General features: G+C 40.5%; 50 protein-coding genes, 1 pseudogene and 1 CRISPR repeat array. Of the genes and pseudogenes, 30 read left to right on the top strand and 21 right to left on the bottom strand.

Annotated elements, in window-relative coordinates; all coding sequences use genetic code 11:
* From AC5JMF_RS03515 to AC5JMF_RS03485, 7 genes are all read left to right on the top strand, one after another.
* A partial coding sequence (locus AC5JMF_RS03515) for a hypothetical protein (protein WP_495794335.1) occupies positions 1-202 on the top strand: 202 nt, incomplete at its 5' end.
* Positions 203-235: 33 nt separating this feature from the next.
* A complete protein-coding gene (locus AC5JMF_RS03510; RefSeq protein ID WP_495794334.1) occupies positions 236-1165 on the top strand; it encodes a histone deacetylase family protein in 930 nt (309 codons plus the stop codon).
* A gap of 80 nt (positions 1166-1245) precedes the next feature.
* Positions 1246-1443, top strand: coding sequence for a 50S ribosomal protein L35 (gene rpmI / locus AC5JMF_RS03505; protein WP_495794333.1), 198 nt, complete (start codon positions 1246-1248; stop codon positions 1441-1443).
* Positions 1444-1465: 22 nt separating this feature from the next.
* Complete coding sequence (rplT, locus tag AC5JMF_RS03500; RefSeq protein WP_495794332.1) at positions 1466-1822, top strand: 50S ribosomal protein L20; 357 nt, start codon at positions 1466-1468, stop codon at positions 1820-1822.
* Between the two features lie 12 nt (positions 1823-1834).
* Entirely contained in the window at positions 1835-2650 is an 816-nt protein-coding gene (locus tag AC5JMF_RS03495; protein WP_495794331.1) for a transporter substrate-binding domain-containing protein, read from the top strand.
* A 70-nt stretch (positions 2651-2720) separates the two neighbouring features.
* Positions 2721-3245, top strand: a complete 525-nt coding sequence (locus tag AC5JMF_RS03490) for a tetratricopeptide repeat protein (protein ID WP_495794330.1) — start codon at positions 2721-2723, stop codon at positions 3243-3245.
* Between the two features lie 168 nt (positions 3246-3413).
* On the top strand, positions 3414-4601 hold the full coding sequence (locus tag AC5JMF_RS03485) for an RNA-guided endonuclease InsQ/TnpB family protein (RefSeq protein ID WP_495794329.1): 1188 nt from the start codon (positions 3414-3416) through the stop codon (positions 4599-4601).
* A gap of 549 nt (positions 4602-5150) precedes the next feature.
* Here AC5JMF_RS03485 and AC5JMF_RS03480 read toward each other — a convergent pair.
* Positions 5151-5660, bottom strand: a complete 510-nt coding sequence (locus tag AC5JMF_RS03480; protein WP_495794328.1) for a TM2 domain-containing protein — start codon at positions 5658-5660, stop codon at positions 5151-5153.
* Between the two features lie 185 nt (positions 5661-5845).
* Between AC5JMF_RS03480 and AC5JMF_RS03475 the strand changes: the two genes are divergently transcribed.
* The 3 genes from AC5JMF_RS03475 to AC5JMF_RS03465 all read left to right on the top strand — a co-directional run bounded on the left by AC5JMF_RS03475 (position 5846) and on the right by AC5JMF_RS03465 (position 10474).
* Entirely contained in the window at positions 5846-7849 is a 2004-nt protein-coding gene (locus AC5JMF_RS03475) for a primary-amine oxidase (RefSeq protein ID WP_495794327.1), read from the top strand.
* A 447-nt stretch (positions 7850-8296) separates the two neighbouring features.
* A complete protein-coding gene (locus AC5JMF_RS03470; protein ID WP_495794326.1) occupies positions 8297-9631 on the top strand; it encodes an RNA-guided endonuclease InsQ/TnpB family protein in 1335 nt (444 codons plus the stop codon).
* 6 nt (positions 9632-9637) lie between these two features.
* Entirely contained in the window at positions 9638-10474 is an 837-nt protein-coding gene (locus AC5JMF_RS03465) for a uroporphyrinogen-III synthase (protein ID WP_495794325.1), read from the top strand.
* 100 nt (positions 10475-10574) lie between these two features.
* On the opposite strand, the gene AC5JMF_RS03460 is transcribed toward AC5JMF_RS03465, so the two are convergent.
* Positions 10575-11015, bottom strand: a complete 441-nt coding sequence (locus AC5JMF_RS03460; protein WP_495794324.1) for an Hsp20/alpha crystallin family protein — start codon at positions 11013-11015, stop codon at positions 10575-10577.
* Between the two features lie 379 nt (positions 11016-11394).
* On the opposite strand from AC5JMF_RS03460, the gene AC5JMF_RS03455 reads away from it, so the two are divergent.
* Positions 11395-11715 carry a DMT family transporter gene (locus AC5JMF_RS03455; RefSeq protein WP_495794323.1) on the top strand — a complete coding sequence of 107 codons (321 nt, stop codon included), beginning with the start codon at positions 11395-11397 and terminating at the stop codon, positions 11713-11715.
* 282 nt (positions 11716-11997) lie between these two features.
* Complete coding sequence (locus AC5JMF_RS03450; RefSeq protein ID WP_495794322.1) at positions 11998-12219, top strand: hypothetical protein; 222 nt, start codon at positions 11998-12000, stop codon at positions 12217-12219.
* On the opposite strand, the gene AC5JMF_RS03445 is transcribed toward AC5JMF_RS03450, so the two are convergent.
* Positions 12205-14154, bottom strand: a complete 1950-nt coding sequence (locus tag AC5JMF_RS03445) for an FAD-dependent oxidoreductase (protein WP_495794321.1) — start codon at positions 14152-14154, stop codon at positions 12205-12207. The genes AC5JMF_RS03450 and AC5JMF_RS03445 overlap by 15 nt on opposite strands.
* Positions 14155-14471: 317 nt before the next feature.
* Between AC5JMF_RS03445 and AC5JMF_RS03440 the strand changes: the two genes are divergently transcribed.
* The 3 genes from AC5JMF_RS03440 (at position 14472) to AC5JMF_RS03430 (ending at position 17824) form a co-directional block, all read left to right on the top strand.
* On the top strand, positions 14472-15071 hold the full coding sequence (locus AC5JMF_RS03440; RefSeq protein ID WP_495794320.1) for a TetR/AcrR family transcriptional regulator: 600 nt from the start codon (positions 14472-14474) through the stop codon (positions 15069-15071).
* A gap of 112 nt (positions 15072-15183) precedes the next feature.
* A complete protein-coding gene (locus AC5JMF_RS03435) occupies positions 15184-16692 on the top strand; it encodes a BamA/TamA family outer membrane protein (protein ID WP_495794319.1) in 1509 nt (502 codons plus the stop codon).
* A 358-nt stretch (positions 16693-17050) separates the two neighbouring features.
* Complete coding sequence (locus tag AC5JMF_RS03430; RefSeq protein WP_495794318.1) at positions 17051-17824, top strand: ABC transporter permease; 774 nt, start codon at positions 17051-17053, stop codon at positions 17822-17824.
* A gap of 24 nt (positions 17825-17848) precedes the next feature.
* Here AC5JMF_RS03430 and cas6 (AC5JMF_RS03425) read toward each other — a convergent pair whose 3' ends face one another.
* From cas6 (AC5JMF_RS03425) to cas10, 10 genes are all read right to left on the bottom strand, one after another.
* Positions 17849-18976 (bottom strand): CRISPR-associated endoribonuclease Cas6, encoded by a 1128-nt coding sequence (cas6, locus tag AC5JMF_RS03425; RefSeq protein WP_495794317.1) that lies wholly within the window; start codon positions 18974-18976, stop codon positions 17849-17851.
* 37 nt (positions 18977-19013) lie between these two features.
* A CRISPR array of direct repeats spans positions 19014-19555; the repeat unit is 37 nt; unit sequence GTTTCAATCCCCTTGCGGGGAGTAAGGTTGCTGAAAG.
* A 254-nt stretch (positions 19556-19809) separates the two neighbouring features.
* A complete protein-coding gene (locus AC5JMF_RS03420; protein WP_495794316.1) occupies positions 19810-20424 on the bottom strand; it encodes a Uma2 family endonuclease in 615 nt (204 codons plus the stop codon).
* Between the two features lie 104 nt (positions 20425-20528).
* Complete coding sequence (locus AC5JMF_RS03415) at positions 20529-21044, bottom strand: hypothetical protein (protein ID WP_495794315.1); 516 nt, start codon at positions 21042-21044, stop codon at positions 20529-20531.
* A 115-nt stretch (positions 21045-21159) separates the two neighbouring features.
* The gene (gene csx2, locus AC5JMF_RS03410) at positions 21160-22425 is read right to left on the bottom strand and encodes a TIGR02221 family CRISPR-associated protein (RefSeq protein WP_495794314.1); all 1266 of its coding nucleotides are present in this window, start codon (positions 22423-22425) and stop codon (positions 21160-21162) included.
* Positions 22426-22427: 2 nt separating this feature from the next.
* A complete protein-coding gene (gene cas6 / locus AC5JMF_RS03405) occupies positions 22428-23204 on the bottom strand; it encodes a CRISPR system precrRNA processing endoribonuclease RAMP protein Cas6 (RefSeq protein ID WP_495794313.1) in 777 nt (258 codons plus the stop codon).
* 2 nt (positions 23205-23206) lie between these two features.
* Positions 23207-24490, bottom strand: a complete 1284-nt coding sequence (gene csm5 / locus AC5JMF_RS03400) for a type III-A CRISPR-associated RAMP protein Csm5 (protein ID WP_495794312.1) — start codon at positions 24488-24490, stop codon at positions 23207-23209.
* Position 24491: 1 nt separating this feature from the next.
* Positions 24492-25547: a type III-A CRISPR-associated RAMP protein Csm4 gene (gene csm4, locus AC5JMF_RS03395; RefSeq protein WP_495794311.1), complete on the bottom strand. Its 1056-nt coding sequence runs from the start codon at positions 25545-25547 to the stop codon at positions 24492-24494.
* 2 nt (positions 25548-25549) lie between these two features.
* Positions 25550-26608: a type III-A CRISPR-associated RAMP protein Csm3 gene (gene csm3, locus AC5JMF_RS03390; protein WP_495794310.1), complete on the bottom strand. Its 1059-nt coding sequence runs from the start codon at positions 26606-26608 to the stop codon at positions 25550-25552.
* Entirely contained in the window at positions 26605-27066 is a 462-nt protein-coding gene (gene csm2 / locus AC5JMF_RS03385; RefSeq protein ID WP_495794309.1) for a type III-A CRISPR-associated protein Csm2, read from the bottom strand. Before csm2 ends, csm3 begins: the two co-directional genes overlap by 4 nt.
* Position 27067: 1 nt before the next feature.
* On the bottom strand, positions 27068-29368 hold the full coding sequence (gene cas10, locus AC5JMF_RS03380; protein ID WP_495794308.1) for a type III-A CRISPR-associated protein Cas10/Csm1: 2301 nt from the start codon (positions 29366-29368) through the stop codon (positions 27068-27070).
* A gap of 714 nt (positions 29369-30082) precedes the next feature.
* On the opposite strand from cas10, the gene AC5JMF_RS03375 reads away from it, so the two are divergent.
* A complete protein-coding gene (locus AC5JMF_RS03375) occupies positions 30083-30976 on the top strand; it encodes an ABC transporter ATP-binding protein (protein ID WP_495794307.1) in 894 nt (297 codons plus the stop codon).
* Here the strand turns inward: AC5JMF_RS03375 and AC5JMF_RS03370 are convergent.
* Positions 30973-32676 carry an RluA family pseudouridine synthase gene (locus AC5JMF_RS03370; protein ID WP_495794306.1) on the bottom strand — a complete coding sequence of 568 codons (1704 nt, stop codon included), beginning with the start codon at positions 32674-32676 and terminating at the stop codon, positions 30973-30975. The two genes, AC5JMF_RS03375 and AC5JMF_RS03370, sit on opposite strands and share 4 nt — an antisense overlap.
* Positions 32677-32861: 185 nt before the next feature.
* Here AC5JMF_RS03370 and AC5JMF_RS03365 point away from each other — a divergent pair, with 185 nt between their 5' ends.
* The 3 genes and pseudogenes from AC5JMF_RS03365 to AC5JMF_RS03355 form a co-directional block, all read left to right on the top strand.
* A complete protein-coding gene (locus AC5JMF_RS03365; RefSeq protein WP_495794305.1) occupies positions 32862-33251 on the top strand; it encodes a VOC family protein in 390 nt (129 codons plus the stop codon).
* A 10-nt stretch (positions 33252-33261) separates the two neighbouring features.
* A complete protein-coding gene (locus AC5JMF_RS03360; protein WP_495794304.1) occupies positions 33262-33846 on the top strand; it encodes an HD domain-containing protein in 585 nt (194 codons plus the stop codon).
* Positions 33847-33891: 45 nt separating this feature from the next.
* Positions 33892-33987, top strand: a pseudogene (locus AC5JMF_RS03355) (Uma2 family endonuclease); the annotation flags it as partial.
* Positions 33988-34193: 206 nt separating this feature from the next.
* Here AC5JMF_RS03355 and AC5JMF_RS03350 read toward each other — a convergent pair.
* Positions 34194-35426 (bottom strand): family 10 glycosylhydrolase, encoded by a 1233-nt coding sequence (locus AC5JMF_RS03350; RefSeq protein ID WP_495794336.1) that lies wholly within the window; start codon positions 35424-35426, stop codon positions 34194-34196.
* A gap of 231 nt (positions 35427-35657) precedes the next feature.
* Here AC5JMF_RS03350 and AC5JMF_RS03345 point away from each other — a divergent pair, with 231 nt between their 5' ends.
* The 10 genes from AC5JMF_RS03345 (at position 35658) to AC5JMF_RS03300 (ending at position 46087) form a co-directional block, all read left to right on the top strand.
* Positions 35658-35789 (top strand): hypothetical protein, encoded by a 132-nt coding sequence (locus AC5JMF_RS03345; RefSeq protein ID WP_495794303.1) that lies wholly within the window; start codon positions 35658-35660, stop codon positions 35787-35789.
* A 503-nt stretch (positions 35790-36292) separates the two neighbouring features.
* A complete protein-coding gene (locus AC5JMF_RS03340; protein ID WP_495794302.1) occupies positions 36293-36907 on the top strand; it encodes a hypothetical protein in 615 nt (204 codons plus the stop codon).
* A gap of 10 nt (positions 36908-36917) precedes the next feature.
* Positions 36918-37289 carry a hypothetical protein gene (locus AC5JMF_RS03335; RefSeq protein WP_495794301.1) on the top strand — a complete coding sequence of 124 codons (372 nt, stop codon included), beginning with the start codon at positions 36918-36920 and terminating at the stop codon, positions 37287-37289.
* Positions 37243-39990: a putative type IV secretion/conjugal transfer ATPase gene (locus AC5JMF_RS03330; RefSeq protein ID WP_495794300.1), complete on the top strand. Its 2748-nt coding sequence runs from the start codon at positions 37243-37245 to the stop codon at positions 39988-39990. Before AC5JMF_RS03335 ends, AC5JMF_RS03330 begins: the two co-directional genes overlap by 47 nt.
* 75 nt (positions 39991-40065) lie before the next feature.
* Positions 40066-40869: a hypothetical protein gene (locus AC5JMF_RS03325; RefSeq protein ID WP_495794299.1), complete on the top strand. Its 804-nt coding sequence runs from the start codon at positions 40066-40068 to the stop codon at positions 40867-40869.
* Positions 40870-41008: 139 nt separating this feature from the next.
* Positions 41009-42055, top strand: coding sequence for a hypothetical protein (locus tag AC5JMF_RS03320; RefSeq protein WP_495794298.1), 1047 nt, complete (start codon positions 41009-41011; stop codon positions 42053-42055).
* A gap of 23 nt (positions 42056-42078) precedes the next feature.
* Entirely contained in the window at positions 42079-42900 is an 822-nt protein-coding gene (locus AC5JMF_RS03315; RefSeq protein WP_495794297.1) for a hypothetical protein, read from the top strand.
* A 4-nt stretch (positions 42901-42904) separates the two neighbouring features.
* Positions 42905-43585 carry a hypothetical protein gene (locus AC5JMF_RS03310; protein WP_495794296.1) on the top strand — a complete coding sequence of 227 codons (681 nt, stop codon included), beginning with the start codon at positions 42905-42907 and terminating at the stop codon, positions 43583-43585.
* A 20-nt stretch (positions 43586-43605) separates the two neighbouring features.
* Positions 43606-45147: a TrbI/VirB10 family protein gene (locus tag AC5JMF_RS03305; RefSeq protein WP_495794295.1), complete on the top strand. Its 1542-nt coding sequence runs from the start codon at positions 43606-43608 to the stop codon at positions 45145-45147.
* A gap of 364 nt (positions 45148-45511) precedes the next feature.
* Positions 45512-46087: a hypothetical protein gene (locus AC5JMF_RS03300; RefSeq protein ID WP_495794294.1), complete on the top strand. Its 576-nt coding sequence runs from the start codon at positions 45512-45514 to the stop codon at positions 46085-46087.
* 80 nt (positions 46088-46167) lie between these two features.
* On the opposite strand, the gene AC5JMF_RS03295 is transcribed toward AC5JMF_RS03300, so the two are convergent.
* The 6 genes from AC5JMF_RS03295 to AC5JMF_RS03270 form a co-directional block, all read right to left on the bottom strand.
* Entirely contained in the window at positions 46168-48942 is a 2775-nt protein-coding gene (locus AC5JMF_RS03295) for a GAF domain-containing protein (protein ID WP_495794293.1), read from the bottom strand.
* Between the two features lie 431 nt (positions 48943-49373).
* Positions 49374-50564 carry a TRC40/GET3/ArsA family transport-energizing ATPase gene (locus tag AC5JMF_RS03290; RefSeq protein ID WP_495794292.1) on the bottom strand — a complete coding sequence of 397 codons (1191 nt, stop codon included), beginning with the start codon at positions 50562-50564 and terminating at the stop codon, positions 49374-49376.
* Positions 50565-50947: 383 nt separating this feature from the next.
* A complete protein-coding gene (locus AC5JMF_RS03285; RefSeq protein WP_495794291.1) occupies positions 50948-51571 on the bottom strand; it encodes a chorismate--pyruvate lyase family protein in 624 nt (207 codons plus the stop codon).
* Positions 51572-51582: 11 nt separating this feature from the next.
* On the bottom strand, positions 51583-53412 hold the full coding sequence (gene thrS / locus AC5JMF_RS03280) for a threonine--tRNA ligase (protein WP_495794290.1): 1830 nt from the start codon (positions 53410-53412) through the stop codon (positions 51583-51585).
* Positions 53413-54035: 623 nt separating this feature from the next.
* Entirely contained in the window at positions 54036-55400 is a 1365-nt protein-coding gene (gene miaB / locus AC5JMF_RS03275) for a tRNA (N6-isopentenyl adenosine(37)-C2)-methylthiotransferase MiaB (RefSeq protein ID WP_495794289.1), read from the bottom strand.
* 236 nt (positions 55401-55636) lie between these two features.
* Complete coding sequence (locus tag AC5JMF_RS03270; RefSeq protein WP_495794288.1) at positions 55637-56401, bottom strand: hypothetical protein; 765 nt, start codon at positions 56399-56401, stop codon at positions 55637-55639.
* Between the two features lie 278 nt (positions 56402-56679).
* Between AC5JMF_RS03270 and AC5JMF_RS03265 the strand changes: the two genes are divergently transcribed.
* Positions 56680-57510 carry a YwqG family protein gene (locus AC5JMF_RS03265; protein ID WP_495794287.1) on the top strand — a complete coding sequence of 277 codons (831 nt, stop codon included), beginning with the start codon at positions 56680-56682 and terminating at the stop codon, positions 57508-57510.
* Positions 57511-57570 lie beyond the last annotated feature (60 nt).

Below are 57570 nucleotides of genomic sequence, written 5' to 3'. Positions count from 1 at the left end.
CGCTTTTCCACCCCTGGCTAAAGCCGAGGGGCTACCAAGCTCTCGTACTATTCGCATGTTTGTTATTTCTCTACCTGCCTCCCTGTTTAATGAGCGTAGTCGTACCCCTTTGGTGAAGCAAGCTACGCGTAGCGTCTTTGAAAGCAGAAGAAGTGCTGCTCGCTTATTCCCCTCCCTGCTGGCACTGCTAAAGATACAATGACTTCAATATCCTGCTGCCAAAGTTGTTCGCCCTATGTTGCCAGTCATCTATTCTGACGAGTTTCTTGATCACGAAACGGGAAAATATCATCCAGAGAGACCAGAACGTTTAATAGCGATCGCCACTGCACTCAAAGAAGCTGCCTTTGCAGAAAAAATTGCTTGGCGATCGCCTACACCAGCACCAGAAAAATCATCTTTGATGTCTCTGTTGCTTAATGCACATACACCTGCATATGTCAAGAAACTTGGAGAAATTGCTTCTAATGGCGGCAGTTATTTAGATGGAGATACGCCAGTTTCCCCACGCAGTTATGATGTGGCATTGTTGGCAGTGAGTGCGTGGTTAGATGGAGTTGATGCTGTACTGGCAACGGCAAATCCAGCTTTTGTACTGGCGCGTCCCCCAGGACATCATGCCGAAAGTGATACAGGAATGGGCTTTTGCCTATTTTCTAATGCGGCGATCGCGGCTTTATTTGCCCTAGAACAACCAGAAATCAATCGCGTCGCCATCTTGGATTGGGATGTGCATCACGGCAATGGCACTCAAGCAATTGTGGAAACTCATCCGCAAATTGCTTATTGTTCTCTACACCAATACCCTTGCTATCCCGGCACCGGCAGAGCTACAGAGCGTGGCTCTCATGATAATGTGTTAAACCTACCCATACCTCCTGGGAGTGATATTTCAATATATCAGCCGCTATTTGAGAAAAAGGTAATGCCGTTTTTAAGCGACTTTCAACCAGATTTACTCATCGTCAGTGCTGGCTATGATGCTAATGCGGCCGATCCTTTGGCAAGTATCAATTTGCAGCCAGAAGACTATGCCTTGTTCACTGATTATTGTTTGGGACTAACTCGGAAAATTCTGTTTGGTTTAGAAGGCGGCTACGATTTATCAACACTCGCTCAATCAGTTGCAGCGACAATCGAACGCTGTTTGATTGAAATTTGGTAGAAAAAAGTTGCATATTAAGCGTTCCCTATTCCCCATTATTTAATATATAATGATGGATTGTGTCGAATTAAAGCAAGCCCATGCCTAAACTCAAGACTCGTAAAGCAGCTGCGAAACGATTCCGCGCCACTGGTACCGGTAAAATTGTCCGTCGCAAAGCTTTCAAAAACCACCTTTTAGAACACAAAACTTCAAACAAAAAGCGTAAATTGTCCAAAATGGTACTTGTCAACGAACGCGATGAAGAAAATGTGCGCTTAATGCTCCCTTATTTGTAACTATTTCAGGAATTAAAAAAATATGACTCGGGTAAAACGCGGTAACGTAGCTCGTAAACGCCGCAATAAAATTCTCAAACTAGCTAAAGGTTTTCGCGGTTCCCACTCAACTCTATTTAGAACCGCCAACCAACAAGTAATGAAGGCGCTACGGAATGCCTACCGCGATCGCAAAAAGCGCAAACGCGATTTTCGTCGCCTCTGGATCACCCGCATCAACGCCGCTGCTAGGCAGCACGGTTTAAGTTACAGCCAATTAATTGGCAACCTCAAAAAAGCTGATGTCCAATTAAACCGCAAAATGTTGGCGCAATTGGCAGTCCTCGACCCAGCTAGCTTCAGCAAAGTCGCGGAATTAGCCAACCAAGCTAAAGGATAAAGGTGGTAACGGATGAATAACCGATGTAACAGATGGCAAACAATTAATCCGTTACATCTGGTATTATCCGCTACCTTAATTTTTATTTTGTGCTTTCTCTATGTAGCAATTCCAAACAGCGCATCTGCCGCAGAAATGTCAGAAATTCAACTGCGGGGCCACATCAAAGTTGCGGTCAAAGATAACTTGCGTCCTCTGGGATTTCGAGATGCCAGCGGCAATTTACAAGGCTTAGAAATTGATTTAGCAAAGCGTTTAGCAGCTGACTTACTAGGTAAGGCAGAGGCTGTTAAATTTAAACCCGTATTAAATCGCGATCGCCTATCTGTAGTCTTAGACAAAAAAGTTGATTTTGCGATCGCCAGAGTCACAGCCACCGAGTCACGCGCTCGTTTAGTTAGTTTAAGTGTTCCCTACTATTTTGACGGCACAACATTAGTTACAAAAAATACATTAATTCAAAAAATTAGCGATTTAGCAAAACGGAAAATTGCCGTACTCAATAATTCCAATACCATTGCTCAAGTGCGGTACTATGTGCCCAACGCCGAATTAGTTGGGGTAAATTCCTATGCAGAAGCGCGAGATTTGATAGAAAACAATAGTGTAGATGCATTTGCTGCTGATGCCACCGTCTTGAGTGGTTTGGTGCAAGAATATCCCCAATATCGACTACTAGCAACTAAGCTATCAACCGAACCATTGTCTGTAGTTATGCCCAAAGGATTGCAGTACAATGAATTGAGACAACGCGTAAATGAAGCGATCGCTCGTTACATAGCAAAAGGTTGGCTAAAAGAACGCACTCAATATTGGGGCTTGCCGTAAGATTAGGAAGAGTGCTGAGTTAGTTGATAATAGATATAGAAGTAACTTTAATATTTGTACTTGGAAAACAATGGATGGCAATCTAGCAGTTGTTTATCTCTCGATTTTGGTAGGTATACTCATAATTGCTGTTGTGAGTGTTTTTCGGCAAATTTTCAAAACTCGCAAGATAGAAAGTTCCTTTTCTAAATTGCGAAAGAAATTAGAAAAAGAAAAAGGAACGGCTCAAGAATATTATGAGTTGGCTAGTATTTATTCAGAGAAAAAATTGTTTTCTCAAGCGATCGCATTGTTTCAAAAAGCACTCAAAGCTGCTGAAGAAGAGGAAGAAGAAAGTATTGCTCCTATCTACAACGGGTTAGGTTATGCTTACTTTGCTCAAGAGCAATATGACTTAGCAATTCGTCAGTACAAAGAAGCCGTAAAATCTAAACCAGATTATGTGACAGCATTGAATAATCTTGGTCATGCCTACGAACGGAAAAAATTAAATACTCAGGCATTACAAACTTACGAAGAAGCATTAAAATTTGCACCCAATAATACTACAGCCAAACGCCGTGCAGAGTCTTTAAGACGCTTAGTTTCAGCATAATTATTGAACTTTATTCAATAGTCTTTGCTTGACCTCACCAGAAATAAGCGGTAGTTGTGGAAGCCGCGTCTCTTCAGAGCGCGGAGGAAACAACACACGAGCGGATTTATCCGCCTAACTCTTCCAGGATCTCCGCGATTTCTGGTGTATAATTGAATGTAATCACATGTGAGGTTTTGTTTCGTGGAACAAGTACTGACCATAGTTTGCAAGCTTCAACCGAGCGCCAAACAGGCATCGCAAATCGATGCTCTGTTGCAAGCGTTCTCGGATGGCTGTGACTATGCGAATCAGACCGTAAAAGCGGGTGTGACCAGCAAAACTACGATTCAGGCACAGGTCTATCAAGATTTGCGCGAGAAGTTCCAACTGAGTGCAAATCAGGCTGTACGAGTCTGCGCTCGTGTAGGAGCGAATCGAAAGACTGCCAAGCAGAAGAGCAAGCCCGTCAAGGTGTTCAAGCCTACATCGGCGGATTACGATGCCCGAATCTTCTCGTTTCGTGAGAAAGATTGGACGGTAAGCCTGACTTTGATTAATTGCCGCGAACACATCAAGATTGATGCTGGCAACTACCAGAGAGGCAAGTTGAAGGGACACAAACCGACCTCTGCTCAACTGTGTAAACATCGTGACGGGCAATACTACATTCATATCCAACTCAAAGACGAAGCGCCTGAGCAACTGTTGGCAAAGAACGCGCTAGGGGTTGACTTTGGGCGTAGAGATATTGCCGTGACTTCTGACGGGGAGCGATGGGACGGTAAACCCATTCAGAACGTCAGAGACAAATTTTCCAAGGTCAGAGCGTCGCTCCAAGCAAAAGTCTCGAAAGGCACAAGAACCACGCGCCGTAGGGTGCGGAATATCTTGAAACGGCTGTCAGGAAGAGAGCAACGCTATCAAACTTGGTTGAACCACACTATCAGCAAGCGTGTCATCGAAACCGCTAAATCTCAGAGCGCCATTGTCGCAATCGAGAATTTGACGGGAATTCGAGATAGAACAAACCAGCAACCGCGTAACAAAACCGAGCGCAGACGTTCTAATTCGTGGGCGTTCTGTCAGCTTCGTGCATTCCTGGAATACAAAGGCATCAAGGAAGGCGTAGAGGTTGTAGCGGTGAACCCTGCCTACACCAGCCAAACTTGCCACGTCTGCAACCATATCGGATTGCGGAGTGAGAAGCGGTTTAAGTGTGGGAACTGCGGTTGGCATGGTGATGCGGATGTGAATGGGGCAATCAATATTTCTAAACTTGGGGCAGTGTTTGTAAGCCTGCCTGGAGGCTCAGTTTTTGCTTGTTCTTTGCAGAATGAGCAAAGGCTAGGGCTACTGAAAGCCCCGTCTCTTTAGAGCGGGGAAGCTTACTCCATACACTTAACTGCCTGTAGACATAGTACATCTGAACTATATAGCAAACTAACCTGTTTAGTTTGCTAACTTACACTAAAATTATTTATTGATAATCTTGTCTACTAAAAACATCTGATTATTTCAGTGATTTTCATATTTTTAATTAAAATTTTAGCTATGCTTAGAGGTTATTTATAAAGTAAAAATAAAATTACCTTAGTAGCGTTGCACAGCTAAAACAGTGCATTAAGTAGGAAGTTGCAATCATTTGTCAGACGCATTTAGACTTCGCTCAATGCTCGCTCCCTGAGAAGACGAGGGTTGAGCGGAGTCGAAACCCGGCTACTAAGGAATTTTGATATTGTTGCTCGTTTTTGATCATCATGGTTTCCACCTTTGTAAATCTATAGCAATAATTCCTTTACGCGTATTCGTCCTGGTATCAAATTGAAAAAAATCTATGTAGGCTTGTCCTAACTTAGTAAAATTAAAACTCTCTGTGTCTTAAAACACAGAGAGTTTTAATACCCTCGTCGCTAACAATAGTTCCTATATGTCGAAGTGATAACGGATAGCTCCAGTATTTAAATCATTGTTAATCTCAGCGTACCCCATCCTGGTTGCTTCTTGAAGTAACTCTTTCAATTGTTCTGGTTCTAACTCAGTGTACATAGCTGCTTGAGCAATCGAAAGTGTTCCATTGTGTTCCTTAGCAGCCTTAAGCAACTTCTGCATGGGACTAATTGGAGATGAGGCTGCTGGCTGTATTGCTTCTTGCAATTGTTTAAGTTGTGGGATATCGCCAATGTTCAGAGTAATTGATTGATTAACGCTAGGGTTTGCACTACCATGTAGTCCTCGTAGATAAATATTACGTTTTTCAACCATATCCGGAACAAGAGCTAAATCAATTAATTGACCAATACCAAATAAACCAAATGTGAAGAGGTATATCAAACCACCACCAACTTGTCCTGTGTAAAATCTTTGCCCGCCACAAACACCAAAAAAACACAAACACCAAAAAAGGTATGCGATACCTGAATTAACTTGCTGCATAACTTTATATTCCAATATTCCACCAATACCTGCTATATAGTGTTCCCAAGATTACATGTGAAGCTAACAATTAATTAGACTGATGAATTTGCAATTTTAATTTTGATATCGGTTTCTAAATTTATCGGTTTTTATGCTTATGCATGGAAATAAGTAACTATACATTTGTTATGGGAATTTCAAGGATGATTAAGAAGCTACGTTTTTTCGTGATAGCAATTACCTGTATTGTTATAATTGTCATTTCACTAGGGTTTATAGGAATCTTATCTGCCCAGCGTCCCTCTATTTTCCATCCCTTAACGGCGTTAACAGAAGGAGAAATCAAAACTGCTGTTGTAGTCATCAAAAAAACAAAAACGTTAAGCGAAACCGCAGCTTTTGGGATGATTGCTTTACAAGAACCAGATAAGAAAGAAGTATTAAATTTTACTAATATTCAACCTATTACAAGAAAAGCTTTTCTGGTAATCTACGATCGCTTGCAAAATAAAACCTATGAAGGAGTTGTTAATTTAAACACACAAACCTTGAGCTACTGGAAAGAAATACCTAACGTCCAACCTGCAATCATGAATTCAGAGTATGAAATAGCAACGCAGGTGGTAAAAAACGATCCCCGATGGCAAAAAGCAATGCAAAAACGGGGAATTACAAACTTTGATCAAGTTAAAATCAGTTGCTGGGCACCAGGAATTCTCAATCAACAGGAACAAACCGCAGGTAATCGTCTGTGTCGCGCCTTATCTTACTACCAAGGCGCTCGTTGGAACTTTTATAGCAGTCCCATCGAAGGGGTATTAGTCACAGTTAATTTAAACACAGGTAAAATAGCCAGTTTTACTGATAACGGCATAGTTCCCTTTTCTCAAGAAAACTGGAATTATGATGTACAGTCATTAGGTAAATTGCTTTCAGCGCCTAAAGCCTTGAAAATTCTGCAACCCAATGGCACAAGTTTCCAAATTAAAGGTAATGAAATTAACTGGCAAGGTTGGAAGTTTCACTATTTAATGCATCCCCGTAGCGGGTTAGTGCTGTACCTTGTAAGTTACAACGATGGGGCAAAAGTTCGACCAGTGTTATACCGCGCTAGTCTGTCAGAGATGGTAGTACCATATGGTGATCCTGATCCGACCTGGGCGTTTAGAAATGCTTTTGATGTTGGCGAATATAACTTTGGTTCCCTGGCAACCACAATGGAATTAGGTAAAGAAATTCCTGAAAATGGTGTTTTACTAGATGCTGTGCTTGCTAATGAACAGGGAGAACCTTACGTAGTACCAGGGGTTATCGGTATCTACGAGCGAGACAACGGTATGCTTTGGAAGCATTATGAATATGGTACGCAGCGTAATGATGTCCGTCGCAGTCGGGAGTTAGTCATAACTATGACTGCGGCAATTGACAATTATGACTACAGCCTCAATTGGATTTTTCACCAAGATGGTACTTTAGAGGTACAGAATGAACTAACAGGTATCGTCTTGGCACAAGGAACCCCTGACCAACAGCAATCTAAGGATAATTCCTATGGTCGGTTGATAGCTAAAAATATCACAGGGGTAAATCACCAACACTTTTTTAACTATCGTTTGGATATGGATGTAGATGGTCAGGCGAATTCTGTGATGGAAATGAATATTAAAGCCTTACCAATAAATGAAAAAAACCCTTTAGGAAACGCCTTCTCTGTAGAGGAAACCCCGCTAACAACAGAAACAGCTGCTGTGCGCGATGTTGATATGAAACACAGTCGAGAATGGATGATTGTTAATGCAACTGAGAAAAATAATCTAGGAGGAGCTACTGGATATATGTTAATGCCAGGAAGCAACTCAGTATTTTTTCCTGTGGAGGGTGCAAAAATCCGGCAAAGAGCAGGCTTTACCAATCATCATGTTTGGGTAACGAAATATGAGCCAGAAGAACTCTATGCTAGCGGTGATTATCCTAACCAAGCTCAGTCAGAGACTGGTTTACCTAAATATATTTCAAATAACGAGTCTTTAGGAGGTCAAGATATCGTGCTGTGGTACACGATGGGCGTCACCCACGTACCGCGACCAGAAGATTGGCCAGTGATGCCAGTTCACCGAGTTGGTTTTAAGCTTGTTCCTAGAGGATTTTTTAATCGCAATCCGGCTATAAATTTACCTGAATCGATGATAAAAGGGAACAGGGAATAGAGAATGGGGAATTGGGAGTGCTGTTAGCAGTAGCAGGGCGTAGCCCGTGAGGAGTGAGTGTTTGTTATTTCTACCCCTGCCTCCCCTGCCCCTTTCACAAGTGTAGGTTTTTCACATTCAATCCGAAAAAGCCCATTCTTTCGTTCCAAAATCTTTCTTTGCGTCACCGCGTCTCCCCGTCGCGCAAAACGCAAAATATTAAAAACCTACATCTGTCAGCCCTGCCCCCTCTCCTCTTTTTAACTAATTTGCCGTAAGTCCCCCACTGAATTCGGTACTCCGAATCAGTGGTGGGATATAAGGCGGGCTGCGACGATTGCATCTTTGAGCAATTCTTCCCGTAGGGAAGACAGGGAAAAAATGTATGAGGAGTAGCCAAATATTTTCGGAGCAATGTTACTGAAATATGTATATAATAGTAACAGGTCGATATTTGGAGAAGTTGAGATGAGGCGACAAGCAGTAAAAGTCAGGTTGTACCCCACTGATGAACAAATTCAAGTGTTAGCTCAACATTTTGGTTGTGCGCGTTGGTGGTGGAACTATGGGTTGAATCAATGTATTGAAACCTACAAGGCAACTGGCAAAGGCTTGTCTCAATCTGGACTCAATTCTTTATTGCCAGGACTCAAAAAAGTAAAAGAAACAGAATGGCTAGGGGAATGTTATTCACAGGTTTTGCAGTCTGTAAGCCTCAACCTTAGCCGTGCGTATCAAAACTTTTTTGAAGGTAGAGCCAAATATCCAAGATTCAAATCAAAACACCATCGACAATCAATTCAATACCCCCAAAAAGTCAAACAGGTTGATAGTTGCTTGAAGTTTCCCGGTAAGTTGGGAAGTGTAAAAGCCAAAATCCACCGACCTCTGGATGGGGCAATTAAGACTGTAACTGTTAGCAAATGCCCAACAGGTAAATACTACGCATCAGTTTTGATGGAATACGTTCGCGTAGCGTCTGTGACAGGAGAAGGTGATTACCCATTAGCAAAAAAAGATGGGAAGACTATTGGAATTGATTTAGGAATCAAAGATTTTGCAATTACCTACGACGGGGATAAAGTATCCAAATATTCCAATCCGAGACATCTATCTAAATATGAAAAGAAATTAGCTGTCAAACAACGCATTGCTGCACGAAAAAACAAAGGTAGCAATCGTCGTAGAAAAGCTAACAAGATTGTTGCTAGGGTATACGAACTCTTTAGCAATGTCCGCCAAGACTACCTACACAAATTATCTAGAAAGATAGTTGATAACTATCAGATTGTTGTAGTCGAAAACCTAAACGTCAAGGGCATGATGACGCTTGAAGACTCGCTAACGCTTCGCTATCGTAACCATAAACTAGCTGCATCTATATCTGATACAGGATGGGGAACCTTTGTGAACTTTCTAAGCTACAAATTAGAGCGTAGCGGTGGAAAGTTGATAGAAATAAATCGATGGTTCCCCAGTTCCAAGCTTTGCTCTAATTGTCATTATCAGATATCTGAGTTGTCGCTAGATGTGAGAACTTGGACTTGCCCAAGTTGCGGCACTCATCACGATAGAGATGGTAATGCAGCGATGAATATTAGAGCCGAAGGGATCAGAATGCTGTCCTCAACGGACACTTACTACAACGGGGGGAACCCCCGCAACGTAGTGTCCTCCTCTGGGACGGGGGAGGCTAACGCCAATGGAGAGGATGTAAGACCAATTCGCGGGCGCAAATCCAAGATGCGGCAATCTTCTGTGAAGTTGGAAGCCCACACTGTACCGTCAGGTCAGTCTGGGTAGTTCACTATGCTGACTCCATCTGCTCAATTGCCTTTATATGGTAGAAGAATCTTAGTGACGGCACCGAGGAATTATGCTGCTAGATTTTCTGAGCAGATTATTCAAAAAGGTGGTTTACCGATTCTTATGCCCACCATTGAGACATGCTATTTATCAAATTACGCTGAATTAGATATTGCTCTGAGTCAAATAGATACATTTGACTGGATTGTCTTCACCAGTAGAAATGGCATCTCTGGATTTTTTCAACGTATGAATGATTTGGATATTCCCACATCTATGCTGCAAAATTGTCGATTGTGTGCTTTGGGAAAAGACTCAGAAAGCTTGCTGTCTTTTTGTGGGAGAGTTGATTTAGTTCCACCAGAATCTAGCCCAGTTGGAATTGTGGCAGAATTAGCCAAAATTCCCAAAATAAATCAGCAAAAATTATTAATACCTGCTCCAGAAGTTGTAGGAATCGTTGAGCCGAATGTGATACCTAACTTGATTTCAGAGTTGCAGAAATTAGGCCCGCAAGCTATTCGAGTACCTGCTTATCTGACAAAGATTTTAGATAAAAGTATCTATGAAGTTGAACTAAATCTAATCCGTCAAGGGATGATAGATGTTATTGCCTTTAGTAGTACAGCGGAAGTGGAAAGCTTTTTGAAGATGGTAAACTTCCCAAGTGATTATGAGCATTCTATTATTGCTTGTTTTGGGCCTTATACAACTGCCAATGCTCAAAAGTTAGGCGTGAATGTTTCTGTTGTGTCAAAAGATTTTAGTTCGTTTGAGGGTTTTGTAGAGGCTATTGGGGAATTTTTACTTTTGATGTCAAAAGAAAAAGCTTGCTCATAGTTTACATGAACAAGCCTTTAGTGACTGACTAGACCCAATTACTTACGTGATTAACAATTTGCTCAATTTGTTATGGCGATCGCAATCTGCAATCATCAGCTTATACTAGATTAACTTTGACGACTCTATTCTTTTCTTCTTCTGCTTTAGGCAGTGTCAGATGTAATATACCATCCTTATATTCTGCCTTGACGTTGGTGTTTTGTATCCGGGCTGGTAAAGGAATCACGCGCTGAAATTTACCGTATTGGAATTCAGTTTTGACTACACCTTTGTCTTCTATTCTCAATTCAGATTTGCGTTCACCGCTGATATAAACAGCGCTATCTGTCACTTGTAAATCTAAGTCTTTCGCTGCAATTCCTGGAAGTTCTAGTTTGAGATGGATTGCTTCTGCTGTTTCTTGTAACTCAGCGGCTGGAACTTGAGTAAGATTCCTTTCAGCAAATGCTGAAGGTAGCATTTCTTCATCAAACAAGCGATTGATTTGGCGTTGTAGTGTGTTCAATTCTTGCCAAGGATTCCAACGTGCCATAGTCATATGTTTACCTCGTTATAATGAGTACTTGTTTTCAATCACTTCAGGATTTAATTCCTTGCTTTGTTTACATAATATTGAGAAATAAAAGTGGTGTAAATTCGGTTTTTATCACCTGTTTAATGATGATTGCCGAACCATAAATCAATTTGTTAGCAGGTACGGTAAACTCTACTAGTCAAATAGGGAACAGGGGGTATAAGGTAATTCTTGGTAAAAAATAGTGTATAAAAACAGATTCAACGAGAGGCGATCGCTAGTAAAATCAAACTAATTACTGATGATAAAAAATGCTTAAAATTGCCTAAGTCACGGTAATTTTTCGACTTGATTTTTCTTAAGTTGATAGGCATAATAAAGTACTTCTCCTGTCGCAACAGATATGTCAAATGGCTGGATTTACCTCTTAGCAGCAATCCTCTTTGAGGTTGCAGGCACAACTTGTATGAAATTATCACAAGGATTTACTAAGCTAGTTCCTTCAGTGTTAATATTCGTCTTTTATGGGCTTTGTCTTGGTTTTTTAACGCTTTGTCTCAAAAGGATGGAGGTAAGTATTGCTTATGCTGTTTGGGCGGGATTGGGAACCACTCTCATTGCAATTATTGGTATTATCTGGTTCCGTGAAGCTGCTACACTCATCAAACTTATATCAATCTCTTTGATAATTGTAGGTGTCATTGGCTTGAATGCAAGTCGGTGATCTTCACAGGCTAGAGGCTAGGGTATCCCCTGAGTGGTACGGTATAACCATAAAAAATACCTCGTCTATATGGAAATAGCGAGGTAAATTAATTCACATCAATAATCTGATTATTGTTGCAATATTCCGTTAGCAAAGCAAAATCAGACAACTTAGCTAAATGCTCTAAAAGTGTAGTAAACCTTAGTAGATATAGCCCACAAGTAATTGACCTTCAATACTTTAGCAAAGACAACTAAAGTACTGTGGTCAAATTGGCAGTTTTTTTATACATTAGACCTCTTGCAAAAGTCGGATACTCGCCAGAAAATAAATTTTCTGGCTGATAACTCAAGTCGGTTGAAACCGACTAATAACAGTATTTTTAGTCCGTTTCAACGGACTTTTGCTGTTAGGCAGAGACTTGAGTCTCTGACGGTTCAAGTATTTTTGCAAGAAGTCTATTGTTTGTGTAAAGACGCGCCGTTTGCAGCGTCCTTACACGTGACTCTAAATTTGCAGTAGTCCCTCTGGATTTACTGATAAAAGCGATCGCCTTTGCAAACCCTCACGATGTAAAATTTCATTAGCTGCTAACAAGCCACTACTAACCGCCCGTTCCATTAACCCACAAGGAAAGGGCATCTTTACCCAATCTCCAGCGAACAATAAGTTAGAAACATTAGTGCTAGTTTCTGGACGTTCTGCATAACTATTAGGTGGATACCCCGAAAAGTTATGCTGATTCACCAATTCTCGGTGCAATATTTTCGCTTGTTTTAACTCAGGGACAATTTCATACAGTTCTTGTTCAAAGGTAGTTAATAATGCTTTCTGATGAGGAAATTGTTTTTCTTTATAGCAATAAGCATGTAACTCCACGACGCTACCACCAGTACGTTTTGCCCAGTCGATGAATTGTTCTTGAATGCGGTGATAAAGAGTAATGCTATCGGTTAATTGATAGCCTGATAAGGAAGTAAAATCACTTTGTTCCCACTCAAAATCACGATCAAACCAGAAACGACAAACGGCAAAGGGATCAGCTATACTCAAATTCTCAACTTGCGATCGCACTTTTTGATCTACATCACCACTAACTCGCTTTAATAGTTGCTGTACTCCCGGTACATCGGTAGCCAAAACATAATAATCTGCTTGAATTATTTCTGATGATGGAGATGTATGATTAATTGCAACTAATTGCAAATTATCATCTTGCCGTTCTACTATTTGAAACTTAGCTAAGTCTCGCTGTGCAGGCCCTTTTACAACTTTACCATCAGCGGTAAACACTGCTCCATGACAAGGGCAATGAAATTTACCATCGGCGGCTATTTGTACACTACAACCTTGATGGGTACAAGTTAGAGAAATGGCTTCTTTACCCCCAGATGGAACTGCAAATACTTCATCTGCTGTACCAAAATACTCTAGAGATGTTGACTGCAATGTCTCTACATAAGGATTCCGCTTTACCCAAAAAGGAACATGATTTTGACTGTTACCAACATGATATTTTAGAGCATCAATTTTACCTTGTATGGTCGGAATTTCGCTTACAGTTGTATCTGTAATAATTTTACCGCCATTACTTTGAATTGCTTTAGCAATTGGTTGCACTAAGCTTGTTCCCATATCGTCTTTCGTGCCATTAAAAGCTAATCCTTCTGGATTGCCAAAAAAATAAAAATGGAAAAACTGCATGAGTTCTCCTACACTCATCATGTCTGGTGCATTCAAACTAGATTTGGCAAATGGGAGAAAGTACAAGTCATACAAACCTTGGGGAAATTCTGTTTTTACCCAATCAGCAACTGATATATTATCAAAGCGTCGATAATTCTTTTCTCGCTGAAAACCAGTGATTGCTTGGAATACTTGTAAATGTTTGATTTTTGTCAGATTAATTCCCCATTGAAAGCGGTTAGGAGAGGCGATCGCTAAATCTATAATATTCCAAGGAAAGGCTGAACTACTAGGGCGAAATATCTCTGGTTTGTATTTGGAATTGCGGTAAACTACAGAGTAAAAATTTAGCGATCGCCAATGATCAATTATTTCTAATTCTGATACTAAACTATTCAGGTTATAGTATTGCGGAAAAAAGCCATGGAAGCCATGTTCCATCATGAAGGTTTCGCCAGCAGCTTCTATTTGCCAACTAGCAATTTTGCCGCCGAGTTGCGGGGATTTTTCTAATAGTGTCACTACAAATCCCCGCTGGCTTAATTCATAGGCGCAAGCTAAACCTGCTAAACCAGCCCCAACAACTACAACAGTTTTTTCTTGATTCAACATCCGTGGAAGATTGAGAGTATCTTTTTGAAAAACTGCTGGTTTAGGCTTAGTAAAGCGAGAGTATCCTGTTAATCCTGCGATCGCACCAATCCCAAATAATTTTAGCAGTGTACGACGAGAGATAGTAGATGATTCCGGCAAAGTAGATAATTGACTCATTGGTAACAAAGTTAACTCTTCACAAATGAGGGACTGGGGATTAGAGACTAGGCACTAAGCTGTTGTGCTTTTAATTTGCATAGTTCAAACCACTAAAAAGACATGGGGATACGGAGACGCAAAGATGTAATTTCAATGACGATTAGCTTAGGAAATAACTTTCTTGATACTCAATTCCCAATTCCCCAACTTTCAAAGCCTACATTTCTATTTGATCAAACATAGATTTACAAAACTTGAGGTAATAAATTACAAGATTATTTGACAGTTTAATATATTATTTAATAATTGACTACTGAACGTTAGGTAGATTAAGGATGGCAGATAACCGCCGCTGTACGAAAGAAGAATCTTCTAGTGGGCGAGAACGGCTGGTTGATGAGGCTGAAAGATTATTTCGCGCACGAGGCTATAATGCTGTCAGCATGAGGGATATAGCTTTTGAGGTGGGAATTCGTCAGGCATCGTTATACTACCACTTTCCTAGTAAAGAGCAGCTTTTTGTGGCTGTCACCGAGCGGATGTTTGAGAGACATCGTGCAGGGTTACAGCAGGCAATTTACCATAATGGCAGTGATTTGCGATCGCAACTTCATGCAGTTTCGGGGTGGTTTCTTTCACAACCTCCCATTCATTTTTTAAGTATGTTCCACACTGATATGCCCTGTTTGGGGGAAGATAATATGCAAAAGCTTGCAGTTTGTGTAGAACAATCTGTTTTTGAACCGATAAAACAAACCTTCATCAAAGCACAAGAACGAGGTGAAATTCGCTATACTCGTCCCGAACTGCTAGCAGGGTTCTTTTTATCAGTCATGGAAACCATTCCCTTCGTCACCACCAAACCGAGTGCTGTCTCTGGGGAAGTCATGGCGAATGAAATGATTTCTGTTTTGTTGGATGGACTGAAAGTGTAATTTGGAGGATGGGGGGATGAGGGAGATGAGGGAGAGAGTGAGGGGACGCGGAGACGGGGGGACGCGGAGACGCGGAGAATAACAAATGACAATTCTCAATTCCCCATTCCCTATGGCTATTCCAAGATATATAGTTTTAATCGTAGCGATGTTAGTGAGTGGGGAAAATCGGCAGGCGCTTGCAGACTTTCAGGTTTCCACTCAAGATGATGTTAGTGAGATTGTTATAGACGGTGGGTATGCTAAATACGGTAATTATGTAGATTCAACCGTAGTGGGAGTACCCACGCTCGAAAGTGTGCAGGCTGTTGAGTTTTCCCAGAGAATTATCAAAGATATCCAAATTCGTTTTGTTGACGATCAAGGTAAGCTAGTAGATGATCAAGGTAAAGCGATCGCAGGACGTACTCAAAAAGATTTTATCCTCAGTCTTTTAAAGCTCAAACCTGGTCAAATATTTCGTGAGGATACACTTAGAACTGACTTAGCGCGACTTAGAAGGTTAGAATCATTTGATGAAGTCAAGGGTTTCTTTGAAGAAGATGCATCTGGTGTTAATATCATTTATGAAATCAAAGAGCGTCGTTTTCCTTCTCTGAATTTTGGGGGTGGTAATAGCGATGATATTGGGCTTTATGGTCAGGTTGGTTATGAAGATGCAAACATCAGCGGTCTGAACGATAAGCTAAATACAACTATTCAAATCAGCGGTAAAGATGTCCAGTTTAGTAGCCAATTTGTTAGCCGTTATCGTCCTGGAGAACCAAACCGTTTAGGTTACAGCATAGGCGCCCTTCGAGAACGAGATTTATCTGATACTTTTGACGAAGATATCAAACTAGCTAATGGTGATAGAGTAAGAGAAGGCAGATTTGGTGGTTCTGTAGCAGTTTTACGGTCTTATGATGATTGGGATGCAGCAGTAGGTCTCAACTACACTAGGATTAGTCTACGCGATCGCGATTACAATGTTGTACAGGTAGATGAATTAGAAAATCCGCTTTCCCTGAGTGGTACTGGTATTGATGACCTATTTACAATATCCTTAATAGTATCCAAAGATGATCGCGATCGGCGTAAAAATCCGACTCAAGGGTCAATCCTCACCTTCAGTACCGAACAAGCAATACCCATAGGACTAGGCAGTATTTCCAGCAACCGCTTACATGGTAATTATATTCAGTATGTGCCAGTCACTTTAATAGGGAATGGTCAATCAACAGAAAATCCAGAAATGGTAGCTATAAACTTGCAACTTGGCACATTCATAGGAGATTTCCCACCAGCTAATGCATTTGCTCTCGGTGGACTCGATTCAGTACGGGGTTACGGTTATGGTAAAGTTGGCAATAGTCGTACTTATGGTTTAGCTTCTGTAGAGTATCGCTTCCCTATTTTCCAATCATTGGGAGGAGTTGTTTTTGCAGACTTCGCCTCAGATTTCGGTTCTAGCAAAACAGTGTTAGGGGAACCGGGTGTACAGCGAGATAAACCAGGAAGTGGCTTCGGATATGGGTTAGGAGTGCGAGCAAACTCACCTTTTGGGCTAATTAGAGGTGACTTAGGAATCAGCGACCAAGGAGAAATTAGATTAGAGTTTACCACAGGTCAGAGATTCTAATTCGTAATTCGTAATGACGCGACGCTCCTGTGTCGCTCTAAGCGAAGCTATGCCGCAGGCTTTACGCTGACGCTCGTACCTCGCTACCGCTGACGCTCGAGGACTCGCTACCGCTTCGCTAACGCTAACGCTATCGAGGACTCGCTACCGCTGCGCTAACGTAATTCGTAATGACGCGACGCTCCTGCGTCGCTCTAAGCGAAGCTATGCCGCAGGCTTTACGCTAACGCTATCGATGACTCGCTAACGCTACGCTAACGTAATTCGTAATTCGTAATACTTCGACTTCGCTCAGTACAAGTTCGTAATTCGTAATTATTTATTCTCCCTCATCTCCCCTATTCCCCGTTCCTGAATAATGAAATATTGGTGCGAAACTATAGCTGTAACTCAGCGCATTTTGATTGAACTTTTACGTCGTAGGCGCAGTCTGATTTTTTGGACGATTTTTCCCATATCAGTGTTAGTTCTCAGTGGATTTATTTTGGCAGAACGGGCAAAACTTCCAATATCTAATGCTTTTGAATATGCTGCACCTTCAACATTAGTAGGCGCGGCACTATTTTTTAGTTGTTTAGGTGGTAGTGTCGCCACCGTCGTTGCAGAAAGAGAACAGCAAACTCTGAAGCGTTTATTTATCTCACCTTTGAGTGGTATATCTTATTTTTTGGGAATTTTTCTGGCTCATACCTGCATTGGCATAGGACAAACACTTTTGATTTATACTATCGCTGCATTTTGGGGTGCTACATTCAAGGGTTCGATTTTCTTGGGACTAGCAATTATTTTCATGAGTATCCTCGCCTACGTTGGTTTAGGCTTTATTTTGGGTACACAGTTGGCGCGTCGTATCGAAGATGTGAACGCACTAGTAGCCGCTTTTGGAGTTCCTTTATTAATTCTCGGTGGCGCATTTTTGCCCGCTTCCTTATTTCCTCAAACACTACTTAACATCGCCAAATTTAACCCAATTTATCACATGAATATAGCTCTAGTAGCAGTCTCAGCGAGAGCAGAAAATATTGATAAAATCGCATCAAACTATTGGTTTCTATTAGTATTTGCTTTAGTAATGGTATTCGGTGGATGGTTATCTTATCAACGCATGTTAAGAGTTGAAAAAAGACTGTAATTAGTCACTTATTCCTCATCTGTCTCACCCTTCTCCCCTAAGCGCCCGCCGTGCTAACTTTGCATAAGTTTTCACCGTAGTATAAGGCATCTCTAAATCTTGGGCTATCATCTGTAAAGATTCGCCCATTTCTCGCCGTGCCAAAATTGTAGCCCAGGTAGAGGCAATTTTATCAGCGCGATCGCCTCCTGTACGTTTTCGTTGTGCAGTAAATAGCACTGTTAACTCATCTATGCGTTCTCCTAACATATTTGTCAGCAATTGAGTGGGTACGGTTGTTTCTTGTTCCACCCATTCCAAGCGAGTTTGTCCTAGTCCAAAAGTAGTTTTATGCCCTGTACCACAGTAGGGTGCAAGTTTTACCAAAGCATAAAACAATCGCGTAAACTCAGAATTCGCCAAAGCTGCCTTACTCAAACCACAAGCAATTGCCCCTGTGAACCCAGTCACCGAACCCCGCTTACCCGCCGCTACTTTCACCGACTCCAAACGGTGTTGGTGAATGATAACTCCCTCATCTATCCAGTCGAGAAAAGCTTCTTGTGCAATTGTCATACCCGAAAAGTCATTCCAGCGACGCAGGTAACTGTGAAAAAGATTAACAGGAACAGGCAGGGGAAAATGATGACCTTTACGACGAAAACTAGTAGGCGAGACAAAACTCAGATTAACGTTAGAATATTTTTCTGTTGATGACTGTAATAATTGCCCGTAGGTAGTCGGTGGATGAGCAATACTTACCTGTTTTATGCTCATAGGGGCATCTCTTAAATCTAAAATTGCTGGTAATTGGGCTAACCATTGACCGAGAAACTCTACTACTCTTTGAGAAAGAGCATTGATATGCCAGCGGTAAATTTGATTTGCTTCTAATTGCAACTGTCTGCCAGTGGGAAGGAGTTGACCTTCTAATGCTGAAATATTGAATGGCTTTTCTGACTCTCCATCATGAAGGTAGGTGGAAAGTTCAGGGTTGAATTGCCGTACTTGGTCAAGAAACCAAGCATGAAGCCCAATAGTGTACTGAGAGTATAGGGAAGTGGAGGTTATTGGCTGAAGGTCAAATACCAATCCTACCAGTTCTGTGTCATCAGTCCACGTAGGGATAGATAGAAAAGATTCTGATTTGAGCTTTGCTTTTGCTCTTGCCATTACTGGATGTTATGCAAATCATAAAGTATTATATTGTATTTCCATCCCCTTGCGGGGAGTAAGGTTGCTGAAAGTCGCAGCAGTACTATTGGAGTACGATATCTCTGGCAAGTTTCAATCCCCTTGCGGGGAGTAAGGTTGCTGAAAGAGCTTTCGCCCAAACAACTGCACGAAGTGATGCAGGTTTCAATCCCCTTGCGGGGAGTAAGGTTGCTGAAAGTTGAAGTAGTCGAACCTGAAGTTACAGTGCGATGTTTCAATCCCCTTGCGGGGAGTAAGGTTGCTGAAAGCCCCAGATCCCAATTCACTCAAATATCTGTACTTATGTTTCAATCCCCTTGCGGGGAGTAAGGTTGCTGAAAGTCAGAGTCAAGATTTTCTCCCGGCAGGCAAATTCATGTTTCAATCCCCTTGCGGGGAGTAAGGTTGCTGAAAGGTCTTCGTGTATGTCTAATGTGCCTGTATTTTGATTGTTTCAATCCCCTTGCGGGGAGTAAGGTTGCTGAAAGTTGAAGTAGTCGAACCTGAAGTTACAGTGCGATGTTTCAATCCCCTTGCGGGGAGTAAGGTTGCTGAAAGTCCGCCCTCTAAAAATCAATCCAGCAGCAGACTTCAGACATGATTTTGGCAGGACTCAATTTTTAGAGCAAAAATCGAGCTTGAAACACTGCCAATTGAAACAACTTGAAACTGAAACTATTGATTTGTCTAGGTTCTGGAGTTTGGCGGGGCCCCTGGGGTTTTTGTCCCCGCTTCGACCTGCCAAAAATTGGTGATTGGTAGATTATAAAGCGATCGCCTACACCTGTCGAGAAATTTCCATTAGTTCTTAATTATGCTGCTAATATCTGTTCAACCGTAAGCGTCAGTTCTGGGAAAGTTCGCGATACGATTCTATCTGTACTTCGGTAGGAAGTAAATTGATAAACTCCATGCTCATCCAGAAGATAAACAAAAACTGTTGGTACTTTTGGATTTCCCAAATAATTGCGGCTTCCGATAGCTAGATAATCTACAATCCAATATTCGGATATACCCAAGCGTTGGTATTCATCGAGTTTATCGATATAATCATCTTCCCAATTTGTAGATACTACCTCTACAGCTAATTGCAGTGGTTCTAAAAAGGCTGTGTAAGCAAAAGGGTTTGAGTCCCATCGTGCTTTATCTACAACACTGACATCTGGAAAGCGACCTTGTTCTTTACCTTCTGGGGTGAAAGTTCTAATCATAATTCTACCTGACACCCTGTAGTTAAGATGAAGACGCTCAACCTCTCTATCAAATTTTCTAGTAATCAAATCTGCTGTATTGTCATGCTGGCGTGTTGGTAGTATCCGCACAATATCGCCATTAACTAGTTCATAACGACCCTCTTCGGGAAAGTCGTACTCCAGAAATTCTTTAAAGGTGAGTTGTTGCTGAGGTTGTTTTGCAGCTAAGGTCATGGTCTGTTTTGAAAAACTGCAAATGGTTATAGTTTAAGGATACTGCGGGAGTTTGGAAAAGGTAAGGGGTGCGATCGCATGTATGCACGTCAGAAAATACCTGACTATTTTCCATGAATACATCTGAAACTGGTATCAACTCTTTGTGTTATTTCTCCTCGTTCTACTCGCACCAGATTTTCTCTAGTAGCTGCGATGGTGAGATATAGGGGAATTCCGCAATCAACCGCCGCCAAAACCAACGCCGCAGACAAAGTTTTTGTACCACCTGTATAGTCAGCAAAAATTTCATTGTCAGAATTTTCTTGTAGCTGACAAATATACTTGTATGGAAGGTGATAACATTCAGCTAAATCGTCAGGATTTTGGATGAGAATTAAATCGCGATCGCTTTGAAAATTTTCACCTAATTCGACTTGTGTAGGAATATTCGGTAATTTTTCGATAACTTCTGTACCGCGTCGCACTTCACAAGGGGTTCCCTCGCCAATTACTTGTGACTTGCTGCCTTTTTCACCATCTGAGGCAATAAAAATCACGCGATCGGGTTTGAGGCTGCGAATTGATGTAACAATAGGTTGGAAGGAACCACCAACTGTGGCTAAGAGAATTTTAGGCATAAGCTAAATTTTTATTTTAAGCAATAGCGATGAAAACACTATAAATTATATGAAAGTATAGTAGTCATAGTTTCAAAAATATGTGATTGCGTTTTTTGTTTTTTTTAATATAAATTCAATCAATATTTTCAATATGTGGTAATAGTGCCTGCCCAATTTCTTGTAATTGAGGATATATAGATTGGGCTTTTTGTCTAAGTTTGGCTGCTGTTTGAGGTTGACGCTTCATACCCACATGAGCAATATCATTACGTAACTCAGTCATGTGTCCCCATATCTTTGCTAGAACATCTGCCTTTGATAGAGCTTCAAACTGTTCATCACAATCACTAGGAGTAATAGGACGTGGTTCTGGTTTACGTTTCTCAACTGCATTATTTAAAGAATTTTCTACAGACTTCCGTCCTTTTTCGTGGTCAAACATAAATTCACTAAAACCAAAATTTAATACTAATATAGAAACTAACCATTCCCGAGCTAAAGTTACTGCTTGTACAACTTTATCTCGCTGAATATACCATTCAATCATTTGTAACTGTAACCAAAGATTTTCAACTAAATTAGATTTATCAGTGGAATCTTTTAAAGCAAATTGTCCATATTCTCCAATCATTTTATCTGCCAGAAGTGCAAACGGTTTTGCTCGTAGAGAAAAACTTTGTGCAGCTTGCTTTAAGGTTTCCTCTAACTGAGTAGCTGATTGCATAGTCTCAATTGGTCTAGTAATATTTAAAGCTAATGAAATACTCTCAATAGTTTCAGCAGCTTTTTTAAGGTGATTTCTTAATGGTCTGCTGCTGGGGTTATCGCGTAGTTCATTACCGGATGGAATAGCATTTTTGATTAAATTTGCTAATGCCTGTCCATCCCCTATTTCAACAAAGCGTTCGGTTGCTGTTAACCAATCAAGCATTCCTACAAATTCTGATAAATTAATTACTGGTGCTGGTATACTATCTCTTGCATTACCTAATTCCCATGCTCCATAATAAATAGCCTCAATTTTAACTTCCTTAGCTGCTTTCAGGTAAGCTGCAAATAAAAATACGAGAAATGGTAAAGAACGTAGTCCATGAGTAATATCAAAAATTACTGAATCATTGTCATTAACTTGTTCTGCAATAATTTTGAAAGTTTGCCACATTTCTTCAGTTGTTTCGCCAGTTGGTATATCAATCGGCTTTATACGTGGATCTCCCAATTTATCCAGTACAGGAAAAGTTTTTTCTTTTGCCTCAGTTGTGACACAGACTAACATAGTATCGTAGTCGCAAAACTGGCGTATTGCTTCAGCAAAAACTTCGCCTTTATAAGTTTTATTCTCAAAACTATACATAGTTTCACGTGCATTTATACCAAGAAAAGTAATTACTTTTTTCATAGTTAGTTTTTTTGATTTACTTCTAATATTGCTGTCTGTCCCATACCCAAACGGGTTTTCATTCCTGTACCCGCAAATCGTGCATATTGAACTAATAAATTAGCAACATTTGCCAATAAAGGGTCAACCCGGTTGAAAATCTGTAATGTTACATCGCCAATAAAGCCATTTACATAACCTTTGTTTAATGACAAACTTCGCGTTTGAATTTTGTGATTTTTGAGAATAGTAGCATTGCTAAGGTAAGCAATTAATTCATCACCTCCTAAATAAACAGGTGCAAAATGATTCCAGCGTTCTAACCAACTGCGAAACATTAAGTTTGGTACGGGTAGGGGTAAACTCACGCCACCTTGAGCAAAAGAGGTAGGAGTGAGAAACTGCAAGTCAAATCGCCTGATTGCTTCTGGTTCATTTGCTACTAGTTCGGTGTATAGTTCTTCATAGCTTGTGGTTTCATCTTCACGGTTAACAATATTAAACTTGGCACCTAAAAATTCCAGTGAATCTGAAAGATTAAGATGAGAAATAGCTTTTGCTGAAACTTGTTGTAATCCACATATAGATAATTTATAAAACTCCTCTGGATGAAAAGTTACAAAGTCTTTAGATGTGGATTTTAAACCCATGATTCCTGAGCAAGAAATAGAGGGTATTGCCTCGCTTCCCATTTCTATATATAGCTGTTGATGAAGTTGTTTTACTAGTTCCAACCCATAAGAACGAGGTAAAACTGTTGATTCGGATACGCCTAATGTCCAAGTAGAATGAATCAGCATGATTATAAAGTCTTGAATTTAACCCATCCTGGTACAAATTTGATTTCGCCATTCGGATTCATTACAGTTCGTCTAGATTTTGGGGCTTCAAAACCTGGCGCTTTTATACCACAAGTATCGCGGATTTCTGCTCTGAGAGTGTCGTCAAAACATAAACCAACTGTGGTTCCTGTCATGCCACTACCCCAACCTAATCTGAGGCTATAAGGAGATTTTTCTGGCTCGTAAAACTCACGGATATAATTAAAATCTAAGTTTCTATTAGATGCTCTAGGGTTATTTTCAATCGCTTGCCAGTAGTCATGTTCATAGTCCCATTGTTCTTGGGTAAACTCTTGACATATTTGCAAGAGTTCATCAAGGTTATTAAAAGGTAATTTCATTCCCTGTTTGTGCTTAAACCAGGAAAGCATTTCTGTATCTAAGGTGAGAGTAAACTGTGTGTGAACATTCCGCACCATTTCAGCATAAATAGGTGCTTTATACTTAGCCAAATAATCAGGAAATCTGCTAGAAATTATTACCTCAGCGATAACAGGTATATTAATAGGTATTTCTTGACCTTTCTTAGTTTTAATTTTATCCTCTAAAAGAGGTTCACAGTCTGTTACTTTGAGCGCTCTTAAAAAGTCTGTATTTGGCCCTTTGCCGGAAAAGCTTCTATCTTGATATATGAGACGAAATTCTGAAAACAAATTCTCCATAAACAGGTCATCATCGAGAAATTTTTGCTGATACTGGTTAAGTTGTCCTAACCTTTGTCTCAAGGTTTTCTCAATTTCGCTAACCCGCTTTGATGAGGGGACTTGATATTTTTCTGCATGTTTAAGTAAATGATATGCGATCGCAGTTCTAATTGCACCTTTAATTGAAGAGCCAGGAATGAATAATTGTCCCATACCAGTACGAATCATGGGACGTAAATCTGTAATTCTTTCGCTTGTCAATTTTTGGCTAATTGCGTCTTTAGGAAAAACTGCTTCTCCATTTGCGTTGATAGTATTCCACCAATCAGAACCAAATGCTTGTTTTAAAAGTCTGCTAATGTCCTGACGTTCTTCAATTGCCTGAATATAGTCATCTAAAAATCGTCCTCCCTTGTGGATTAAAGCTTTTGCTAGCGCCTCTTGATTGGCGAGATAGACTTTTTTATCTGTCTGCACATATTCAAAAGGATTCAATCTGGAGACAGACGAACCAATATGTAAAATAGGACTAGTTAACTGTATCTTTTTTGATTGATATAAGTCAGGTTTTTTGAGAGCAAATTCAGGAGAAGCCACCATGTTATTTATCCTGTGCTTGAATTGGCAGACTTAGGCTAATACCACTACGATAAATATTATGTTTATTAAAGTTATGAGGTGTAACATTTATTAGCTTTCCTTGTGGTGATGTGAGAAAAACAGAACCTTCGCTAAACATTCGCACCATTTGACGACGCAGTTGACTTTCTGCTATCCATCCACCCCGTTCTTGAATTTCGTAACAGGCGTTATTTAAAAATTCATCTGGTATGGATGACTCCCAAAATAAACTCATGAGGGTGTGGTGAGTTCCATCTGAATTTACTACCTGTTGCCAAGTTTCAGGTAATTCTAACCACTCAAGTTGAAATCTTCCTGCACCACTAGAACGTTCTCCTCCGATTCCTTCTTCTCCTAAAAAATGCAAGGCAGCTTCTAATTTATCTACTAATTTCTCGCCTTCTTGTGATAGCTGTAAGAGAAAGTATAAGCCAGATGGATTTTTATCCCACTCGAATTGCACAAAGCCAGTATGATATAGGTTTGTAGCTCTGGTAACGCGATCTACAGCAATTTTGGGAACTTTGTCAATTTTAAAGGATTTTTTGTATTCAAATGTTCCTAATTTATTTAGCTCTCCTTGGGATTTACCATTGGTTGTATAAGCAATTAATTCATCAGTATCAGCATCTTTTTCAAATCCTTGACCTTGATACCATCTTTGCCATACTTCTAAAGGCAAATAATTGAGTTTTTTATAAGTTTTGAAAAACTTTAGATCATCATCAGGGTAATTATGAGGAAATTTTAGTGGACGGGGAAGATAATAAATTGTGCGATCGCTTGCTTGTCGATATATAAATGTTGAACTTATTCTGAATGGAGGGATTAAGTTTGATTGTTCTGGTGTGGGGAACTTTTGTAATAATTCCTCCACTGCATGTTTACTAAATAACCTCGCATAAGCACTAATCCAGGCACTAAATAAGCTATCTGAACGAATGCGATCGCTTGTTTCTTCAATACCGATTCCTACTTCCCCAAAGTGAGCAGGACTACGCCCAAAATTGAGTTTAACTAATTTCCAAACACTCATGATCAATTCCCTGGCAGTAAACGCTGTTCAATGTAATCGCGCAAGCTTCCAAAGTTATCTAACAGTGCTTGTGTGTTGGCAGATTGCAACGACTGTAACCCCGACGTACCAGCAGGTGTATTGGTAATCTGACGGTATTGTTCCAAGCTGCGATAGGAAAACTCAAAGTTTTGAAATCTGACTTTGCCATAACCCCTAGAACCATGTCCACCGAGGGCATCATCTTCTAAAATGGCTAAAGCGATCGCAATATTTTGCACATCTTCTATAGCTTGCTCTGCATTCTCTACGGTATAAACTAATTCAAACTTAAATTTTGCTCCTGCTGGTACGCGTTCTAATTGTCTGGGGTTTGCGGCTGCTGTCACTCTATCAATACCGTTTTCAAATTTCCACTCAGTCATGTATAAACCAGTATCAACTCGTTCCAGTAATTTAATTGACTCATCTGATAAATGGCAATCTCTGACAATTAAACGAGCTGGTGCATTCCGTCCTTTAACTTTTAAGTACTGCTCTCGTATTTCTCCGTGTCCGATTTGAGTAGCTTGAGTTTCAAATCGTGCAAATCTATGTTCCTCACTACTATGTCTTATGATCATTCGCGCTTCAACATTAGGTACTCGCTCTAATCTCTCCTGATTAACAACATCACTCTTTCCCCAAAAATTAACGCCAGTCGAACCAAAAATTCTAGAAACCTTACAGTTTTTAGCACCATCAAATCTAACAAGTATTGATGAATTATCTGTTTTTATTTCTGTATAACCATCCACTAAATCATCACTTTCATAACGATAAGTACCGCTACCTCCTGGACGGTTTAGAGGTAATTTACATAAACGCTCCAAAATGGAGCGTAACTTACCTTTAATAGATGAACCCGGTAGATAAGGATGGCGATTAATAGGATTACGGATAACAGGTTTATCTAGTCCACCAATATCTAATCTTTCACCACCACCTCCGATATGAATACCTGTTTCTAACTTCAAATTACTGTTAATTATTACTTTTCCCAGTAATTCTTTTTGTTCAAAGTTATTTGTTGATAATGTCATTGATCTTCTCCTCCTGCTGCTTTATGGTAAGCAATAATTGCTTCAACTAATTGAACAAGTCTGTCAAAATCTTTTGTTGTTTTTACCTGTAGTATTGCTGCGTCCAATACTTGCTTAAAAGGAGCAACTGGCCCCAGATCTCTATTATTTTTTCGTTGTCGAGCCGCAGCATAAGCAAGTTTAGGTTGTAAGAGAATTAAGTCATCTTTAATAACATCAAATTCTCTTTTGTCATTTTTATCTAAATTAGATTTTAGACGTTTTACAGCATCTAAAAATTTACGTATTTGATTGGTTTTGAGCCGATTGTTAGCAAGTTCTTTACCAAGTTTTTCGGTATCATTTACTAATTCACGAATATTATATTCTTGGAAACCTGAATTAAAGTTTTTAATTTTATTAACCATTATTATGGCAATATCTTCACTGTGGTTAAATTGTTTAGATGTTTGTGTCATTTTATGATATGCGGTTTAATAATTCAATCCAAGTAGCGATCGCCCGAAAATACGGTGCATTATACGGACTTTTCAAAGACTTACGAAAAGCAACATCATCTAGTATTTTGTTGGGTAATCTCGCTAAAGTATAAGCAATCTTTGGTAGATGCAAGTAATAGCGAGTTCCTAAAGCCTCCTCTGATTTACTATCTTTAAATTTTTCTAGTGCCTGCTCTTGTATTTGTGCAGTTATCAACAGGTTATGCACAAAATTTCGAGAATAATTAACTCCAATATCTTGCTGTTCTAATCTCTCTACAAATGGTAGGATACCTAATAGTTTTGGTTGTGCTTCTGAATGCAAATATTGTTTGACTTCAGAATCAATTATGCTGAGATTTTGTATTCCCAGCCATTCATCCCATTTGAAAACTTGAGCGAATAGCCCTAAACTATCTCTACCATTTGCTTTAGCTGCTTCTTCAGCGTCTCCTGATGCTTTTGCAGCTTGATATAAGGGAAATTTAGCATCATCAATACTGATTCCGCCTGATAGTGTAATATCTGGGTTATTGCCTGTATAAGCGCGGAAACATTGATAAACGTCAAAGGCAAATTCTACGATTTGATTCCAAGCTCCACTAACAAATAAATCATCACCTCCAGCGTAGATAAATAATAGATCTAGACGTTGATCATTTGGTGTTAGTTGTTTAATAGTGTTAGGAATATTTGCGTTTCTTACTTCTGCTAAACTATTGAGATGAACTTTGAAAAAATAGCTCATCTGCCGGGAAAGTCCAGCGAGTCTGGGTAAAGTTTGGTTAGCACCCAAACCTTTAGCAAATATTTGTCCTAACCGATCTACATCCATTCTTAAATAACCAACTCTCTCAATACCTTTAGCCTTCCGCGCCATTTCCTCAGCACGCATAAAGCCTACAGGTTCTTCTGTGTCCTCAGATTGCTCTTGACTCTGACGACCATAATTACCCAACAATAAAGGTAGAGCATTACGAAAATGCTTAAATTGATAGTGGTCTAACGTCCAATCATTTACTAACAAAACTGTATCAGAATCCTTACCTATTTGTTTCCAGTTTTTGAATAAATGGTAATGAATATTTACAGCAGAAAATTCGCCAACAGGCGGGAGTTTAAATGAAAGTGTATGTGATGCACCTGTAATGTTTTCTCTAGGCGATCGCACAATTGCTTCTACTCCAAATAACCGCCCTCCTAAATTAAACATATTACGACAACTGGCACAAGCTAAAACCGAATCTGGCTCTTTAGAATTCAGGGGTTTTAGTTTTGAATTTTCTACATCATCACGATAACAAACACGACATGGTTCATGACTATCGCGCTGTTGAATGAAGTCGTTAATCTGATTAGCAAACTTACGAGATTTGTGTACAGATAGCTGAGTAGTTGCATTTGACCAATGATCGGCAATTTTTGCAGTTGCAATATCAGCTAGAGGAAATTTAAAACAATCAAGAGCGAGAAAAACTTTACCTTGAAATTCATCCAAAAGCCATTTATTAAATTGCTGACGTACTTGCTCTACAATCTTTTTAGTTGTTTCTGTTCCATCTGCTAAAATATATAAATTGCCACCACCAGCATAAATTATATTAGTGCGAGGAAGATTTAATCTAGTTAATAATTGTTGTACTATTTCTTCTGTCACTAACTCTAAATAAAAGCTCCGTGCCCGTAGTGATTTGAGCGCCCCATCAGAAGATATCGTATATATAAACTTTTGAATTCCTGACAAATCACCTACTATCAAACTTAACTCACTTTGATTTTGATTGCCAGCAATACTAGCAGCAATAGCAGCAGTAGTTTTTGCTATATCTACCAAAGCTACATCAGATTCACCAAAGCTGAGACATGAGCCAACTTTTTCTAGAATCAGCATCAGTAAAGAAAAGTTTTCCCAGTTATTATTGATATTAGGTAATATGTCTGTGGTAATTTCTGCTTTAAAATCTGATAGTTGTTTTTCAACAGAAGCTAAATCTAGCAGATAATAAATTTGAGGATATTTTTCCTGATCGTTTTTAATTGTTTTAAGCTGATGATAATGTGCCTCTGATTTTAGCTTGCTAGTTTCATCAAGTTTTACGCTATCAAACAGTGAACGCAATACTCCTATTTTTGAATTTTTATTCCAGCCTAATATTTCTTTGGCTTTGGTGACTTCTGGATACTCTTGATCTAGAGGAGGATGAGTAAAATCGGCCCAAATAGCCAAGGAAGCGATCGCCTGTTGAACAACCTGTAATGCAACTTGAGAACTTGTCACCATAACAACTTTTGCTTACTTAAACTTCAAACAATATCAGAACAGGAATAGAAAGTAACAATGATCACTTATCTACATCCTTAACCACTACTCAACCCCGCCAAAGCTTGTACCATCTCACAGTTGGAAACATCCTCTTTACATTTGAGGTAATGAACACTACCAGTTAGCATGAGCGATTCAGTCGTAATATTATCTGATCTAACATCATATTTGCTACAATTGTTAGCAATTATACGCAAACCTAAAAATAATGAGTGACGTATCGGTACTCCTCACCCAGTAGCTTTAAAAGCATAAATAGTCATTACCTCAGTTTTTCCACCTATGGCTACATCATATATGATGCTGGAAGAGGCCTATTCCGGTTAACTAAACTGTACTGTGATCTGAGTGGAAAATCTCTCGTTACTCTCTGCGTCTCTGCGCCTCTGCGTGAAAATATAAATGTAACTTAACTAAAATGTTGATACCAATAAATTTAGTCAGAATAGATGAAGAACCAAAACTCAAGAAAAATTTAGGCGAATATAATTCGCTAGCACACAGGTGTAGGCGAAGCCTTCCCGTTCACGCAGCGTCTCCGACAAAAGAAGGGTAGTCCGCCTACGCAGACTAACTAAAAACTAAGTCTTTCAAACCCACGGAGGCGGGTTTTGTTTGTGTAGCCGCGATTTCTAATCACTTTTAAAACTTGTTTTTTCAATAAAAAACTATATGTTAGTAATTGAAAATTTAACCAAATCCTATGGACAAATAAAAGTTCTCCAAAATTTGAACTTGCGTATTGAATCAGGAGAAATTTACGGTCTCCTCGGTGCGAATGGAGCCGGGAAAACAACTACAATTAATATTATTTGTGATTTACTTAAAGCTGATAATGGTCAGATTACAATTAATCATCAACCTATTTCCGCAGCAACAAAAAAAATAATTGGCATTGCACCTCAAGAAAGTTTACTCTACAAAACTTTGACTTGTGAGGAGAATCTTAATTTTTTTGCCAAGATTTACGGCTTAAACCGAGAAACACGCCAGAAACAGATAACAGAAATTTTGACGGCTGTAGGCTTATTAGACAGAGCAAAAAGCCCGGTAGAAACCCTCAGCGGCGGAATGCAGCGACGGTTGAATATTGCTGTGGCTTTGGTACATCAGCCAAAGTTAGTCATTTTAGATGAACCAACTACAGGGTTAGATATTGAAGCGCGATACGAAATTTGGGAGTTGATTCGGCAACTCAAAAATCAGGGAATTACGATTTTACTAACCACTCATTTATTAGATGAAGCTGAGCGTCTTTGTCAGAAAATTGGAATTTTAAAAAATGGTCGAATTTTAGCTGAAGGTAGTTTAAATGAGTTACGCGCTTTGATTCCAGCATCAGAAATCGTGGTGGTGCAAACTACACAGGAAAAAGAAGCGATCGCCTGCGCCAAACAACACAATTTTACACCTCGACGTTATGGTAATGAATTGGCTTTCTGGCTACCCGAACCTCTGGAACTCAAAGAAATTATTTCACTGTTTGAAGGCATAAATATAGATTCAATTGCCCGTCAGCCTGTGCGTTTAGAACATATTTATTTAGAAGTAACGCAACAATTTTAAAAAGGTGTGATTGCATGTAAATGCACGTTTTTTCCTAACAGTGGATGTTGAAAAGCAAGCTCTCTAGCGTGCAGATGTAACCGCTTTGCAATTTTACCGCATCCATAAAGGCGATCGCCTAAAATAGTTACTCCTAGTCCTTGCGAGTCGGCAGCATGAACCCGCAATTGATGGGTGCGTCCTGTCAATGCTATAAATTCTACGCGGGTGTATTCGCCTGCTGTTGCTATCACTTGGAAGCTAGTCAAGCTGGGTTTACCATACTGCCAGTTAACTTGTTGATAGGGGCGATTTTGCGGATCTCCCCACAATGGCAATTCAATCATACCTTGGTTTGTGCTGACTGAACCCGAAAGTATGGCTTCATAAACCTTGTGAACTTGTCGCTGCTGAAACTGTTGACTCAGTTGTCGATAGGTTTGGCGATCGCGTGCTAGCAGTAAAATACCAGAAGTTTCTTGATCTAAGCGATGCACAGCCATCAAATCGACACCATCGGCTAACAGATGACGCAAGCGACTTAAGACACTATCTTGAGTTTCGCGATAACGTCCAGGTACCGAAAGTAGTCCTGCGGGTTTGTTTACAGCAATTAGCCATTCGTCTTCATAGAGAATAGGTAGTGGGGAGGACACGGAGAGGGGGAGACGCGGTGACGCAAAGAAAGAATTTTCTATGTCCCTGCATCCCCGCGTTCCCGCGTCCTGTTTTCGACGCAATCCCGAGAGCAAAAATCCCATCAATGGCTGACAGCGTTCTGCACACGCGCCGTAAAATTCTCCTGGGATTTTATCTTGGTTCGATGTTCCCCACCAAAATTCTGCCATTGCCAATGGTTTTAAACCGTGGGTTGCTGCATAGTGAAGCAATTTTGGGGCACAGCAATCTCCTGTACCAGTGGGTAAGCCTTCTGGCATCAATTGCTGTAATGATAAAGATTGCCCTAAAAAATTCGTGAGTGAGTAAACGGCGTGCATCTGAGTCTGAAGTTGACGAGACAGTGTTTTACGTCGTTGTTTGAGTTCACTAATCCGTGCATCTGCTACTGTAATTAACTGTCTGAGTGGCTGTAATGCTTCATCACGTTGGCGTTTGAATTGCCGCCGCTCAATTCCTTGCTGACGACTGGCTCCATCGAGTTGTTCCAGAGCAATAGTGAGTGCTGCACCAGTCAAAGTTTTGCAGATTTGCTGGCGTTGTTCGTGACGTTGATGTTTGCAATTGTGATGGCGATCGCTCATTTGTTGCAACTGCTGCTCAAACTTACGACACAAATTTTCATACTGCTGTCGTTGTGGAAGTTGCTTGAGGGTAATGAGTTCCTGTTTGATTATATCTAGTTCAGCCAAAGTACGGGCTTCTTCTAATGCCACTTGTTCTCTCCCTGGAATTGGCGGCACCCAACCCTCAATCACACTGCAACCATTCAACAAACCGGAGAAGGCTTTTAATAACCGTTGTTCGCCGTTGGACAGTTTGACAAGTAGTACCCCATACATCTTGCCTTCACGCGCGTAAAGGTCATCTTGGGCTAATTGTTGCATGAATTTGTCGGCGATCGCTTCCGCCAAAGAGGTGCGCGGTAGTCTCAGCAGTTCTCCACTTTGAGGACAATGCCCTTGATAGTAATAGCTAGGATACGAATCACTAACCGCAAAATCACAGTCAATAAAATCTGAAAGTGGGTGTAGAACTACCATAACAGCGGATTGGGGACTGGGTAAGAACAAAGGAAAAGTTATAGTTAGTGAGCGTAGCTGTACCCCTGCGCTTAAGCAAGCTACGCGTTAGCATCTCCGACAGCAGAAAGAGAAATATGAAATTTAGCCTTGACCAATTAGGGCAAATGTACTAGTCTGACCTCAGTTGTTTTGACGATACAAAAATGATGAAGTTCTCACATACCATTCTTTATGTTAGAGATGTTGTACAGTCGGTTGCTTTTTACGAAAAAGCTTTTGGCTTGAAACAGCGGTTTATTCATGAGAGTGAGCAATATGCCGAAATGGAGACAGGTTCGACAACGTTAGCATTTGCTGCTAGTGAACTTGCTAAATCAAATCTTGCTAACGGATTTCAAGAAAATAATTTATCTCATTTGCCTGCTGGAGTAGAAATTGCTTTTACAACTGATGATGTAGATACAGCCTTTAATCATGCTATCGAATCAGGTGCAACCTTAGAAACTGCACCGAAACAAAAGCCTTGGGGACAGTCGGTTGGATATGTCAGAGATTTAGACGGTATTTTAGTTGAAATTGCCAGTCAAATATAGGTAGGTAAATATGCAAACCAAAGCACCTTTTCCTCATAATCTTCTTAAAAATAAAGAAGTATCAGCTATTGTTGAAGCATACTTTGAATTTAATCATCTCAAACAACTTTATCGTCAGGGTTGGTTACAGCATGGTGTTTCGTCTCAATATTGCGAAAGTGTAGCTGAACATTCATTTTGTGTTACTTTATTGGCACTATTTTTAGCAGATACTTATTTTCCTGAATTAGATAAATATAAAGTAATTTGCATGGCATTGTTACATGACTTAGGAGAAATTCATGCAGGAGATATTACACCTTTAGATAAGGTAGAGGCATTAGAAAAACAGCATCTCGAACGCCTATCTGTAAATCAAGTTTTATCAAAACTATCTAGTGGTTCAACTTACTTAGCATTATGGGAAGAATATGAAATAGGAATTTCACCAGAAGCTAGCTTTGTACGTCAAATTGACCGCTTGGAGATGAGTTTACAAGCCAGTGTTTATAGTCAACAAGGTTTAGTCAATCCCAGTAACTTTTTTGCATCTGCTGAGAAAGTTCTTGCTAACTCCAACCTCTTACACATTTTAAGAGAATTGAAATCACTGTAAAATATAAAATAAAGCTGCTATAGCAGTATTTGAAGTATCCTTAAAATAGTAAAACTACCGTTTAAAACTCTAACTTTAGAAGAATTTCCGCAATTACCAGAAACGAAACCTGCTAGCGAATATATTGATGGTCAAATTACATAAAAGCCAATGCCGCAAGGAAGACACAGCACAGTTCCTCGTTCCTTGCTAACGCAGTCGCCTGCGGAGGGAAACCCTCCCGCAGCGCCGTCTTTGCGTCAGCCCTAATGATAAGTCTTCAAACAAACATGATATAATTCGTAAAAATTTGTAGAGACGTGCCATGGCATGTCTCTACATTAGAATTCATATTTTTCCCTAGTCCCCTAGTCCCCAGCCCCTAATTCTGCTCTGGCACGGAATAAGGGAGATGGAAAGAAGGTTTGTAATGTAGCTTGCCTTTCTGCTACGGGTTCTGGGGCATAGTTCCAAAGGCTGCTGTAGTAAAAGAAGGCTACCCCTAAACCTCGTTCTTGAGCAGCTCGTACTTGTGATCTGATTTGTTTCATTGGCGCTGGGTTGTTGCGTAACCCCGCCATAATCCCAACGCCGGTAGGGATGATTTGCTGTGCTTCTTGCATTTCTGGACGGGTAATCTTGTCGATAAAGCTTTGCAGATTTGGCCGATAAACTTGCACAATCAACTCATCTACAATACCTTGGCGTAACCAAGAGAGCCAGTCTTGCAGTTGAAATTTGTAAGCAAAGTTGTAGTAGTTAGGGGAAACCGAGAAAATTGCTTGGGGTTTTCTAGCTTTTACAATTTCATTTAGTTGTACCATGAACTGTGTGATTTTATCTGCCCGCCAACTTACCCATTCTGGATCTTGAGGATTGGTTGGAGGATTCTTCTTCATTTCTTGAGTGTACAGGGCTACCGTATATTGATCGTAGCCAAATTCATGGGGTAAACTCATGTGGTCATCGAACTGAATCCCATCAACATCATATTGACTGACGATTTCTAGCACGAGACTGCTAATAAACTGCTGCACTTGCGGATGGAAAGGATTAAGCCACATCACCTCACCCGCCGCACTGATTGATGTTTGGCTACCATCGCGCTTTTGTGTGAACCAATTCGGATGATTGAGTGCGAGTTCTGAAGTTGGGGGGGCCATAAAACCGAACTCAAACCAGGGAATCGCTAGTAAATTTTGACGATGGGCTTTATTAATCAAGTCTGCAAGAATATCATGTCCATCTGAGCCTCGCAAGACAAAGGGTTGGATGCCTGCGCGTTTTGCCACCGCGCTGGGATACATCACATACCCAGAATTCCACACCACAGGATAGATGGTATTGAAGTTCAACTGCCGCAACTTTTTAACGGCGTCTTGGACTTTGGCGCGATCTTTGAGGGTGTCAAAATCATTATTAGTCATCCACACTCCCCGAATTTCTTGGCGGGGTAGTTGTGCGATCGCAGGAGTAAAACTATTTACTAAAAGTACCGTTAAAAATGATATCAAAAAAAGGACTGGGAGGGAATGCTTAAGCCATCGCTGCCAATCTAAAGGCTTGAATAATGCATGAGCTACCCGCGCTCGCCATCCCATATTGTTGTGATGGAAACTAAATGTCATATAGTCTACAGAAATTTATGCTTACTAGAGAATCAGTGAATTGGTAGTCTTGCACTCAATGCCGAACATCAAAATCGCTGCCTCCAAAAAACTGAAGCAGACACTCACAGTAGAATAGTTGACGCATTTAGTAGGTCAATAGTGCCCGTTTGTTGCGTAGGGACACTCCGGTTTGATAATGTGGCGAACATCGCGGACTTTAAAATGAGCAGTTTATTAACAAAGCTGATGGACAACGATTTACTAACTTTTTTCGCGGCTGCTGGGTTGATGATCCTCTATCTATTCTTCTCAGCTTTCACCGAAATGGGTACTAAACTCCCCTGGAAAAAATAAACTCCCATACTTCAACTTCTCCTGTTGGAGACGCTACGCATAGCTTGCTTCCCCTTAAGGGAAAACTCAGTAAGATTTTCCAATTCCCAAGAAGACGCAAAGACGCGGGGAAGGAAAGACGCGGAGCGCGACCCTTCTCAAGGTCGAAGCACTGGTCAAAAGCCCCCGAATGCGAGTCGTGGAGGCAAAAAACGTTTTCCTTGCTTGAATCCCCTAGCTTTAGTTATGGGGACTCTCCGCGTCCCCGCGTCCAAACGTCTCCGCGTCCTCATCAACCACTTCCTCCGGGAGCGGGGCCCCGAGTTCCCCATTCCCCACTAAAACTATGTTCATTAAACAAGCATTAATATTGTTTTAACTTAGCTTAATATTAATAGTTATGTATAAACTATTTTACTGCAACTTCATAATTTAATCAAAAATCAATGTTAATTCATGTTAGATTGTAATGGCTGTAATATTATGAAAATCAATAATTATAATACACACTAGGGAAATTAGCAATGCTTAGACAAAGTTCTCACCAGAGAACCTTTTTCAAACCTTTAAATGATAGTGCTGCACAAAAATCTCATGCTCTGCGGTTAGTGCTAAAATCCTGCTTTACCAGACTAGTTGAGTCTGTGCCTTTTTTACTTGCCTGCGCTGTTTTTGTCAGCGTGATTAGCTTGGGGAGTCCTATCTTAGTTTTTTGTTTACTTTTAGGCAGTTTAATCGCAGTCACTATACAGCGAATTGGTCAGCAAGTGAATTTACCGAAGCGATCGCTTTTGTTATTACAAATTTTAGCAGTAGTCGTCATTCTCAGTTTATTTTGGTTAGACTATTTTGCAGCGCCCGCCCAAGCGCAATTTTTTAAGAAAGCCGAAGATTTTTTCAAAAACACCTTAACCCAAGGTGCAACAACAAACTCCAATAGCCAAGCAGCAGTTAGTTTAGTATTCAATGTCTTACGCGCACTTTATTTACTCTATATTGCCGTTTCCTTGATTGGCGTGATTAACGCAGTTCGTAAAGATGAAGATTGGCAAAGTGTTGCCAGAACTCCTTTATTAGTTGTTGTAGCTGTCACAGTTGCTGACATCCTTACAGGCTTTGTCATCGGCCCAGGTAATTAAGATAGTAGAAATGTCTCAAGAGCGCGAACAAGAATTTCGTCCAGTTAACCAAATTTTGGGAAGCCAACCTTCATTAGGGCCAATCCCTGCTGATCAAGTCCTTCCTTGGACGGTAATTTGTCTAACTTCTTACTTTATCATCAATGGAATTTTTGGTGGTCTTTTCCAAGATGAATTTCAAAAGTGGTTGTGGACTATATTAATTGCTGGTTGGGGAATGGGGACTTGGTGGATATTAACAGGTGGTAGGAGTTGGAGTTTTTTAAGCAAATTTATTGGTGTTCCCGCCTGGACAAGAGGCTTTGCTCGTTATCGTAGTTTGCTCGAAATTAGCCATGAAGCAAAAAATCGGAAAACAAAGCGTCAACGTCGCCGGAAATGAAACTAGATTAACACCATTTGAAGATGCTTTACATTTGGCGACAATGTTACGCGTCTGTTTGAATGGACGTGATATTGGCGCGTACCTTTTAACCAAAGGAACCCAAAAAGATAGGTTTTGCTTTGTTTTTGGTTTTGAATGTAAAGGTATTCACACCACCTTACGCCCAGAACAAATCGATACTATCTTCAATAATTTGGAAGCTGGCTTAAAAGATATCCCCAGTGGTGAAAGAATGACCTTGCACTTGGGATCATTTAGTTCAGATAGACATCGACAACAAGAACTAACATCGTTATTAAAAAAAACACCATCAAGAGACATCAAATATTTGTTGATGGCAGAACGGGCGCGAGTCAAAGAAATGACTGCATCTGGAATTCGCAAGCCTAAATTTCTCCGCATTTATGCAACCTACACTTTTGAAATCAATACAACAAATGCCGATGATTGGGTAGAAAAGCTTTTAGCTAAAGCTGAATTGTGGTGGTTAAAATTCAAAGGCGATCTTTCAGAAGTAGAAAACCAGCGCGTCGAAGCGATAATTACCAACGCATATCAACAAGGCTTTTCGCGTTGGGAACAACTTTTATCTAACAAAATGGGTTTGGATGTCAAACCCTTAACCGCAGAAGAACTCTGGGAAAACATCTGGAATAGATTTAACGATACACAACCAATAGAAATTCCCCAGCTAATTACTTTAGATGAATACGGACTCCACGAACAAGCTTATTCCGACTTATCCAGTACTAAATTATTGGTAGAAAACATCCACAGTACAACCTTATTAATGGAGTCTAGCATACCTTGTGCAGACCGTCGTTGGGTGAATGTAAATAATCGCTATATTGGGGCATTGACATTTTTAGAAAAACCCGGTGGTTGGCCAAATAAATCATCTCAATTGCGGTATTTATGGGAACTCTTAGCAAGAGAAACAGTAGTAGATACAGAAATATTTTGTGAATTGACAGCGGCTAATCCAGCATTAGTAAAAACGACACTACAACGAGTGCTGAAACAGTCAAACATGACAACAATCATGGCTCAAGAAAAGAGTAAAACTATTGATGTCAACGCTCAATTAAAGTTAAGAAAATCAGTAGCGGCACAAGAGCAACTATATGAAGGTGCAGTACCAATTTACACAGGGATAGCGATATTAGTACATCGTCCCAACGTCGAGAAATTAGATGAGGCAACAAGATATATTGAAAACTGTTTTCAACGTCCAGCACGAGTAATTAGAGAAACAGAATACGCCTGGAAGATTTGGTTACAAACTCTCCCCATAGTTTGGGAGGGTTTATTAGCAAAACCCTTCAACCGTCGTCAACTATATTTAACCAGTGAAGTACCAGGGTTAATGCCTTTAGTGATGACTAAAGCAGGTGATAAACAAGGCTTTGAGTTAATCGCTGAAGAAGGGGGAACACCAATACATATAGATTTGTTTAACCAACACAAAAACTTAGCATTGTTCGCCACAACTCGTGCAGGTAAATCGGTATTGGTATCAGGAATTTTAACTCAAGCCTTAGCTTATGACATACCCGTAGTCGCGTTGGACTTTCCCAAGCCCGATGGTACGTCTACATTTACCGACTATACAGAGTTTATGGAGCGGAACGGGGCATATTTTGATATATCCAAACAATCGAATAACCTATTTGAGCAGCCAGATTTGAGTTCGCTTAACCCAGAACAACAACGCGATCGCACCCTAGATTATATCGCCTTTTTAGAATCAGCCCTGTTGACAATGGTTCTCGGCTCATCTACAGAAAGCCAGTTATTAGCGCAAACAGTGCGATCGCTTCTTAATTTAGCATTAGAAGCCTTCTTTGCAGACGAGGGTATCAAAGAACGGTATCGCCTAGCAATGGCTGGAGGGTTTGGGACTCCAGCTTGGCAAAAAACCCCCACCTTAAAAGACTTCCTTTACTTCTGTTCACCAGAACACTTACAGTTAAATTCCTTGAGTGGGAGAGTCGAAGACGCCCTTAGCCAAATTCAACTACGTCTGCGGTTTTGGCTTTCCAGCCGCGTTGGACAAGCCATTTCAGCACCATCTAGCTTTCCCACCGATGCCCAACTTTTAGTTTTCGCTTTAAGAAACCTCTCCGACAGCGAAGATGCAGCCGTACTATCCTTAAGCGCTTATTCAGCAGCCTTAAGACGTGCCTTGAGTAGTCCAGCCTCGATATTCTTTATTGATGAAGCACCGATTTTATTTGAATTTGAGCAAATCTCCGATTTAGTTGGCAGAATCTGCGCTAACGGTGCTAAAGCAGGTATTAGAGTCATATTATCAGCCCAAGACCCCGACACCATCGCTAGATCCAAAGCCGCATCAAAGATTTTACAAAACTTGACAACACGTTTGATAGGACGTATTCAACCGGTTGCAGTCGATAGTTTTGCAGACATCTTAAAATATCCCCGCAAAATTATTTCTCGTAATGCTTCTGAAAGCTTCTTTCCTCGTAAAGAAGGTGTTTATAGTCAATGGTTATTGGATGATAACGGCATATATACATTTTGTCGTTACTATCCAGGTTATGAACAACTAGCAGCAGTTGCTAACAACCCCAATGAACAAAGCGCACGTCAACAAGCAATGCAAAATTACACTGATAAATATGAGGCAATTTCGGCGTTTGCGCGTCAGCTAGTAGCTTCGCTGCGTAGTAGTTGACTTTTTTTGTCGGGCTACGCCCCGCTTCTCTAACATGCATAGGCGCAAAGAAGACCAAAAATATCATATAAATATATGCGAAAAACAACTGTTTTGACTCTAGCTTTAATATCTCTGGCAGCCTTGCCAGTAGTGGCGCAATTTAGTGATACGTCGCAAGTTGGTGAAGTTTGGGTTGATTTTCAATCATATTCTCTAGACTTTCAAAATTACTTGAGAAATAATGCTAGGGATACATTAAAAAATGTCGAACCGCAAACTCAAAGTGCAATCAGCGGTGCTTCTGGAGAGTTGAATATACCTGATCCTATCGCGGCTGGACAGAGAGTTCGTAGCGATATATTTATCAATAGCATATCAGATAGGTTTGAGAATAATTCAGTAGTGCGAGCCAATTTAGTTAATAACGAAATCAACCGTTTAATCACCCGTGGGGCTGTGGTAGGTGCTTTGGGTGACGCTGGACAAATTCGGACAAAAGCGAAGTTAAGAAACACAGAAATAGCATTGAGAAATATTGCCGGATTTGCGGAAGAAGCTGAAGAAAAAAGTCAAGAATTGCTTGATAAACTGCCTATTATTGATTACGCTAAGCTTGCTGCTGATCCCGGCACTGCGCTTTTATCACAATTACTCAACACCAATCAAGCACAAATTCTTAAAATTCAACAAGAACAAGCAAAAATTGTGGGAGAAACACTTGCTCAAACAATACAAAATAATCAATCTATCCAATACTCTAACTTAAACTTAGCCAACATTTCCCAACAAGTAGAAGAATCAAATCGCGCCCGCAGAGTAGACGCATCCACAGAAGCTGCAAGACTATTACGAGCTACTTCTCAAGTAGAATTATTTGGGAAAACTAACGAAAATTAAGGATTTTTTACCTCACGCAGAGGCGCGGAGGCGCGGAGGAAGAGAGAAAGAAGAGAAACTTTGTTATAAAAACTCAAAACTCCTTTCTGCGTCTGGGGCGTCTCTGCGTGAAATTTCACCTAATTTTAATATAAACAAAATGCATCTCCTGACACCAATCCTCGCCCAAACAGACATAGACGAAGTACTCGGTAGTGGTGCAATAACTGCTCGCAGTATTGCCGAAAGTTGGGACAATCAATGGCTAGATTTATTACAAAATAATACTACTAATAATTTATATGGAGCGCTCACAAGTTTGGGTGTATTTTTTGCCGTCGGAACCCTGTTGTTTTTTATGCTACAATGGCTCAAAGATTTGATATATAACGATTATGGTCGTCCAATATCAGCTTTAATTTGGCCTTTTATTGTAGTCATTCTGTTAAATAATACCGGGAGTGGTAGTATATTATCTAACTTGACATTGGGAGTACGAAACTTGATCAATACTGTCAACCAGCAAGTAGTATCAACGGCAAATGCAGAACAAGTTTATCAGCAAGCACTAAATATGAGTGTTGCCGAAGAAGTCGCTGGTTCTCTGCTGCGTCCTTGTCAGTCTCTTACCGGTGAACAGCAAACTCAATGTTTTGTCAAAGCTAACGATAAACTCACCATTCTTTGGCAAGAATACCGCAATTTATATGGCAATAAAGCCTGGATAGATAGGTTAGAAAGTAAAGTAAATTACATTGCATACGGCACAGGCCCTGTGTCAGAAGCCTCATTTAATGCCTTGTTAGGTTCTACTATCCAAACAGGGATTAAAAACTTTCTAGTTTCCTTGCAATATGCTTTCCAGAATTTGATAGAAGCCACCATGTTGTTGATAGCAGCTTTAGGGCCCTTGGCTGTGGGTGGTTCTTTACTACCTGTTGCTGGTAAGCCAATTTTCGCCTGGTTGACTGGGTTTTTATCTATTGGCATTTCTAAATTTTCATTTAATATTATTGCAGTCTTGACAGCCGCTGTGATTGTCAATGGCCCAGGACAAGATGTGAATGTTGATCCTGATTTGATGTGGTTTATGATTTTTTTAGGAGTTTTAGCACCAGTTTTATCTTTACTTGTGGCTGCGGCTGGAGGATTTGCAGTTTTTAATGCTATTAGTAATACGAGTGAATTGGTGAAGGAGAGGATATAAGTTTTCGCACAGGAGATGAGTAAATGGTACGTCTATTAGAAAAAAGGAAACGAACAGCAAGTGTTTTGACACTATTTGCGATCGCAACTTTCAGTTTACATATACTAGTCTTACTTATATTTATCTTCCAAGGTGTGAGAATTCGCCAACTCAGCCTGAGAAAACCTCCCAACTTTGTGCAAATGCTAGATGGCAAATCCCTAGCAGCCACTAATGATTTGGCCAGAGAACCCGAAGCCATTCGGCAATTCGTTAGTAAGACGATGACATCAATGTTTAATTGGTCGGGAACTCTCCCAGCCAGAACTATTGAAGAAGTTTCCAACCCCAAACCAGATTTAGGCATTTTAATTAGAACATCTCAAGGTGGTAGCCAAAGAGTTAGTACTAGCAGTTGGCTGGCGAGTTTTGCTTTATCGGAAGATTTTCGTAAAGGTTTTTTAGGTCAAATCGCCGAAATCACACCACCAGAAGTTTTTTCTAGCAACCCCAGCCAAGCTATGTCATTGCAGTTAAATATTAAGCGGGTTTATCCCCCTCAAGAAATTACACCGGGTAAATGGCGAGTGGGTATGGTAGCTGACCTCATACAAAAAAAACGAGCCGAAAATAGAACAGTCATCACCCCTTTTAATAAAGATTTACTTGTGCGTGCAATCGATTATTTTGCGAACCCACAAACGAGTAATACAGATATTCAAAAAGCAATTTACAGCATTCGCACCGATAAGCTAGAAATATACGAAATTCGGAATTTGTGCTTGATAGACGAATATAATAACGCCAATCCAGATAATTCTAAACAATGCGGGAGTAGAAAAAATTCAGATAACTTTTTAAGATAACACAATGCAAATACTAAAAACAGAAAATAAGAAAAATAACTCCCTCCCATTATTAGCTGTAGCCACATTCGGCTTAAATTTATTCACATTACTGTTACTAGTATTCAACAATTATTTAATCCAGCAGTTAGGTCAGCAACTCACGCCTCAAAGCCTAGTCCAACTTGCTGATGGTCGTGCTATTACAGTAGACCCTAAACAAAATTTAGAACGAGAACCAGAAACAATTCGCCGTTTTGTTGGTGGCGCTATGAGCCTAATGCTAACTTGGTCAGAACAACAACCACCAAAAACTGTCTGGGCAATTAGTTCAGAATTAATAGCTGATAAAGTGCAGCAAAAGTTTCAGTCAGAAATTACTAATTTAAATCCAGATAGCCAATTTGAAAATGTCACCAGAGGAAACGAGAGTGTATTAGTCATCCAAAAAATTTCTCAGCCTGTAAAAATCAACGATGGTCAATGGAGAGTGGAGATACTTGCCAATCAATTAACCTTTAGTACTGCTGATAAATTGGGAAAATCCGCTAAATTTAATAAACAAATTGTAGTCCAAGCTATAAATGAACCAGCTACATCATTACCAAATACAGCTCTTTCGTTACAATCAGTAGCTTATCGCCTCGGCGAGTCTAGACTAGAAATTTACAATATATGTGACATTAAAGATAAAAACTGTTCTTAAAATTATTGCCAGGTAATATCATGACACAATATTCAATTACAGGGGATTCTGCCCAACGTCTGTTTACTCTTACCGACGATCGCCAAAAGGAGTTAGACTCTTCTGATTGGGAATCACGCATGGCCAGATTAGTCGGCTTTGAAGAAGAACTCACCTCCTTTGATAACCAACCATCAGAAGATGCCGATATCCCAGAGTACACAATCTCTCAACCCCCAGAAGCTAAAACTCAGCAACCCCTCTCAGCTAACCCCTTCGCGAAGCTAGGTTTAGTAGGGGCCGGTACCCTAGCTATAGTTTTGGTGGCTGGCGTATTTTTATCTCAATTGATGAGTGGCACTAATCAGAAGCCAAAAACCAGTATAGTTGTTCCCCAAGTGCGATCGCAACCAACAGAATCTCGCACCCAACAGCTAGAAACCGAAGTAGAAACCCTCAAAACAAAATTAGCCCTCAGCGAACAAGCAGAAGTAGTCAAAGCCGCACAACAAAAACTCAGAACCGCAAAATCACCCACCGTAGCCTCACGAATAGAATCACCAGTTGCATCTAGAAGCAGAGTCAGAACAGAAATACAAAGAACGCCAGCACCCACACAAACAGTTCGGATAGTGACAGTACCAGCCCCACAACGGCCTGTTGCATCCATACCTGCATCACCTCCACCAGTTGCCAGCCCCACCCCAGTAACTCCACCACCCAAACCAGACCCACTTGATGAATGGTCAAAGCTAGCCAAGTTGGGTAGTTATGGTCAAGTCAATGTCACCGAAAAACCTAATGTCGTCGCCACTAACCCTGCACCACCAAATAACATCCAACCACCCCCACAGTCACAAAATCCCGTACAACCACCCCAACCCCAACCTCCTGTAGTCAGCCAAGTACAACAGCAAAACCCGAAATCTGTACCAGTAGGAAGTAGTGTCAAAGCTGTTTTAGCGACCGCCGTCTTTGGAGAAACTACAAGGCTAAGAAGTAGTAATAATAGCGAGCAAGATGAAACCAAAAACGTATTTGTGGTGCGTTTAAAAGAACCTTTAAAATCTACAAATGGTGAAGTTGCTTTACCTGCAAATACCGAATTTTTAACTGAAATTCGTTCGATTTCTGAGCAGGGATTATTACAGTTAGATGTGGTCAAATTAGTTATACAAGATAAAGGCAATATCACAGAAAAGAGCTTACCACAAAACGCGATCACTATTCGCGCACCTCAAGGTAGACCTCTAATAGCAAACCAATTTTCTAACAAAGGAGGATCTATTACTGGCATGGATGTGGGGCTATTTGCTTTGGGTGCTGTTGGTAAAGTAGGAGAGATATTAAATCGTAATGATTCCCAAGTGACCACAGTTGGTAACAGTACAACCATTACCAGCGGCAACACCAGACGTAACATTTTGGCCGGACTATTAGAAGGTGGTATGAACACCGTAGTTCCTCAAATTGCCCAACGAAACCAACAAGCTATTTCCCAAATGATGCAACGTACTAACATTTGGTTTTTAGCAGCAGGTAAAAATGTAGAAATATATGTCAATCAATCAATGCAGTTTTGAGTTATTGGGAATTCGTAATTCGTAATGACGCTCGAGGACTCGCTACCGCTGCGCTAACGTAATTCGTAATTATTAGACTTCTTGCAAAAGTCCTAATTACAGTTTATTTCTTTGCGCGGCAGTTGCTACAACGGGGGAAACCCCCGCGACGCAATGTCTCCCCAACGCGCTGCCTTGCTTTCTCGTAGAGAAGCGGGGCGTAGCCCGGCAAAAAAGATTTATGCAAGAGGTTTATTGATTATTCCTCATCTCCCGGTCACTGAGCGAAGTCGTACCCCTCTGGGGAAGCAAGCTAGCAAGAGCGTCTCCGACAAAAGAAGTCGAAGTGCATCTTCTTTATCCCTTTCATCTCCTATTTGCAGCCATGAAAAATAACCATAACTTATTAGGAAATACTCCAAAGAAAACCTATTTTATACCGATCGCTTCCGTAATTTTTTCGGCTGCTGTATTATTTTTTGTTGGTCGTGCTGTAGCTAATAATGCCGTTCTCCGTTCTATGTTTTCTTGCAACGCGCAAGGTTTGGGAGGAGTCGTACCTACTCTCAAAGTTTGGTATCAGCAAGGGACGAACCTTAGTTTTATTCAGGCTGGAGAGATTATCAAAAAAGTTTGGTTAAATGACCCATCACAGGTAACTATAGATTTTGATGGCCCTGTATGTATGCAGTTTGGACAAGACCGGAATACTAACGCCGGAGATTGTAAAAACTCTGCCGCGAATGTCATTCAACTTAGACGTATTCCCAAACTAAAAATTCCTGGGCTTCCCCCCACTAATAATACTCTTTTAACAGTTGTAACTGATAAGCAAGGTCAAACTAAGTTATATACTTTTCGAGTTTTATATGCAAATGATAGTCCCGATTATCACACTTTAGCAATTTATCCTGATCCCCCTTCTGCTAAGCAACCATCTTGTGTAAGAGAACCGCAGTGAAAATTCAAAATTCAAAATGGACTAACACAGCTAAAATAGTGCAATAAAAAGGTTTTTAGTTGTGTCGTTCCACTACATTTTTAATCAGAAATTAGCTCAGAACGATGAATGATTTGGTGAATAGGGATTTCAATCCAAAATTCTGTACCTAACCCTGGCTGCGAATCACATTTAAAAATACCACCATGTTTATCAACCACAATTTGATAACTTATTGACAAACCCAAACCAGTACCTTTACCAACCGGCTTAGTAGTAAAAAATGGATCACAAATTCGTGTCTTCAAGTCTTCTGGTATTCCTAAACCATTGTCTGCAATGCGAATCACTACGCTTTTGGTGTTGTCTTTTAGCTTTCCAATAGTAGTACAGATAATAATTTGACCATTGCGCGGTTCTAATTTAGACTCTCTATAATCTTCTACAGCATCGATCGCATTACTCAAAACATTCATAAATACCTGATTTAGCTGTCCAGCATAGCACGCTATTAATGGGAGATCGCCGTATTCTTTAACTAACTCAATAGCAGGACTTTCAGGTTTGGCTTTGAATCGATGTTGCAAAATCAGTAAAGTGCTATCAATGCCTTCATGAATATTAACTGGTTTCATTTCGGCTTGGTCAAGGCGAGAGAAATTCCGTAAACCCAAAACAATCTGACGGATGCGATCAACTCCAATTTTCATGGACGATAGAGTTTTAGGCAAATCCTCAATCGCAAATTCTAAATCTATCTCTTGTGCAAGTTCACGAATTTCGCAGCTGGGATTGGGGCAATCTTGCTGATAGAGTTTTAAGATATCGAGTAAATCTTGTGCGTATTCACTAACATGGTTGATGTTGCCGTAGATAAAGTTTACCGGGTTGTTAATTTCGTGAGCTACACCAGCTACCAACTGACCTAGTGAAGACATTTTCTCGGTTTGGATAAGTTGGGTTTGAGTTTGTTGTAAATTATACAGAGCTTGAGTTAACTTTTCTGTTTGATCCTTGGTTTGGTTGAGGAATTGGGCTTGTTGGAGTGCAACCCCAAGCTGATTGGCGATTTGGGCGATGAACCTAACTTCTGAGGTTTCCCAGTGGCGGGGAGCAGAGTTTTGGTAAGCTGCTAGTAAGCCCCAAAGTTGTTGTCCAATCAATATTGGTGCTATTGTATATGCCTTGGTCTGAATTTGCTCTAAAGCTGCCAGATGACAGTCAGAATGATTAGCCTGGTAAATGTCATCAACTGCAAAGGTTTGATTGTAGCGATACCGCCCACCTTGAGTTTCGCGTAAATAAGTATCATCCCAAACGGTTTTCTTCTGGGAACAGATTAATTTATCCCAGCCTTCACCAACAAATTCAGCAATAAACTCCCCACTCCAATCTGCGCTGAACCGATAAACTGCAACTCGATCTGCTTGTAGTGATTGACATACTTCTTGCGTAGTCGTTTGAAAAATCTCATCTAGATTTAAAGATTCCCGAATCTTGGCAACTACTTCAAATAATATCCGTTGTTGTTCTGCTACTTGTTGTAGTTCAACTGTACGTTTTTGAACTTGTTTTTCTAAATTTTCGTTGAAGGTTTGTACTTGTTGATATAGCTCATGCTGCTGAATTGCCGACGCAAAAATTTGACTAAGTTCTCTAGCTAATTCAATGTCTTCCTCTGTCCATTGTCGGGCTTGAGCCTGCTTAGATTCTCGCCAAGTCTCAAAGGAGAGATGGGGGTATACTTGCCTTTGATCGAGGTCAAATTTACCCGCCCATAAGATTTCTGTGTCTATTTCGTTTCGGAAAATACTTAAATAACCCAGCAATTGTTGACGATACACAAGTGGGATCATTAACACGCTGCGAATTTTTGTTGTTTGTATAGCAGCTTGTAAGCTTCGCAATTCTGGAGTTTGATAGATGTCTGTAATTGCCCAAACATCATAGTTACTGGACTTGTAGTATTTTTGCCAGATGTTATACTGCTCGATTAGTGGGTATATGTTTTGTTCTGGCAGCACGGGCTGTTGTCCACAAGTATAAACTTTGACATACTCACCTCCAGATATCAGGCATTCTGTCAAGCCTTTAATGCTGCCATTTGAAAAACTCAAAGCTTCGTTTCTCATGCAAAGCCTGCCACCAACACCATCAAAGTCAGCAACAACTGCTTCTAAAGCAGGCTGTATTGCGATCGTTGGTAGTGAATGTAGTAGAGTGGCAACACGGTTAATGATAGTTTGCCGTTGGGCTTTGGCACGGGCTTGAGTCAGGAGGGTACTTTGAGCGATCGCGACTGATAACTGATCAACTACCATCTGCATCGCTTTGAGTTCATATTCTGAAATCTGGCGTGACTCTGAGTGATGAGATACCAACAGCCCCCAAAGTGTATCTTGATAAATGATCGGTGCTACTACAGAAGATTTCACTCCCATTGCCGTTAAGTATTTAACATGGCAAGGATCTACAGTGCGATAGTGAATCTCTTCTGATAAAGTGTCGCCATTTTCTAAATCGTGTAAGTAACTTTGACCAATCTCTTGAGTTTCAACATTCACTACCGAACGTACCCGCGATTTGATGAGCAGTTCACGAGCATCAGCTGGGATGTCACCAGCCGGAAAATTTAGCCCTAATAACGATGGTAAGCGATTTTCATGGATCGACTCAGCAATCACCTGACCACTGCGATCGGCATGAAATTTGTAAATCATCACTCGGTCTGTTTTTAGTAATAAACGTACTTCTGCTGTTGTAACTGTGATAATTTCTTCTAACTCTAAGCTGCGGCGAATCCGATTTGTAATGCGGTGCAGTATACTTTCTTCATGAATATCCACTTGTAAATCTTGTTTAGTGTTTAATGTCATTGTTTTCGACTAAATATTAATATTGGTAACTAGACACAATTAAATATAAAAACATTCTTAATTTTATTAATCAACTTGTCGTCAGTAAAACTACTAGCAAATTACTGCGAGTGATTCTATTTACTAATAATTCATAAAAAGCATAATTAAAATAGTAAATTTTATTTATAAAAATAAATATTTTATTTATAGAGAATACAAGATTTTTTATTATCTTCGTAGTAACGCACCTACCCAAGAATGGCACTTTTAACCAAAAATTGCTGTCTAGATTCCCGACTTCTTTAAGAAGTTGGGGATCTAATCACCCTATGCAACTCTTAAATAAAAAATACAGATGCAATATTTTTTGCATCTGTACTAGATCCTTATAGACAATAGCCCATATATCTCTTCCCTAGCCTCTAGACCCTAGTCCCTAGTCCCTATTTTCAAGACACTTTTGCATTATCGGCAAAACGAATTTTTAAATAATCTTCTTCCATTCTTGCTCCTGCCGGTTGTAGTGCTGCTAAAGCTTGAGGTAATACTAAGTTACGTCTGTGATTGCCAATTGTAATGTTTAATTCATCTCCGGTTTTACTCAGATGAACCTGCTCTTTAGGAATACCAGGTAAGTAAAGTTCTAAACTGTATTGATTTTGCTCTTGTACGACTTTAATAGTCGTTTCTTTGTAATAAACTTGAGTTGGATCTTCATCTTTATAGAGCGTTTCTTTCAGCCTTTCTAATGCTGGTAAACCACACATCTCCTCAGAAAAAAGCGGAACTTCTTTGACTGGAAGAGGGTGGAAATTATCGTGAATCTCTTGGCGATATTGCTGTTGATTTTCTTTCCAACGTTGGAAAAACGGGTCTTCTACTTCGCGGGGAATGATGCGATTGGCTACTACTAAATCTGTTGCCACATTATACAAACTTAGATAAGCATGAGCGCGAAGCGACTCTTTAATCACCATCTTTTCTGGATTAGTAATCAAGCGCACCGAGGTTTGAGTATTGTCGGTTAATACTTTTTCCAATGCTTCAATTTGCTCATAAAACTCATAAGGTGCATCCATCACTTCTTTGTCTGGTAGTGAAAAACCAGCGATGGGTTTAAAAATAGGTTCAACCAAAGGTCTTAAAGCCACCGAGATATTTTGAAACGGTTTGTAAAAACGGCGCATATACCAACCGCTGACTTCTGGCAAACTCAGCAAGCGTAGTGCTGTCCCAGTAGGAGCTGAGTCAATAATTAAGACATCAAACTCACCTTCATCATAGTGGCGTTTCATCCTTACCAAACCAAAAATCTCATCCATGCCTGGTAAGATGGCCAATTCTTCTGCCTGTACTCCGTCTAAACCCCTTGCTTGTAAAACTTGAGTGATATAACGTTTCACAGAACCCCAGTTGGCCTCTAGTTCTAGCAATGCATCTAGTTCTGCACCCCATAAATTTGGGCGAATCTCGCGAGGCGCATGTCCTAGTTCTAGGTCAAAACTGTCCGCTAAAGAATGGGCAGGGTCTGTACTCAAAACTAGTGTACGATAGCCTAGTTCCGCACAGCGAAGTCCAGTTGCAGCAGCAACGGAGGTCTTGCCTACGCCGCCTTTGCCTGTCATCAAAATTACACGCATAATGACCAAATAATAGTACTCTTAGCTTTTTGTTCTCTAAGATGCTTGTTTAATGCTCAAAATAACTATTTCAGTATTTTAGAGCTATTTTGAACATTAATTTATACATTTCGATATTTAGTCGTCATGCTTAACTAATGCTCATTCTTTATTATCCCTTACACCAACCGATAAAGGACTGGGGAACTCGGGGCCCCCGCTCCCGGAGGAAGTGGGAATTTGTTATCGAAACAATCGGGTTTAAAACCGGACTTCGTCCCGCTACGCTAACGCCTTTGAAGACGAAAAGTTTTTGTAATGGGATATAAATCCCCGTTACAAAAACGGCCTCCTGCCTCCTGCCTTCGTTATGGGGATACTTTCTAAAAAAATTACCTCAATTATTAAAATTTCTTCAGAAAGTAACTTTCTGGAAATTTTTCAGTAATCATGATGATTGGTTGTTTGTTAGAAAAAACTCGATAAGTTCGAGAAAGAATTTTATCTTCTCTTGCTATATTAAAAAAATCAGCTAAATCTTCAGCTGTTTCTATGGCTGTATCGATGATTTCTTTAAACGTTTCAAGTTTATGTTCTAACCAGAGCCTACCCATTGGTTCTTGCGATTCAATTAGTCTAAGCTTTAATCTGGGTTCTAGCCTTTCAGGTACAATTATGGATTCGGCATAAATAAAATTATTCAGGCTAATCTTGCCTTGCAATAAAATTTTCCTCTCAATCACTTGAGTGTCAATATTCAAGTCTAAAGCCGGAAGATTTTTTGTGGTTCTGATTAATTCTTCTGATAATTTAACTAACTGAATTTTTTCTAACAGATAGGCTTCTAATATTTCTGTTAATGTTCCATCCGTTGTTAGTAAAATTCTTTGAAAAGGACTTAATTTAAGTGGATCAATACGCTTGGTTGTCAATATTTTATGCATCTGTATACCTGAGATAGCAAGCTCTATAAGCTTTTTTATCTTAGTGTTTTTGTATGTATCTTTTGTAGAATGGGTGAGGCCCATTCTACTTTTTGCTAGAAGTTCTCGAATTTAGCGATCGCTTGTTGCATTTTCCCCAACACTTCATCCACAGGTATAATTCCTAACTCTCCAGAGGCACGAGTCCGAATACTCAAAGCGTTATTTTCAACTTCTTTGGCTCCTATTACTGCCATTACGGGTATTTTATCTTTCTCAGCATTGCGAATCAATTTACCCAAGCGATCGCCACTAATATCCACTTCTGTTCTGATACTCAAGGCTCTCATTTTCGCTGCCACAGCTTGAGTAAAATCTAACTGTGCCTCACCCACTGGTAGTAATCTAGCTTGCACTGGCGCTAACCATAAAGGAAAGTCCCCAGCATATTCTTCAATTAATATCCCAATTAACCGCTCCAGTGAACCAAAAGGCGCACGGTGAATCATTACCGGACGTTTGCGAGAACCATCTTCTGCAACATATTCCAGTTCAAAACGTTCTGGCAAGTTGTAATCTACTTGAACAGTTCCCAGTTGCCACTCGCGTTCTAAGGCATCGCTGAAAATAAAGTCGAGTTTGGGGCCGTAAAACGCCGCTTCGCCAATTCCTTCAAAGTGTTCCATCCCCAACTGTTCCACTGCACGACGAATTGCACCTTGAGCTTTTTCCCAAGCTTCATCAGAACCAATGTACTTATCGCTAGCCGGATCACGGAAACTCAGTCTAGCTTTAAAGTTCTTTAATTGCAGTTTATTAAACACTGACAAAATCAAATCCACAACGTTGAGGAATTCGCCGTCTAGTTGTTCTGGAGTGACGAATAAATGTGAATCATCCACGGTGAAACCGCGCACTCTCGTTAAACCACCTAACTCTCCTGATTGTTCATAGCGGTAAACAGTTCCGAATTCGGCGAACCGGATCGGTAATTCTCGGTAGGAACGTAACTCACTCTTATATATTTGAATGTGGAAAGGACAATTCATCGGCTTGAGGACAAAGCCCTGTTCCTGTGCGGCGGCTTGTTCATCTTCCGCCATTAAGGGGAACATATCTTCTTTATATTTCTGCCAGTGTCCAGAGGTTTTAAATAAATCTACTCTGGCAATGTGAGGAGTAACAACAGGCAAATAACCACGTTTTAGTTGTTCTTGCTTGAGGAAATCTTCTAGGATAGTCCGCAACAGAGTACCTTTTGGTGTCCACAAAGGTAAACCTGGCCCTACTTGGTCAGAAAATATAAATAACCCAAGTTCTTTACCTAGTTTACGGTGGTCTCGCCGCAGGGCTTCTTCTTTACGCCGCTTATATTCAGCGAGTTGTTCTGGACTTTCCCAAGCGGTGGCGTAAATGCGTTGTAGTTGTGCTTTGGTTTCGTCTCCACGCCAATAAGCACCTGCGACGCTTTCGAGGGCGATCGCTTTGGGATTTAATTCGCTAGTATTTTCTACATGGGGCCCGGCGCACAAATCCCACCATTCATTCCCCAGGTGGTAAATTGTGATTGGCTCCTCTTTGATATCTGCCAGGATTTCTAGTTTGTACGGTTCCTTAATTGCCTGAATGCGGCGTTCAGCTTCTTCACGGCTAACTTCTTCGCGCATCACTGGCAGTTTGCGATTGATAATCTTTACCATCTCTTTGTGGATGGCTTTTAAATCGTTTTCGCTGAATGGTTCTGGATTGTCAAAGTCATAGTAAAAGCCATTTTCAATCCAGGGGCCGATTGTCACTTGCGCCTTGGGAAACAGCTTTTGTACTGCCATTGCCATCACATGGGAAGCGGTGTGGCGAATCTTTTTTAAATTTTCTGATTCGCTGGTACGCGGTAAGTACATTTTTTCGGGTTGTTTTGGCTGATTGGGGTCTGGATTGGGCGACATCGGCTGCTGAATAATTAGCGAAGTGATTGCAAATAAAAGTTATTCGTTGGAGTTATGAAAAATCAACCCAAATATAACATGGAGTGATTTATCAGCTAAAACGGGGTAATACATAACAGCATATCGCAGGTAAATGAGGCATAGATTTTAAGAAAAAAGTCATTTAAAATTCCTCGCCCCTTTGTGGACGAGGAATTTGGTAATTGGCCTATTACCCATTACCTCCATCGGCGGGGAGGAAAGCCGCTTTCGATAAAAAGGGATTTTTAACCAGTTCCGTGGGTTTAAGTCCCCCGGTTCTATAATCGGCAAGTTTCGTGTTGGGGTCTTACAAAGTCAGAGCGGAGGAAACCCCCTGGTGACTTTGCGCTAAATCCCCATTACAAAACTTAATTACGTTAGCGTAGCGTAAAGCCTGCGGCATAGCTTCGCTTAGAGCGAGTCCTCGATAGCGTTAGCGTTAGCGAAGCGGTAGCGAGTCCTCGAGCGTCAGCGTTAGCGAGGTACGAGCGTCGCGTCATTACGAATTACGAATTACGAATTATTTAACCCTATTCCCTGCGGTATGATCATCCTGTTGGCGATCGCCTTTAGTTTCGCCAAACTCAACACTGAGAAACTTTCTACACTGGTATTGCTTGGGACACTTGAATTGGTTCACCAGTCAAGCTAAAAGCACGGACTTCAGTAATTTTTATTTTCACCAATTGCCCTTTTAGCTGATTAATATCGCCTGTAAAGAATGTTAGACGATTACCAGCGGTTCGTCCCATGACTTGAGTTTTATCTTTAGAGTTTTGGTCTTCTACTAGCACCTCTTCGATGCGTCCAAAATAACGCTGCGATCGCTCGGCTGCTTTGATGCCCACTAAATGATTTAATCTTTGGAGGCGATCGCTTTTAATTTCTTCACTCAATTGATTTGGCCACAAAGCTGCTGGTGTTCCTGGACGTGGTGAGTATGCGGCTGTGTTTAACTGATCAAAGCCAATATCTTCTACAAGTTTCAAAGTATTCTCAAATTGTGCTTCTGTCTCTGTTGGAAAACCAACAATCGCATCAGCACTAATTGATGCATCTGGCATATACTGCCGAATTGTATCGATAATCCGACGATACTTCTGATGAGTGTAACCCCGTGCCATAGCTTTTAATACTTCGTTATCTCCCGATTGGAAAGGAATATGGAAGTGTTCGCACACCTTGGGTAATTCGGCGCAAGCCTGAATTAGCCTTTCAGTAAAATAACGGGGATGGCTAGTAGCAAATCTAATCCGTTCTATTCCTGGCACGTCATGTACATAATAAAGTAGATCTGTGAAATTATACAGATGTCTACCTTCAGAGGTGACACCGGGCAAATCTCTACCGTAAGCGTCAATATTTTGACCCAGAAGTGTAATTTCTTTATAACCTTGCCGTCCTAGTTCTTCGATTTCGGCGCGGATAGCTGCTGGTGTGCGGGATTGTTCTACACCACGCACATTGGGAACGACACAATAAGTACAGCGTTCATTGCAGCCATAAATCACGTTTACCCAAGCTGTGACTTTGCTGTCGCGTCGCGGTTGGGTGATGTCTTCGATAATGTGGACTGGCTCTGTGGCTACAACTTGGCTACCTGCAAAAACTGACTCTAGCAAATCTTTCAGACGGTTGGCGTGTTGTGGCCCCATCACCAAATCTAATTCTGGCACTCGCCGCAACAGTGCTTCACCTTCCTGTTGAGCGACACAACCAGCAACAATCAATGTCAAATCTGGCTGCTCGTGTTTGCGTTTGGCTTGTCTGCCAAGGTAGGAATAGACCTTTTGCTCGGCATTATCCCGAATTGTACAGGTGTTGTAAAGAATCACATCTGCATGATTTGGGTCTTCTGACCACTCAAAGCCCATGTCTTCTAAAACGCCTGCCATGCGCTCTGAGTCAGCTTTATTCATCTGGCAACCGAAAGTAGTTATGTGATAGCGGCGTTGAGAAATTGTCATGGGCAAATATGCTTAATCAGGATTACGTAATGTAAGGTTTATTTTTATTGTATTGTATTGAAAGTAGCGAGTAATATTGTGTTCGGTTAAAAACTGATAATTAAGACAGCAAGAGAGCAGGAAGCAGGAGGAGAGAGATTTTCTTGGTTTTTGCACAGATGCGGGGATTACAACTAATTAAGCGGACGTAATATAACCTTTCTATGGTTGGCTCCAACGTAATGTTAGACCGCTAGCTACTCAATTTTAGTTCTGTATTTTAACGGTACACGCACACATCTTGGATCGAGAAAATCAATCAGGTCGATCAATCTACTATGAATCAAAACCAGGCGCTCCCCGCCAATTTTCGACTCCTTGATGATTGTATCAAGATCCTCTTTTAGTTTTATAAACCAACGAGCAAAATCTGGATCGCTCATTTTCTGAACAAATGCAGCATAACCAATACACTCATAACCCAGCATTTGATCCAAGGAGCGAGGCTTCATCATAATTTCTCCAATCGCTCGCTGTTCTCCGTTAAACAGTTGAAATGTCGGGTCAATATTACCTTTGCCATTGAATCGGTTTGTACCAAAAGCTTTGGTAATGTTCACGAATAGTTCACTCAGGTGACGATTTAATTCTAGATCACCCAAATCTAAAAATTGAATTTCTCGTCGGAGAATCTCGACCCACCCAAAATATTCTGCAAAAACATACAAAGTATTGTTAATCAAATAATCTTGTTCGGATAAACTTCGTTGATCAAAATTTTGCAGAACGCGGTTTTGGCGAATGTTGAATAAGCGACTTTGGAGATCTATCGCCGAGCGTAGCAATGGATCTCGATATTTTGACATTAAGGCAGATGTTTGTGCTTCACGTGACTCAGCTTCGCGTTTCTTAGCAAGACGATCAGACAATTGCGTTATCCGCATCTGCCCATAAATACTGACGATGGCACTCATAACTGCAACGATCGCTGCAATAATTGCGGTAAAAACTTCAGGCTTCATTGTAACTGCGCTGCGTAAGTAAAAAGCTAGTCATACCGCAAATTTTACTACATTGCCCCACCGAGAGATAATGAAAGCCAGGTGAAGACACTACCAGAAAGTATCAATGAAAGGGAACTTTGAACGCTTAACAATGAAGCTTTTAAGTGTGTTTGTCTAATAACCTTTGAAACAAACTGTCAGATGCCCGCAACAGAAGGTAAAAGCTCCTTGCTTGCCTTCTCCATCCTATTGCGAAATCAAAATAATAGATTAGAGCAAGAATAAGTGAGTGAATTGTGAATTTTGAGCAACTAACAACGCTGATTGATCAACATGGCTTATCAAAGCATCAAGACGCAATTTTGGCAAGTGTACGTCCTGCTATTTCTTTGAGTCTTGGGGAAGCTGAGCCAGGACAGAATGGGCAAAGTCGTATCGGGGGAGTTCCCGATTTACCTTTGTCTATTCTCTGGCCTAAAGACCCTTTGATGAATAGATATCTCTGTTTTATTTTGCAAATTAACCTTGCTCAGTTGCCCACTTTCCCGGCAAATCCTTTTCCGCAGCAGGGAATGCTGTATTTGTTTGCTGATGAAAATGAAAATTACGCTGAACAATTAGTGTTTTACGATGGCAGCGAACCCTTACAACCTGCATATTTACCTGAAGATGCTCAGTTTATTACAAATTGGTACGAAAATTTAGTAACTCACCGTTTAAAGTTAGACCTTTTACCTGATATCCCGCGTTGGGCAACAAATGATTTTTATGAACTCTGCGATCGCCTCAAGTTAGACAATGAACTTAAGTTAAATGATTTGGGTAGAACTCTCTCCCAAAACAGTATAGGTAAATTGCTCGGTCATGTTTCGGGTATTGGACACGACCCACGAGAGGATGCTTATCTAGTCAAAGAAGTAAACCCTAAATGGCTTTATAATTACGAACAACGCCGCACTTTAGATATGACTCGCGCTCAAAGTTGGCACAACTTGCTGGAAGTTGAGTCAAGTACATCTGTTGACCTGATGTTTGGTGATGCTGGCTATCTGCAAATACTGATTCATCGCGAAGACTTAAAGCAACATGATTTTTCCAAAGTTTACGTGAATTTGGAATCAAGTTAGTGAGAGGGGAATGGGGACTGGGGACTGGGGACTGGGGACTGGGGACTGGGGACTGGGGAC

It is taken from the genome of Desmonostoc vinosum, from assembly GCF_059505385.1.
The sequence above is the reverse complement of the archived record's forward strand: the minus strand, read 5'-3'. Positions and strand labels throughout refer to the sequence as shown.

Coding starts and splice junctions, on each gene's coding strand:
- cas6 (WP_495794317.1), bottom strand. CDS start 18,976: ATGGCAAGAGCAAAAGCAAAGCTCAAATCAGAATCTTTTCTATCTATC.
- thrS (WP_495794290.1), bottom strand. CDS start 53,412: ATGTCGCCCAATCCAGACCCCAATCAGCCAAAACAACCCGAAAAAATG.
- AC5JMF_RS03270 (WP_495794288.1), bottom strand. CDS start 56,401: ATGAAGCCTGAAGTTTTTACCGCAATTATTGCAGCGATCGTTGCAGTT.
- AC5JMF_RS03445 (WP_495794321.1), bottom strand. CDS start 14,154: ATGAGTCAATTATCTACTTTGCCGGAATCATCTACTATCTCTCGTCGT.
- csm3 (WP_495794310.1), bottom strand. CDS start 26,608: ATGACATTATCAACAAATAACTTTGAACAAAAAGAATTACTGGGAAAA.
- csm5 (WP_495794312.1), bottom strand. CDS start 24,490: ATGGTGGCTTCTCCTGAATTTGCTCTCAAAAAACCTGACTTATATCAA.
- AC5JMF_RS03335 (WP_495794301.1), top strand. CDS start 36,918: ATGTCTCAAGAGCGCGAACAAGAATTTCGTCCAGTTAACCAAATTTTG.
- AC5JMF_RS03310 (WP_495794296.1), top strand. CDS start 42,905: ATGCAAATACTAAAAACAGAAAATAAGAAAAATAACTCCCTCCCATTA.
- AC5JMF_RS03360 (WP_495794304.1), top strand. CDS start 33,262: ATGCAAACCAAAGCACCTTTTCCTCATAATCTTCTTAAAAATAAAGAA.
- AC5JMF_RS03375 (WP_495794307.1), top strand. CDS start 30,083: ATGTTAGTAATTGAAAATTTAACCAAATCCTATGGACAAATAAAAGTT.
- AC5JMF_RS03420 (WP_495794316.1), bottom strand. CDS start 20,424: ATGACCTTAGCTGCAAAACAACCTCAGCAACAACTCACCTTTAAAGAA.
- AC5JMF_RS03320 (WP_495794298.1), top strand. CDS start 41,009: ATGCATCTCCTGACACCAATCCTCGCCCAAACAGACATAGACGAAGTA.
- AC5JMF_RS03300 (WP_495794294.1), top strand. CDS start 45,512: ATGAAAAATAACCATAACTTATTAGGAAATACTCCAAAGAAAACCTAT.
- AC5JMF_RS03330 (WP_495794300.1), top strand. CDS start 37,243: ATGAAGCAAAAAATCGGAAAACAAAGCGTCAACGTCGCCGGAAATGAA.
- AC5JMF_RS03455 (WP_495794323.1), top strand. CDS start 11,395: ATGTCAAATGGCTGGATTTACCTCTTAGCAGCAATCCTCTTTGAGGTT.
- AC5JMF_RS03490 (WP_495794330.1), top strand. CDS start 2,721: ATGGATGGCAATCTAGCAGTTGTTTATCTCTCGATTTTGGTAGGTATA.
- AC5JMF_RS03290 (WP_495794292.1), bottom strand. CDS start 50,564: ATGCGTGTAATTTTGATGACAGGCAAAGGCGGCGTAGGCAAGACCTCC.
- AC5JMF_RS03470 (WP_495794326.1), top strand. CDS start 8,297: ATGAGGCGACAAGCAGTAAAAGTCAGGTTGTACCCCACTGATGAACAA.
- AC5JMF_RS03495 (WP_495794331.1), top strand. CDS start 1,835: ATGAATAACCGATGTAACAGATGGCAAACAATTAATCCGTTACATCTG.
- AC5JMF_RS03460 (WP_495794324.1), bottom strand. CDS start 11,015: ATGACTATGGCACGTTGGAATCCTTGGCAAGAATTGAACACACTACAA.
- AC5JMF_RS03325 (WP_495794299.1), top strand. CDS start 40,066: ATGCGAAAAACAACTGTTTTGACTCTAGCTTTAATATCTCTGGCAGCC.
- AC5JMF_RS03465 (WP_495794325.1), top strand. CDS start 9,638: ATGCTGACTCCATCTGCTCAATTGCCTTTATATGGTAGAAGAATCTTA.
- AC5JMF_RS03435 (WP_495794319.1), top strand. CDS start 15,184: ATGGCTATTCCAAGATATATAGTTTTAATCGTAGCGATGTTAGTGAGT.
- AC5JMF_RS03365 (WP_495794305.1), top strand. CDS start 32,862: ATGATGAAGTTCTCACATACCATTCTTTATGTTAGAGATGTTGTACAG.
- AC5JMF_RS03480 (WP_495794328.1), bottom strand. CDS start 5,660: ATGCAGCAAGTTAATTCAGGTATCGCATACCTTTTTTGGTGTTTGTGT.
- AC5JMF_RS03440 (WP_495794320.1), top strand. CDS start 14,472: ATGGCAGATAACCGCCGCTGTACGAAAGAAGAATCTTCTAGTGGGCGA.
- AC5JMF_RS03285 (WP_495794291.1), bottom strand. CDS start 51,571: ATGGGCCTCACCCATTCTACAAAAGATACATACAAAAACACTAAGATA.
- csm4 (WP_495794311.1), bottom strand. CDS start 25,547: ATGAGTGTTTGGAAATTAGTTAAACTCAATTTTGGGCGTAGTCCTGCT.
- rpmI (WP_495794333.1), top strand. CDS start 1,246: ATGCCTAAACTCAAGACTCGTAAAGCAGCTGCGAAACGATTCCGCGCC.
- AC5JMF_RS03340 (WP_495794302.1), top strand. CDS start 36,293: ATGCTTAGACAAAGTTCTCACCAGAGAACCTTTTTCAAACCTTTAAAT.
- AC5JMF_RS03345 (WP_495794303.1), top strand. CDS start 35,658: ATGAGCAGTTTATTAACAAAGCTGATGGACAACGATTTACTAACTTTT.
- csm2 (WP_495794309.1), bottom strand. CDS start 27,066: ATGACACAAACATCTAAACAATTTAACCACAGTGAAGATATTGCCATA.
- AC5JMF_RS03430 (WP_495794318.1), top strand. CDS start 17,051: ATGAAATATTGGTGCGAAACTATAGCTGTAACTCAGCGCATTTTGATT.
- miaB (WP_495794289.1), bottom strand. CDS start 55,400: ATGACAATTTCTCAACGCCGCTATCACATAACTACTTTCGGTTGCCAG.
- AC5JMF_RS03510 (WP_495794334.1), top strand. CDS start 236: ATGTTGCCAGTCATCTATTCTGACGAGTTTCTTGATCACGAAACGGGA.
- AC5JMF_RS03475 (WP_495794327.1), top strand. CDS start 5,846: ATGATTAAGAAGCTACGTTTTTTCGTGATAGCAATTACCTGTATTGTT.
- rplT (WP_495794332.1), top strand. CDS start 1,466: ATGACTCGGGTAAAACGCGGTAACGTAGCTCGTAAACGCCGCAATAAA.
- AC5JMF_RS03315 (WP_495794297.1), top strand. CDS start 42,079: ATGGTACGTCTATTAGAAAAAAGGAAACGAACAGCAAGTGTTTTGACA.
- AC5JMF_RS03350 (WP_495794336.1), bottom strand. CDS start 35,426: ATGGGATGGCGAGCGCGGGTAGCTCATGCATTATTCAAGCCTTTAGAT.
- AC5JMF_RS03370 (WP_495794306.1), bottom strand. CDS start 32,676: ATGGTAGTTCTACACCCACTTTCAGATTTTATTGACTGTGATTTTGCG.
- cas6 (WP_495794313.1), bottom strand. CDS start 23,204: ATGCTGATTCATTCTACTTGGACATTAGGCGTATCCGAATCAACAGTT.
- csx2 (WP_495794314.1), bottom strand. CDS start 22,425: ATGAAAAAAGTAATTACTTTTCTTGGTATAAATGCACGTGAAACTATG.
- AC5JMF_RS03415 (WP_495794315.1), bottom strand. CDS start 21,044: ATGCCTAAAATTCTCTTAGCCACAGTTGGTGGTTCCTTCCAACCTATT.
- AC5JMF_RS03295 (WP_495794293.1), bottom strand. CDS start 48,942: ATGACATTAAACACTAAACAAGATTTACAAGTGGATATTCATGAAGAA.
- cas10 (WP_495794308.1), bottom strand. CDS start 29,368: ATGGTGACAAGTTCTCAAGTTGCATTACAGGTTGTTCAACAGGCGATC.
- AC5JMF_RS03305 (WP_495794295.1), top strand. CDS start 43,606: ATGACACAATATTCAATTACAGGGGATTCTGCCCAACGTCTGTTTACT.